49 protein-coding genes (1 of these 49 running past the window's edge) are annotated in these 57,671 nt (G+C 42.4%); 16 read left to right on the forward strand and 33 right to left on the reverse strand.

The genetic code is table 11. From position 1 onward, the window contains the following. Positions 1-87: 87 nt before the first annotated feature. The 5 genes from R7Q46_RS20500 to potA form a co-directional block, all read right to left on the reverse strand. On the reverse strand, positions 88-1,125 hold the full coding sequence (locus R7Q46_RS20500) for an extracellular solute-binding protein (protein WP_005377521.1): 1,038 nt from the start codon (positions 1,123-1,125) through the stop codon (positions 88-90). Between the two features lie 249 nt (positions 1,126-1,374). Beyond that, the gene (locus R7Q46_RS20505; RefSeq protein ID WP_017634902.1) at positions 1,375-2,406 is read right to left on the reverse strand and encodes an extracellular solute-binding protein; all 1,032 of its coding nucleotides are present in this window, start codon (positions 2,404-2,406) and stop codon (positions 1,375-1,377) included. A 102-nt stretch (positions 2,407-2,508) separates the two neighbouring features. Beyond that, positions 2,509-3,279, reverse strand: coding sequence for a spermidine/putrescine ABC transporter permease PotC (gene potC / locus R7Q46_RS20510; protein WP_318077754.1), 771 nt, complete (start codon positions 3,277-3,279; stop codon positions 2,509-2,511). Continuing rightward, entirely contained in the window at positions 3,279-4,139 is an 861-nt protein-coding gene (gene potB / locus R7Q46_RS20515) for a spermidine/putrescine ABC transporter permease PotB (RefSeq protein WP_005377512.1), read from the reverse strand. Before potB ends, potC begins: the two co-directional genes overlap by 1 nt. Continuing rightward, the gene (gene potA / locus R7Q46_RS20520; protein ID WP_017634901.1) at positions 4,120-5,235 is read right to left on the reverse strand and encodes a spermidine/putrescine ABC transporter ATP-binding protein PotA; all 1,116 of its coding nucleotides are present in this window, start codon (positions 5,233-5,235) and stop codon (positions 4,120-4,122) included. Before potA ends, potB begins: the two co-directional genes overlap by 20 nt. Before the next feature lie 400 nt (positions 5,236-5,635). Between potA and R7Q46_RS20525 the strand changes: the two genes are divergently transcribed. The 4 genes from R7Q46_RS20525 to ttcA all read left to right on the forward strand — a co-directional run bounded on the left by R7Q46_RS20525 (position 5,636) and on the right by ttcA (position 9,030). Continuing rightward, positions 5,636-6,433 (forward strand): hypothetical protein, encoded by a 798-nt coding sequence (locus R7Q46_RS20525; RefSeq protein ID WP_005389175.1) that lies wholly within the window; start codon positions 5,636-5,638, stop codon positions 6,431-6,433. Then, positions 6,426-7,262, forward strand: coding sequence for a glucosaminidase domain-containing protein (locus R7Q46_RS20530; protein WP_017634900.1), 837 nt, complete (start codon positions 6,426-6,428; stop codon positions 7,260-7,262). The genes R7Q46_RS20525 and R7Q46_RS20530 overlap by 8 nt, the downstream gene beginning before the upstream one ends. Before the next feature lie 13 nt (positions 7,263-7,275). After that, the gene (locus tag R7Q46_RS20535) at positions 7,276-7,938 is read left to right on the forward strand and encodes a DUF2987 domain-containing protein (protein WP_042522976.1); all 663 of its coding nucleotides are present in this window, start codon (positions 7,276-7,278) and stop codon (positions 7,936-7,938) included. A gap of 198 nt (positions 7,939-8,136) precedes the next feature. After that, positions 8,137-9,030 carry a tRNA 2-thiocytidine(32) synthetase TtcA gene (ttcA, locus tag R7Q46_RS20540; RefSeq protein WP_005377502.1) on the forward strand — a complete coding sequence of 298 codons (894 nt, stop codon included), beginning with the start codon at positions 8,137-8,139 and terminating at the stop codon, positions 9,028-9,030. A gap of 140 nt (positions 9,031-9,170) precedes the next feature. Here ttcA and uspE read toward each other — a convergent pair whose 3' ends face one another. The 10 genes from uspE to ccoN form a co-directional block, all read right to left on the reverse strand. After that, complete coding sequence (gene uspE, locus R7Q46_RS20545) at positions 9,171-10,118, reverse strand: universal stress protein UspE (RefSeq protein ID WP_005377500.1); 948 nt, start codon at positions 10,116-10,118, stop codon at positions 9,171-9,173. Between the two features lie 180 nt (positions 10,119-10,298). Further along, entirely contained in the window at positions 10,299-11,045 is a 747-nt protein-coding gene (locus tag R7Q46_RS20550; protein WP_005377497.1) for an FNR family transcription factor, read from the reverse strand. Between the two features lie 90 nt (positions 11,046-11,135). Further along, positions 11,136-11,816, reverse strand: a complete 681-nt coding sequence (locus R7Q46_RS20555; protein WP_064353933.1) for a sulfite exporter TauE/SafE family protein — start codon at positions 11,814-11,816, stop codon at positions 11,136-11,138. A gap of 8 nt (positions 11,817-11,824) precedes the next feature. Continuing rightward, positions 11,825-11,989, reverse strand: coding sequence for a cbb3-type cytochrome oxidase assembly protein CcoS (gene ccoS / locus R7Q46_RS20560; protein ID WP_005377493.1), 165 nt, complete (start codon positions 11,987-11,989; stop codon positions 11,825-11,827). Between the two features lie 15 nt (positions 11,990-12,004). Next, positions 12,005-14,368, reverse strand: a complete 2,364-nt coding sequence (locus R7Q46_RS20565; protein ID WP_318077755.1) for a heavy metal translocating P-type ATPase — start codon at positions 14,366-14,368, stop codon at positions 12,005-12,007. Between the two features lie 4 nt (positions 14,369-14,372). Continuing rightward, positions 14,373-14,849, reverse strand: a complete 477-nt coding sequence (locus R7Q46_RS20570) for a FixH family protein (protein ID WP_005377489.1) — start codon at positions 14,847-14,849, stop codon at positions 14,373-14,375. 105 nt (positions 14,850-14,954) lie between these two features. Further along, positions 14,955-15,929 carry a cytochrome-c oxidase, cbb3-type subunit III gene (ccoP, locus tag R7Q46_RS20575; protein ID WP_258474866.1) on the reverse strand — a complete coding sequence of 325 codons (975 nt, stop codon included), beginning with the start codon at positions 15,927-15,929 and terminating at the stop codon, positions 14,955-14,957. Next, positions 15,929-16,102: a cbb3-type cytochrome oxidase subunit 3 gene (locus R7Q46_RS20580; protein WP_005377485.1), complete on the reverse strand. Its 174-nt coding sequence runs from the start codon at positions 16,100-16,102 to the stop codon at positions 15,929-15,931. Before R7Q46_RS20580 ends, ccoP begins: the two co-directional genes overlap by 1 nt. 9 nt (positions 16,103-16,111) lie before the next feature. Further along, complete coding sequence (gene ccoO, locus R7Q46_RS20585) at positions 16,112-16,732, reverse strand: cytochrome-c oxidase, cbb3-type subunit II (protein ID WP_005377475.1); 621 nt, start codon at positions 16,730-16,732, stop codon at positions 16,112-16,114. Between the two features lie 12 nt (positions 16,733-16,744). Beyond that, positions 16,745-18,172, reverse strand: coding sequence for a cytochrome-c oxidase, cbb3-type subunit I (ccoN, locus tag R7Q46_RS20590; RefSeq protein WP_005396488.1), 1,428 nt, complete (start codon positions 18,170-18,172; stop codon positions 16,745-16,747). Positions 18,173-18,429: 257 nt separating this feature from the next. Between ccoN and R7Q46_RS20595 the strand changes: the two genes are divergently transcribed. The 5 genes from R7Q46_RS20595 to R7Q46_RS20615 all read left to right on the forward strand — a co-directional run bounded on the left by R7Q46_RS20595 (position 18,430) and on the right by R7Q46_RS20615 (position 23,165). Next, positions 18,430-18,786 (forward strand): hypothetical protein, encoded by a 357-nt coding sequence (locus R7Q46_RS20595; RefSeq protein ID WP_005377473.1) that lies wholly within the window; start codon positions 18,430-18,432, stop codon positions 18,784-18,786. Between the two features lie 113 nt (positions 18,787-18,899). After that, the gene (locus R7Q46_RS20600; RefSeq protein ID WP_318077756.1) at positions 18,900-20,081 is read left to right on the forward strand and encodes an FIST signal transduction protein; all 1,182 of its coding nucleotides are present in this window, start codon (positions 18,900-18,902) and stop codon (positions 20,079-20,081) included. Beyond that, positions 20,071-21,792, forward strand: a complete 1,722-nt coding sequence (locus R7Q46_RS20605; protein WP_318077757.1) for an ATP-binding protein — start codon at positions 20,071-20,073, stop codon at positions 21,790-21,792. Before R7Q46_RS20600 ends, R7Q46_RS20605 begins: the two co-directional genes overlap by 11 nt. 293 nt (positions 21,793-22,085) lie before the next feature. Further along, a complete protein-coding gene (locus tag R7Q46_RS20610; protein ID WP_213872044.1) occupies positions 22,086-22,535 on the forward strand; it encodes an AHH domain-containing protein in 450 nt (149 codons plus the stop codon). Between the two features lie 54 nt (positions 22,536-22,589). After that, complete coding sequence (locus R7Q46_RS20615) at positions 22,590-23,165, forward strand: hypothetical protein (protein ID WP_064353938.1); 576 nt, start codon at positions 22,590-22,592, stop codon at positions 23,163-23,165. Between the two features lie 402 nt (positions 23,166-23,567). On the opposite strand, the gene R7Q46_RS20620 is transcribed toward R7Q46_RS20615, so the two are convergent. The 3 genes from R7Q46_RS20620 to matP all read right to left on the reverse strand — a co-directional run bounded on the left by R7Q46_RS20620 (position 23,568) and on the right by matP (position 24,782). Beyond that, the gene (locus R7Q46_RS20620; RefSeq protein ID WP_025766620.1) at positions 23,568-23,891 is read right to left on the reverse strand and encodes a hypothetical protein; all 324 of its coding nucleotides are present in this window, start codon (positions 23,889-23,891) and stop codon (positions 23,568-23,570) included. Positions 23,892-24,005: 114 nt separating this feature from the next. After that, positions 24,006-24,317 carry a DUF3634 family protein gene (locus tag R7Q46_RS20625; protein WP_005377468.1) on the reverse strand — a complete coding sequence of 104 codons (312 nt, stop codon included), beginning with the start codon at positions 24,315-24,317 and terminating at the stop codon, positions 24,006-24,008. Between the two features lie 15 nt (positions 24,318-24,332). Further along, the gene (matP, locus tag R7Q46_RS20630; RefSeq protein ID WP_005396497.1) at positions 24,333-24,782 is read right to left on the reverse strand and encodes a macrodomain Ter protein MatP; all 450 of its coding nucleotides are present in this window, start codon (positions 24,780-24,782) and stop codon (positions 24,333-24,335) included. Between the two features lie 210 nt (positions 24,783-24,992). Here matP and R7Q46_RS20635 point away from each other — a divergent pair, with 210 nt between their 5' ends. Both R7Q46_RS20635 and fabA read left to right on the forward strand, forming a co-directional pair. Next, positions 24,993-26,633 carry an AAA family ATPase gene (locus R7Q46_RS20635; protein WP_005377458.1) on the forward strand — a complete coding sequence of 547 codons (1,641 nt, stop codon included), beginning with the start codon at positions 24,993-24,995 and terminating at the stop codon, positions 26,631-26,633. Positions 26,634-26,703: 70 nt separating this feature from the next. Then, positions 26,704-27,222 carry a bifunctional 3-hydroxydecanoyl-ACP dehydratase/trans-2-decenoyl-ACP isomerase gene (fabA, locus tag R7Q46_RS20640; RefSeq protein ID WP_005390081.1) on the forward strand — a complete coding sequence of 173 codons (519 nt, stop codon included), beginning with the start codon at positions 26,704-26,706 and terminating at the stop codon, positions 27,220-27,222. A gap of 140 nt (positions 27,223-27,362) precedes the next feature. Here the strand turns inward: fabA and rmf are convergent, their stop codons facing one another. The 14 genes from rmf to R7Q46_RS20710 form a co-directional block, all read right to left on the reverse strand. Then, positions 27,363-27,536 (reverse strand): ribosome modulation factor, encoded by a 174-nt coding sequence (rmf, locus tag R7Q46_RS20645; RefSeq protein ID WP_005377453.1) that lies wholly within the window; start codon positions 27,534-27,536, stop codon positions 27,363-27,365. A 181-nt stretch (positions 27,537-27,717) separates the two neighbouring features. Next, positions 27,718-29,451: a DUF3466 family protein gene (locus R7Q46_RS20650; protein ID WP_213872042.1), complete on the reverse strand. Its 1,734-nt coding sequence runs from the start codon at positions 29,449-29,451 to the stop codon at positions 27,718-27,720. 7 nt (positions 29,452-29,458) lie between these two features. After that, positions 29,459-31,378, reverse strand: a complete 1,920-nt coding sequence (locus R7Q46_RS20655; protein ID WP_262596220.1) for an ABC transporter ATP-binding protein — start codon at positions 31,376-31,378, stop codon at positions 29,459-29,461. After that, positions 31,356-31,598 carry a glutaredoxin family protein gene (locus R7Q46_RS20660; RefSeq protein ID WP_017821808.1) on the reverse strand — a complete coding sequence of 81 codons (243 nt, stop codon included), beginning with the start codon at positions 31,596-31,598 and terminating at the stop codon, positions 31,356-31,358. Before R7Q46_RS20660 ends, R7Q46_RS20655 begins: the two co-directional genes overlap by 23 nt. A gap of 21 nt (positions 31,599-31,619) precedes the next feature. Continuing rightward, entirely contained in the window at positions 31,620-33,740 is a 2,121-nt protein-coding gene (rlmKL, locus tag R7Q46_RS20665) for a bifunctional 23S rRNA (guanine(2069)-N(7))-methyltransferase RlmK/23S rRNA (guanine(2445)-N(2))-methyltransferase RlmL (RefSeq protein WP_053350765.1), read from the reverse strand. A gap of 486 nt (positions 33,741-34,226) precedes the next feature. Further along, positions 34,227-34,769, reverse strand: coding sequence for a cell division protein ZapC (locus R7Q46_RS20670; RefSeq protein ID WP_005377444.1), 543 nt, complete (start codon positions 34,767-34,769; stop codon positions 34,227-34,229). Positions 34,770-34,937: 168 nt separating this feature from the next. Beyond that, positions 34,938-35,948, reverse strand: a complete 1,011-nt coding sequence (gene pyrD, locus R7Q46_RS20675) for a quinone-dependent dihydroorotate dehydrogenase (protein WP_005377443.1) — start codon at positions 35,946-35,948, stop codon at positions 34,938-34,940. A gap of 311 nt (positions 35,949-36,259) precedes the next feature. Next, complete coding sequence (locus R7Q46_RS20680; protein ID WP_062730584.1) at positions 36,260-41,101, reverse strand: NAD-glutamate dehydrogenase; 4,842 nt, start codon at positions 41,099-41,101, stop codon at positions 36,260-36,262. 201 nt (positions 41,102-41,302) lie between these two features. Next, the gene (locus R7Q46_RS20685) at positions 41,303-41,521 is read right to left on the reverse strand and encodes a DUF2835 domain-containing protein (RefSeq protein WP_080659264.1); all 219 of its coding nucleotides are present in this window, start codon (positions 41,519-41,521) and stop codon (positions 41,303-41,305) included. 65 nt (positions 41,522-41,586) lie between these two features. Then, positions 41,587-44,193: an aminopeptidase N gene (gene pepN, locus R7Q46_RS20690; protein WP_318077758.1), complete on the reverse strand. Its 2,607-nt coding sequence runs from the start codon at positions 44,191-44,193 to the stop codon at positions 41,587-41,589. A 226-nt stretch (positions 44,194-44,419) separates the two neighbouring features. Continuing rightward, entirely contained in the window at positions 44,420-45,085 is a 666-nt protein-coding gene (locus R7Q46_RS20695) for a hypothetical protein (protein ID WP_005377438.1), read from the reverse strand. A gap of 194 nt (positions 45,086-45,279) precedes the next feature. Then, a complete protein-coding gene (gene prc, locus R7Q46_RS20700) occupies positions 45,280-47,286 on the reverse strand; it encodes a carboxy terminal-processing peptidase (RefSeq protein ID WP_033905323.1) in 2,007 nt (668 codons plus the stop codon). Between the two features lie 17 nt (positions 47,287-47,303). Next, positions 47,304-47,930: an RNA chaperone ProQ gene (proQ, locus tag R7Q46_RS20705; protein ID WP_005377435.1), complete on the reverse strand. Its 627-nt coding sequence runs from the start codon at positions 47,928-47,930 to the stop codon at positions 47,304-47,306. 97 nt (positions 47,931-48,027) lie between these two features. Then, complete coding sequence (locus R7Q46_RS20710; protein ID WP_005377433.1) at positions 48,028-48,501, reverse strand: GAF domain-containing protein; 474 nt, start codon at positions 48,499-48,501, stop codon at positions 48,028-48,030. A gap of 92 nt (positions 48,502-48,593) precedes the next feature. On the opposite strand from R7Q46_RS20710, the gene R7Q46_RS20715 reads away from it, so the two are divergent. From R7Q46_RS20715 to rsmF, 4 genes are all read left to right on the forward strand, one after another. Then, positions 48,594-50,390, forward strand: coding sequence for an ABC transporter ATP-binding protein (locus R7Q46_RS20715; RefSeq protein WP_005377431.1), 1,797 nt, complete (start codon positions 48,594-48,596; stop codon positions 50,388-50,390). 24 nt (positions 50,391-50,414) lie between these two features. Beyond that, entirely contained in the window at positions 50,415-51,665 is a 1,251-nt protein-coding gene (locus R7Q46_RS20720; protein ID WP_005377429.1) for a paraquat-inducible protein A, read from the forward strand. Continuing rightward, on the forward strand, positions 51,658-54,306 hold the full coding sequence (locus tag R7Q46_RS20725) for an MlaD family protein (protein ID WP_017634276.1): 2,649 nt from the start codon (positions 51,658-51,660) through the stop codon (positions 54,304-54,306). The genes R7Q46_RS20720 and R7Q46_RS20725 overlap by 8 nt, the downstream gene beginning before the upstream one ends. A gap of 150 nt (positions 54,307-54,456) precedes the next feature. Then, a complete protein-coding gene (gene rsmF / locus R7Q46_RS20730; protein ID WP_318077760.1) occupies positions 54,457-55,893 on the forward strand; it encodes a 16S rRNA (cytosine(1407)-C(5))-methyltransferase RsmF in 1,437 nt (478 codons plus the stop codon). A 282-nt stretch (positions 55,894-56,175) separates the two neighbouring features. Here rsmF and R7Q46_RS20735 read toward each other — a convergent pair whose 3' ends face one another. Beyond that, entirely contained in the window at positions 56,176-57,009 is an 834-nt protein-coding gene (locus R7Q46_RS20735; protein WP_017633794.1) for a S1 RNA-binding domain-containing protein, read from the reverse strand. Between the two features lie 192 nt (positions 57,010-57,201). On the opposite strand from R7Q46_RS20735, the gene R7Q46_RS20740 reads away from it, so the two are divergent. Continuing rightward, positions 57,202-57,671, forward strand: partial view of a hypothetical protein gene (locus tag R7Q46_RS20740; protein ID WP_005377421.1) — the 5' end (the start) only. 883 nt of this gene lie beyond the right edge of the window; 470 of the gene's 1,353 nt are visible here — the first part of the coding sequence; it begins with the start codon at positions 57,202-57,204; its stop codon lies beyond the right edge, outside the window.

A 57,671-nucleotide genomic window follows, 5' to 3' on the forward strand; every position in this document is an offset into this window, starting at 1 on the left:
TTTAAAATACAAAACGCCCGATGAAGTACATCGAGCGTTTTAGTTAAAAAGTGTCAACCCATATCAGGACGGGTCAAAACTAACGAATTAGTTGTTCACTTTTAGCTTTTGGAAGTACTCATCGTACATTACGCTCGCTTCGCCAACTTCATCTTGCCAAGTACCGCTGTCCATCACTTCTTGTGGTGGGAAGATGCTTGGATCATTAGCAAATTCTTTCGGTAGCAGATCGTGTGCCGTTTTAACTGGCGTAGGATAACCAATCTCAAGTGCAATCTTAGCTGCGTTCTCAGGACGTAGTAGGAAATCGATCATCTTATGAGCTGCGTCAACGTTCTTCGCACCAGCTGGAATTGCTAGGCTGTCCATCCAGAAGATAGTGCCTTTTTCTGGCCAGATGATGTCGATGTTCGCGCCTTCTTGACGAGCCATGTATGCAGAACCGTTCCAAAGCATGCCTAGTGAAACTTCACCCGCAAGGTAAGGGTTTGCAGGAAAGTCTGAGTTAAATACTAATACGTTTGGCATTAGCTTTTTCAGTTCTTCGTAAGCGGCTTTGATTTCTTCTGGGTTAGTCGTGTTTGGTGAGTAACCAAGCTTAGTCAATGCAATGTGGAATACTTCGCGAGAATCATCCATCAGCATTAGTTGACCTTCCCACTTGCTATCCCAGAAATCATCCCATTTAGAAACCGATGACTTGTCTAGCATGTCAGCATTGATACCAATACCGGTCGCACCCCAAATGTATGGGATAGAGTAGTTGTTGTTCGGATCGAACGGTTTGTTTAGGAAGTTAGTATCAAGATCGGCAAAATGAGATAATTTCTCTTTGTCGATCTGTTGTAGCATGCCTTCTTTACGCATTTTAGAGACGAAATAGGTAGACGGTACTACCAAGTCGTAACCAGAACCTTGAGTTTTTAGTTTTGCGTACATACTCTCGTTAGATTCGTATGTAGAGTAAATAACTTTGATTCCGGTTTCTTTTGTAAAGTCTTCAAGAACTTCGTTTGGAATGTATTCCGACCAGTTGTAGAAATACAGTTCTTGATCAGCAGCCATTGCAGGGGTAGCGATGAGCGTCGCTGCACATAGAGCGCTTGCGTAGAATTTACTTTTCATTTGTTTTCCGTTTTGTTTCGCGATTGGACAAGTCAATACTAGCTGGAGTTATCAAGTTGAGCCAAATCGCAGTAAGCACAAATATGTTCATTTAGCTTGAATATCGTTGTCTCCTTGTTATGAGACGATAAATCTATGATACCAAGACAAATAAACCTAGCAACGCGCGATTATATCAGCCTAAGACAAAAATAGGCAGCGTATTGCTGCCTATTTTCCTATGGTTGATGACTTGTTACACAAGCTAGATTATTGTCCCGCTTTCAGCTTGAGGAAGTAATCTTCGTATTTAACGGTTAGATCACCAACCGCATCTTGCCATTCAACGCGGTCAAGGTCTTCTTGAGAAGGGAATAGTGGGGCAACGTCTTTAAACTTAGCATTCGATTCCTCCACCGCCGTTAGGTAGCCAGTATCACGAGAGATTTGCTCTGCGATTTCTGGGCGCAGTAAGAAGTCGATCATCTTGTGAGCGGCTTCTACGTTCTTCGCACCGGAAGAGATAGCGAAGTTATCAACCCAGCCGATACCGCCTTCTTTAGGAAAAACGAGTTTAAGGTTTAGGCCTTCACTTTGTGCCGCTGCGGCGCTACCGTTCCAAAGCATACCAACGCCCACTTCGCCAGACATGTAAGGTGCGCCTGGGTTGTCAGAGTTGAAAACTAGAACGTTTGGCATCAACTTTTGTAGCTCAGCGTACGCTTCATCGATTTGCTTAGGGTCTTTTGAGTTACCTGAGTAGCCAAGTTTACGCAGAGCGATATGGAACACTTCACGAGTGTCGTCCATCAACATTACTTGACCTTCAAGCTCAGGCTTCCATAGGTCAGCCCAGCTTTGGAAGTCGTTTGGATCGTACATGTCTGCGTTAACCGCTAGGCCTGTAATCGCAACAACGTGTGGGATAGAGTAGTCGTTACTTGGATCGTAAGGCTTGTCTAGGTAGTTTTTATCTAGGTTGCCGAAGTTTTTCAGCTTAGTCTTATCGATCTTTTGTAGCATGCCTTCGTCACGCATCTTCGCCACGAAGTACGTTGAAGGTACTACTAGGTCATAACCTTGGTTATGGGTTTTTAGCTTTGCATACAAAGTTTCGTTCGACTCGTAAGTCGAGTAGATCACTTTGATGCCAGTTTCTTTAGTAAATTGCTCTAGGATATTACTGTTGATGTAAGGACCCCAGTTCATAAATACTAGTTCTTTATCATCCGCTGTCGCTGTACCAGAGAACAGAGAAAGCGCACATGCACTACCAGCTAATAGAGTAGCCCATTTTTTCATTGACGTTAGCTCCAAACCAAACGTTGTCCAATTTTGGACGATAGATAGAAAAACAGAATGGCATGTAACCATTCTGTTTCGTGATGTTAACAGGTGAGGATTCTACTTCACTTTTTCTCTTGCTAGCAACTGAGAAATTACTACCAAGACCAAAGAAACAATCAACATCACCGTTGCTAGGGCGTTCACTTCCGGTGAAATGCCCACCTTAACCATGGAGTAAACCTTCAATGGCAAGATTTCGTATGTTGGACCCGTTACAAACGAACTGATGATCACATCGTCCAAAGACAGGGTAAAGCTCAATAACCAACCTGCGGCAACCGCTGGTTTAGCGAGAGGAAGGATGATCTGTTTCAAGATAACCCACTCGCTTGCACCAAGGTCTTTTGCTGCTTCCAACATTTTCACATCAAAGCCATTTAAGCGGCTGTATACAGTTACCACAACGAATGGTAGACAAAAGGTGATGTGAGCAATCAATAGTGTAAAGAAGCCAAGCTGTGCGCCCAATACCAGGAACAGAGCAAGTAATGAAATCGCCATTACAATATCTGGAGACATCATCACGACAAACAGCATGCCGTTTACCGCACCCTTACCTTTGAACGAGTAACGGAATAGGGCAACGGCCGTTAAGCTACCAATGATGGTTGCTGCTGTCGCTGAGAATACCGCTACGTTCAATGAATGCCATGCAGCTTGCATTAGGCTATCGTTGTTTACTAAGGTTTCGTACCATTTCGTGGTGAAACCACCCCATTTCATACCAAATTTGTTGGCATTAAATGAGTTAACAATTAAGACGATGATTGGCAGATACAAAAATGCATACACCAGCGCCATAAAGCTAAATCTAACTGTGCGTCCCATTAGTCTAGCTCCACTTTCTTATTCAATAGTTTGCCTGCTCTGTAGTAAGCGTAAAGCATCACAGCCATTGCGAAGGTGAGGGCGATACTGGTCGCAGCACCAAATGGCCAGTCACGAGCGTTCAATACTTGGCTCTTAATAACGTTACCAATCAGTAGGTTCTTCGCACCACCAAGAAGGTCAGAGATGTAGAACATACCTAGTGCTGGTAGCAGAACCAACAAACAACCACCGATAATGCCAGGCATTGTAAGAGGTAGAATCACTTTCGTAATGGTTTGGAACTTGTTCGCACCAAGATCTTTCGCCGCCTCGATATAAGTGTTGTCCAACTTCTCGATTGCCGAGTAAAGCGGCAGAATCATAAATGGAAGCAGGATGTACACAAGGCCAATCATTACTGCTGTTTCGGTGTACATAATACGTAATGGCTTATCGATGATTTCCATCGCCATTAATGATTTGTTCAAAATACCTTGTGTACCCAGAACAATCTTCAGGCCGTAAGTACGGATAAGAGAGTTTGTCCAAAAAGGTACGATAACTAAGAACAACATGAATGGGCGCCATTTCTCTGGCATTTTCGCTATGATGTAAGCAAATGGGTAACCAATTACTAAACACAACAACGTCGCCACAATCGCCATGTAGAACGAGTGCATCAGCACTTTCGCATACAAGGGATCGAGTAGACGTAAGTAGTTGTCGAAAGTAAATGTCATTTCGATTAAGTTTGCTTCATCACGCGTTAAGAAACTCGTACCGATAATCATCACATTTGGTACCAACACGAAAAGTGTTAACCAACCGACGATTAAGGTAATGATCGCGTTTTGAAGATTAATCTTCTTGCTTATCATTGAGGACTACCTCCCAGCTCTCAACCCAAGTGATAGCGACTTTCTGGCCAAGTGAGTGGTCCACATCAGGATCATCTTCGTTAAAGAATTCGCTAACCATTACACGCATGCCTGAATCCAATTGGATAACTGAATCAAGCGTCATACCTTTATAGGTACGCTCTGTTACGTGACCTACGATGCCTTTTTCTTCAGACTCTTTGATCTCTTCGATACGTAAGTCTTCTGGGCGAAGTAGTACTTGCAGTTTTTCACCTGCTTGCGCTTCCTGATCGTAGTAAACAACAGACTCGACACCTTCGATTTCTGCACGGATACGTTTCTCGTCGATACGCTCTAGCATTGTTGCGTTGAATACGTTGATCTCACCGATAAAGCGAGCAACAAATAGGTTCTTCGGCTCTTCGTAAATCTCACGTGGAGAGCCATCTTGTTCGATAACACCGTCGCGCATAACAATAATGCGGTCAGACATCGATAGGGCTTCTTCCTGATCGTGCGTAACGAAGATAAAGGTAATACCAAGTTGACGCTGAAGCTGTTTAAGCTCGATTTGCATTTGCTTACGCAGTTTGTAATCAAGTGCCGACAGAGATTCATCTAGCAACAGTACTTTTGGTTTGTTAACAACCGCACGCGCAATGGCGATACGTTGTTGCTGACCACCAGAAAGCTGATGAGGCTTACGCTGTGCCATTTTTTCTAGGCGCACCATGCGTAGCGCTTCCATTACTCGTGGTTCAATGTCCGCAGTAGGCGTTTTCTGCATACGAAGGCCAAAAGCGACATTCTCATATACGGTCATGTGTGGAAACAATGCGTAACTTTGAAATACCGTGTTGACGTGCCTTTGCTCTGCAGGAACCTGTGTTACATCCTGGTCATCCAAAATAATTTGACCGTTATCTGCCGTTTCAAAACCTGCAATCATGCGTAAAACTGTTGTCTTACCACAACCAGAAGGCCCGAGAATCGTCAGAAATTCACCATGATTAACATCCAGATTTAAATTACCGATGATTTCCTTACCATCGAAACTTTTACTAATACCAGATAAACGAATAACTGGCTTTCCTGCTTGCGGTTTTGCGTTCAACGTCTGTATTTCCCCCACGTTCAAGCCGGGATTATCCCAGCTGATGTGACACTAACCATTCACTTTTGAGGCGCGCATCATAATCACCAAAAGTGTGAAATTAAAGCATTTTCTTATCTTGAAACAGAAATAATTTTGCAGGAAAAAGCCATCATTCCTTACCATACTGTTTTTATGAGATTAATTGGCATCTAAACACAGTTTGATAGCACTAAACTTTGTTCAACAATTGTTTCAATTTCATGACCTTGAAAGTGGTTAATTATCAACCATACAGTTGAGATTGCAAGGATTGTAGGTGAGTTGTGATGTTAGATGTGGAAAGATTTCTTTATAATGACGATTACATTAATTGACTGGAATTCCAGTCAAAATTTTACAAGTTAGTCTTGGATAAACTATGAACGACGATTTTGAGAAAGATTTCAATCTTGGGGGGAGTGTAGAGCGAGCTTTGTCTGGCAACTACGAGCTTAAAGCTGGCGCGGTTTTTAACGAAGCTTGGCGAGCAACCATCCAGCACTTTTTATCATTTTCTCCTGCCATTATTGTATTGCTTTTTGTCCAGTTAGGTATTTTCTATATTGCATTAAAACTGCAGTTGGGCGATTTGAGCGTTATTCTTGATGCATTTGAGAACCCAGAGTCGTTCACAAACGATATTGTGTCTTCTATTTATGTCGCGAATTTCAGTTATGAGGTGATTAGCGCACCAATTTATGCGGGGATCAGCTTGATGGCTATGAGCCATGTCGCCGGCCTGAAGACTAAGTTGCGCCATGTTGGAAAGGGGTTGCAGTTCACCATTCCTGTTATTCTAGCAACGCTCATGAGCTTAATGCTACAAGGTGTGGTTGGTATGATTTTTCCTTTACTGTCGCTGTATCTTTCCTTGGCATTTAGTCACTCTATTTTGTTGATTTGTGAGAAAAGGGTGCCACCAATGCAAGCGTTGCTGTTATCACTTCGCGCAATCAACAAGAAGATTTTTGTGGTCGCGGGGCTTTACTTAGGCGTGATGTTAATGTTTATTATTGCAGCAATGTTCTACGGTATTGGCTTGATTTTTGTGCTGCCATTCTTCTTCCATTTGAAAGGCATACTCTACCGCGAAATGTTTGGAATTAAGCTTAAGATCGTTACAACACAGAAAAACGATAATGATCACGATGGTAACTCACAGGTGTTTGATGCCTAATTCTTTGAAATCAATAAGTTTACGAGTGGCGGCAACCTGTATAGCCGCCACTTTTATTTCTATAGGCCCATATTTACACTACGAGAAACAGTTTAAATATGTGGAAAATCCTGACGTACTCTCTGGCAAGATTAAGCATGTCGATTTATCACACTTGCCATACATCGGTGATATACCAGACTTCAATTCAATAAAAGATACGAAAGAGAAAAAAGCTGCTTTTTTTGATTTTTTAAGGCCTAAAATTGCTCTTGAGAATCAACGAATTCGTCATGAGCGGGCCTTTCTTACCTCTTTAAAGGTGGGACAAGTGACGCAAGAACAACAAGAGTATGCTCAGCGGTTATCATCTCTGTATTCGTTGCCCTTGAGTAACGATAAGATTGATCAAGCATGGCTAGACGAGATGCTTGTGCGAGTGAACGTCTTACCTGAAGCCTTGGTTCTAACTCAAGCGGCAAATGAATCTGCGTGGGGCACTTCTCGTTTTGCTACTCAAGCAAACAACTTGTTCGGCCAATGGTGTTATAAAAAGGGCTGTGGAATTGTTCCAGCGCAACGTGGCGCTAACAAAGTTCATGAAGTTGAAAAATTCGATTCTGTACAACAGTCTGTTCATGGCTACTTTATGAATGTTAATCGAAACCCAGCGTATGCAGACCTGCGTGAAATCAGAACATCTCTGGCTGAAAAGAACAAGGGCTTGTTAACGGTTGCAACCGCGTCAGAGTTAACGCATGGGTTGCTAGCCTATTCTGAACGTGGCATCGCCTATGTACACGATCTTCGCGCTATGATTCGTCATAACAACGCCTACTGGACGCAATAAAATAACGGATAAAATGAAAAAGTTAAGCCTAAGTCTATTGGGAAGTGCGGCGCTAATTCTTGTATCGCCGATAACCCAAGCTCAAGAGTACATGTTCACGTACTCAAAGTTATACACTCAACTAAAAAACAACAATAAAGAAGGGCATGACGATGTGAAAGTTGGTGTCTTTTTTGTGGACGCAAAAACTAAACAAATTTGTACGATAGAAAAAGCTTGGATGGAAAAAGAAGAGCACTATGAAGAGTTTGTTATCCCTGCTTCACAAGAGTTGCCTTTACCTGTTGATAAAAACTTAAAGTCAGCGAATCCGTTGGTTTTTATCGATACCCCAAAAGATACACGTTGCGATTACTCACTTGTCGTGATGACCAAAGAACCATTACAGGGTAACGTTTCTTACGAGCAACTTAAGCCTCTTCTACCTCAAATGCAGACGATGCTGGAAGATTTAGGCGGTATGTTTGCGGGTTGGTTTACACCGGAAGTTCAAGGTGTGACGATGGAGTTTGCAAATCAACTGAATGATAAAGTGATTTTCTCAAACGGAACCGAAAAGCCAATTGTCAATGGCAAGATACAAGTCGCACTAAGTGAAATAGGGCAAGGTGGCACAATGACACTACCAGAACCGACGATGCGAGTGTTACCTTATCTACCTAACGCAAAGAAATGAACACTGAACGTTTAGAAAGGGCTGCAATCGCAGCTCTTTTTTAATTTTGACCGTAACTAAAGTATCTTTCACACTCTTTTCTTAAAGACTCAATAAGACAAGCATTTAATCCTGCGTAAAAAGCTCGTATAATCCACGCCCCAAAGAAACCCATGTTAGGAAGTCCTAGTCGATTTATCGGCGATGTGAGAGCCCGCAATGAACCAAATAGATACAAGAAAAGAAACCCTAGAATTCAACAAGCTTCAGAAACGCCTAAGAAGACATGTTGGAAATGCCATTACTGATTACAACATGATCGAAGAAGGCGATGTTGTAATGGCATGTATTAGCGGTGGTAAAGATTCATTCGCGATGCTTGATATCCTGCTGAATCTTCAAAAAGCCGCACCGATCAAATTTGAAGTGGTTGCGGTAAACCTAGACCAAAAACAACCGGGCTTCCCTGAGCACATTCTGCCAGAGTATTTCGAAACACTGAATATCCCTTACTATATCGTCGATAAGGACACGTATTCCGTCGTAAAAGAGAAGGTACCAGAAGGCAAAACCACTTGTGGTCTGTGTTCACGCCTGCGACGTGGTACGCTGTATTCATTTGCAGAGAAGATTGGTGCAACTAAGCTTGCGCTAGGTCATCACATGGATGACATCGTCGAAACAATGTTCTTGAATATGTTCCACGGCTCTCGCCTTAAAGCGATGCCACCAAAGCTACGCTCTGATGATGGCCGTAACGTGGTCATTCGTCCATTGACTTACTGTCGTGAAAAAGATTTGATCAAATACGCTGAGCACAAGGATTTCCCAATAATTCCGTGTAACCTTTGTGGCTCTCAAGAGAACCTTCAGCGTCAATCTATAAAAGCAATGTTGATTGAATGGGATAAGAAGACGCCAGGGCGTGTGGAAGCAATTTTTAAATCAATTCAAAACGTAAGCCCAAGCCAACTAGCAGACCGCGAATTGTTCGACTTTGTTAACTTACCGCTAGATCGTGAAGGTAACCGCGAAGAGTATGAATTTAATGAGGCTGTCGTTTCTTCGACGAATATTGATGAATCGATGTTCATCGATGTTACGAACATCTAACTAGTAAAAAAGGAGGTCAATTAGACCTCCTTTTTTGTACCCAACGCTTTAACTGTTCCCAAACAAAAATCCCCCTGTATTCGGGGGATTTATTAGCGCTTATTTGAAAGCGCTCAATACATAGCAATACTAAAGAGAGATTAGGTTGCTGTATTTGGGTCGAGAGGGCTAATGTAGCCTTTTGGTTTTAGAGCCAACACGTCGCAATTTATTTTATCAATCACGTGCTCCGCTGTATTACCAATAAAGACAGCAGAAAGCCCTGTTCGCCCTGTGGTACCTAAAATAACCATTGCTGCGTTCAAGCGCTCTGCAGCTGCCGGAATGACATCTTCAGGTAAACCTTGCTCAACTATCGTTTGTTCTTCATCAAGACCATGTTTTTGGCGTAGTGCTTTCATAGCCGTTAAATGATGACCTCGCACTGCATCGGTATAAGTCGTTGGGTCAAATTCAGGAAGTTCAATCGTAATATTCGCCGGTGTAACGGGGTAGGCGTTAACAAGATATGGCTTGGCCTCAAGCCGAGTGGTGATTTCTTTTAATCGCTCGACCATCGTATCGTTGAGATCAATATGAGTCGGGTTTTCTGAGCCCACATGTACTGAGGCAAGGATACTTGCTTGTTCCGGCCAAGCAGCATTCTTAATAAGAAGCACTGGAATAGGGCATTTTCGCAACAAGTGCCAATCTGTCGGTGTAAAAATGACAGACTCTAAAACATCATGCTTACGTGTGCCTTTGATGACTAGGTCATGATTGCCTGCGTAGACTTCAGCAATAATCGCCTCATAAGGACGGTTGTGCCAGACAACACAAACATCAAAGTCGAAGCCATCGTTTAGGTATGGTTGAGCAATTTTACGCATCCACTGCTCACGCTGATGAATGACACCTCGACGCATAGCATCTCTTTCATCCACTGATAGCATTGACGTCATGTCATACGAGAAATCGTAAATGGATAAAAAGAAAGTGATTCGGCTTCTAGATACACTTTTCTGAGCTAATTGAACAGCTCTTGCAAGTGCGGGCTGCTCATCATTATTGATGTCAGCTACAACAAGGATCTTACTGTATATACTCATAACTAAGCCCACTTCTATTGCAAAACCAGATACTGAATGTAAATTAAATCAGTATTTTGGAGTACTCACCGTACATTTTTACTGTAGCTTAGTTTGGAGAACTTTTTGAGGACTTTCGAAAGGAATTTATGAGAAATATGATGTAGCTCATTTTCGAGCTACATCAATAATTAGGGTGTATTATTCTTTAGTTACACCAGCAAGTTCCATCAATGCATCGTGGTCTAAGATAGTGATATATTTACCTTTTACGCTTAGGATCTCAGATTTCTGGAAACGACCTAACAAACGACTGATCGTTTCGACTGTAAGACCAAGGTAGTTGCCAATATCACCACGAGTCATAGTTAAACGAAACTCTCTAGGGCTGAAGCCACGCTGAGAAAAACGCGTTGATAGGTTGTAAAGGAAAGCAGCTAGTCGCTCTTCTGCGTTCTTTTTAGAAAGAAGCAAAATCATTTCCTGATCACCTTTAATTTCGTTACTCATCAAACGCATGATTTGCTGGCGAAGCTTAGGCATTTTACCCGATAGATCGTCTAAAATTTCGTATGGGATTTCACATACCATCGACGTTTCGAGTGCTTGAGCAAAGCTAGGGTGGGAGTCACCAGTGATAGCATCGAAACCGACTAAGTCTCCAGCTAAGTGAAACGCTGTGATTTGCTCATCACCTTGCTCTGTGATCGTATAGCTCTTGATGGTACCAGAGCGGATAGCGTATAGCGATTTTAGCTCATCACCGGCCTTAAAAAGCTCTTGTCCTTTTTGAATAGGCTTCTTACGTTCGATGATTTGGTCAAGCTGGTCAAGTTCTGCCTCATTTAGAGTGAACGGGATACACAGTTGACTAATGCTACAATCTTGGCAATGAATGGCGCAACCGCCTGATTGGATACGCTTTGTTGCAGGTTTTTCAGAAATCATAACAACCTTTCACTATTTGATATACATCAATATTTTAGCATCGCTTAATCCTAAAGGGTAGCAAAAATGTCACCTCAATAGAGTTTAACGTTATATGAAACCGAGTAACGCTAAGGCTCCTACAGCGGTATACGTACCATAGCCAATAAGGATTAATGCTGAAATATTTCTAAATATTAATGATTTTTGTAATTTCTGAAAATGATTGGCACCGTATCCAATAATAAGCATTGCAGGTAGCGTTCCGAGCCCAAACGCAAGCATAATTAGGCCGCCGTTCATCGCACTACCAGAAACCGCCGACCAAGTAAGCGCTGAATAAACTAAACCACATGGTAACCAACCCCAAATAAAGCCAAATGGCAACGCGTGAAGAGGATGCTTTAATGGTAACAAACTCTTCCCTGCCGGCGAGATAAAGCGCCAGAGATACTGCCCTAGCTTTTCTATTAAAAGTAAGCCTTGCCACCATTTAGCAATATACAGCGCGACCAGGATCATGAATAACGCAGCAATCAGCCTTAACCAAGCAAGAGAGTGCGTTAACCCACTAAGCTCAGATAAACCTGATATAGCACCACCCACTAATGCACCTATTAAGGTATAACTGAACAATCGTCCGAGGTTGTAGAAGAGGGGGATAAGAGGGGTGGTTTTATTTTTAGCAGAAGAGCCCATGGTAAGTAGAGACGCGATACCACCACACATACCCATACAATGACCGGCTCCTACTAAGCCGATCATCAACGCACCGATAAAATCAGGAGTCATAAAGGTCGCTACTTTTTATCACTATTAGATTGGTCTTCTTCGTCGAGAAGAATGTTGTGCCCTTGCCGTTCAAGATCTTCAAACTGATCGCTTCTTACCGCCCAAAGAAAAACGGCGACAGCAACACAAACGAGAACGATAGCGATGGGAATCAATATATAAAGACTTTCCATGTTTGCTTTCTCTACTTATTTCTCTTTGAGCAGGCGCAAAGAGTTAGATACAACGATAATTGAGCTTGCAGACATGCCAACTACTGCAATGTAGGGAGCCACTAAACCTGCGACCGCCAAAGGCAAAATTAACAGGTTGTAACCCAAAGACCAAGCCAAGTTTTCTCGAATAATCTTTCTTGTACGCAGTGCAAGCAAACGTGCCTCTAGTAGCTTTTCGAGATTATCCCCAAGTAACGTCATATCTGCAGAAGCTTTAGCGACATCTGTACCACCGCCCATTGCGACAGAAAGGTGAGCTCCGGCGAGAGTCGGCGCGTCATTGATTCCATCACCAACCATCATAGTGATACTGTTTTCGTCCAAGCTCTTAAGGTATGCAAGCTTATCTTCTGGCTTTGCTGACGCGACAATGTGATCGATACCAATTTCATTCGCCACTGGTTGGGCGTTTGAGAGAGAATCACCAGTTAGCAGGGTTGTCTTAATTCCAGCGTCAGCAAAACGTTGAATAAAGGCTTTGCTTTCTTTTCGGATAGGGTCGCGGTAGTAAAAGCTAGCGACATGCTTGCCATCAACCGACAGATAGACCGCCTGGCTTTCATCACTTTCTTTGCCTTGAACAAAAGCAGCACTACCTATCTTAACGATTTTGCCATTCCATATCCCTTCAATCCCTGACCCAATCACGTTTTGCACATCAGACACGATAAAGTCATCATTGGTGAAAGTTGCAAAAGAACGAGCGATAGGGTGGTTTGCATGAGCCTCTAAAGCTGCAGCTAGTGATAGACAATCTTTCTGTGGGAGATCACTAAGTACCTTTGTTTCACAGATCTCAATATCACCTTTCGTTAGAGTGCCTGTTTTATCTACAACTAAGTGGTTGATCTTACATAGTGTCTCAAACACATGGCCTTTACGAAGCAAAATGCCAAAATTACCCATTCTAGAGGTAGCACAAGTGAGAGCGGTCGGAGTGGCCAGAGATAGCGCACATGGGCATGTAGCAACTAACACAGACAGCATGATCCAAAACGCATCATCTGGTTTTGTTTGATGCCAGTAAAACCAAGTACCAGCAGAGATAATAAGAATCACACCAACAAAGTAACGGGCGACAATGTCGGCAATTTCCGCAATTTTAGGTTTGGAGTGTTGAGCTTCATCTTGTAAACGCACGATATTAGAAATCATTGAATCGGCCTTTGAGCTTACTACCTCAAGTTCAAATGATTCGTCTCCGTTTAGCGTTCCCGCATAAACAATATCGCCTTCTCGTTTCACAACGTGCACTGACTCACCCGTTAGCATGGATTCATCAATATGAATACGGCTTGAAATAACTTTACCGTCAGCGGGGATATGTTCACCAGGTAGAACGCGAATACGATCGCCAACTTTTAGCGTCTTCACGGGTATCTGATCACCGTCCAGCGTTGTAGCAATTGCCGGAATCAACTTAAGAAGGTTACCACTCGCTGCAGCAGCTTTGCGACGAGCGCGCATCTCTAAGAATCGACCTACTAACAAAAAGAAGGTAAACATCGAGATAGATTCAAAGAAGACTTCGCCTTGTTCAGTTACTGTTGCAACTAAACTTGCAACATAGGCAAAGATCAACGCGATAGAAACCGGGACATCCATACCAAGGGTTCGGCCTTTGATACTGCGCCATGCGTTTAAGTAAAATGGAAGAGCGGAATAAAGCAAAACAGGAGTAGCAAAAATCAAACTTACCCAACGAAAGTAACTTTTAAACTCTGGCTCTAAATCACCAAAGACTTCGAGATACAGTGCAACGGCGAGCATCATGACCTGCATGGTTGCTAAACCTGCAATACCTAGCCGATATAGATATTGCTTCATCATTCGATGGTAAGAGGCTTCTTGCTTATCTGCTTCAAAAGGTGCAGCTTTGTAACCAAGTTTATGTATAACGGAAAGGAGCTCGCTTAACCGTACCTGAGTTTTATCCCAGGCTAGTAACGCTCGATTGGTGGTTGTATTAACACGGATAGATACCAACCCGGCCGTATTAGAAACTTGCTTTTCGATTAACCACGCACAAGCGGCACATGAAACGCCTTCCAAAGAAAGGGTTACTTCAGAAACATTTTCGCGATTTCGTACGAATTCAGATTGTACATCCGCATTGTCATAATGAATTAAAGCTTGGAGTTGCTCTGGTACTAGATCTGCCTTTTCTGCAGGCGCAGTGCGGTATTGGTAATATGAGACAAGACCACTATCGACAATAGTCTGCGCCACAGTTTCGCAGCCCGGACAACACATGTCGCGAATTTCACCCAATATTTCTACTTTGAAATCCGTGTTGGCTGGTACATCTTCACCGCAGTGATAACAGGATTTACACATATGCTTACTTCATTAACGGTGTTGAAGAGGCAGGAAACTCAACTTTACCTTGGATCATCCATTGCTTGTCGTGTGGTTGTAGTTCAACAAACCATGGTCCTTGAATAGATTCCTCAGCTTTTAGTCGGTAATTACCAGATGCATCCGCTGTTACAAGCTTTGTGAAGTCACGATCAGGAAGAGTACGATGAGTGAAAGTGGCCGTTAGAGCAGGGTAATGAGGTAGCTTCCCTTTAGCGAAAACAATCACAACATTGTTATTTTCAGAGGAAATCTCAGCGTTAAGACCTAGGTCACGAGCGACATTCATTTTACTAATGTCGATATTAATGCCTTTGCCTTTTTTATAGTAATCCTCGGCGACTAAAGAAACAGAGTTGTTCGAGAAAACGACCACAGTAATCACAGTCCAAACTACGACAGTAAGAGGAAGGATGATTAGGAACCACGGCCAAAATTGTTTATACCAAGGCTTTACCATAAAAAAGTTCTCAACAGCTAAATGAAAAAATGTAAGGCGTTAAATTTAAAGGAAAGACAGCCCCTATGAAAGGGGCTGTTATTGCTATGTTACGTAATATCTCAGTTACTTACTCTCTGAGTTACTTAAACTCCAGACATATGAGGCAACGAGCTGAACTTTATCTTCACCCAAAATGTCTTTCCACGCAGGCATTACGCCTGAGCGTCCGTTCATTACGGTTTCTGTTACAGCTGCACGAGAGTCACCAAATAACCAGTCTTGGTCTGTAAGGTCAGGCGCACCGACTGCAGGGTTACCCTTACCATCGGTACCATGACAAGCAGCACACACTACGAAGCGTGCTTTACCTGCCGCGGCTTCACGAGCATTTACTTTACGACCAGATAGACTAAGTGTGTAACTTACAACTTCTTGAACACCTTGCTCACCAAGGGCATCTTTCCATGCTGGCATTTGACCAATACGGCCGTGCATGATGGTTGTAACGATCGCTGCTGGCTCGCCACCATATAGCCATGCATCATCAGTCAGGTTAGGGAAGCCTTTCTGACCACGTGCATCAGAGCCATGGCATTGAGAACAGTTTTGCAAAAACAAACGCTGACCAACTTTTAATGCTTCAGGATCTTGCGCAATTTCAGGAATTGGGCGTAGACCACTGTCATTGTGCGCAAGTTTACGGAATGCTTCGCCGAAGTAAGCGTCGGCATCATCCAGTTCTTTTGCATATTGGTTTAGTTGCTTGTTCTCTTGTGCTACAGCGATGGCTTCTTTTGACTCTTCTAGTGAGCGAACGGTTTGAGCCGAACTCTGCCAGTTTAAAAAGCCCTTGAAGCTACCTAAACCTGGGAATAGGGCAAGGTAAACTGCTGCGAACACAAATGTGCTTACAAACAGGTAAGTCCACCACTTTGGTAGAGGGTTGTTTAGCTCGCGAATACCATCGTACTCGTGGCCCATGTCTTCCCCTTCCTCGACGCCCATTTTATCTTTAGCGCACCAAGTCAGGAGAATCGCACAGCCTACTAGCGTACCGACAGTAATCACGATAATCCAGAGACTCCAGAATGTAGTCATTACTTCTTCACTCCTTGGTTATTAGGGGTCTTTTGTTCTTCGTCAGCAAACACCAAGTTGGCATCTTCTTCAAAGCGTGCTTTACGCTTTTTACTAAATGCCCACCATACGATGCCAATAAAACTAGCGAAGAGTACAACGGTATAAATACTATGAATTGTACCGAAATCCATATGATCCCCTTACTTCATTGCATGACCAAGAGACTGAAGGTAAGCGATGATTGCATCCATCTCTGTTTTACCTTCTACTTCTTTAGCCGAATTCGCGATCTCTTCATCAGTGTATGGAACGCCGAACTGATCACGAAATAGCTCAAGTTTCTTCTGAGTTAGCTTACCGTCTAAAACGTTTTCAGCTAGCCACGGGAAACCTGGCATGTTTGACTCAGGTACAAGCTCACGAGGATCTAACAGGTGAACACGGTGCCATTCGTCAGAATAACGACCACCAACACGAGCTAAATCCGGGCCTGTACGCTTAGAGCCCCAAAGGAATGGGTGTTCCCAAACACTCTCACCAGCAACAGAGTAGTGACCGTAACGTTCAGTCTCTGAGCGGAAAGGACGAACCATCTGGCTGTGACAGACGTTACAACCTTCACGGATGTAGATATCACGGCCTTCCATCTCCAAAGGAGTGTAAGCGCGCAGATTTTCTACAGGTTCAGTCGTTTGCTTTTGGAAAATCAGAGGAGTGATCTCTACAAGAGCGCCCCAACTGATAGCAAACACGATAAAAATAGCCAACAAACCGACATTACGTTCTAAGATTTCATGGCGATTATTAGAATTATTACTCATTCTTAAATCTCCTTATGCCGGATGTGGGATAGCTTTTAGGCTTTCTTTAGGTGCGCTTACCGTTTTGTACGTGTTGTATGCCATTAGGAACATACCAGATAGGAAGATAAATCCGCCTAGGAAACGTACAAAGTAGAACGGATAAGACGCTTCTACAGATTCAACAAAACTGTAAGTTAGCGTACCGTCAGAGTTAACCGCGCGCCACATAAGACCTTGCATTACACCAGAGATCCACATCGCAACGATGTAAAGAACGGTACCGATTGTTGCTAGCCAGAAATGCACATTAACTAGACCAACAGAGTACATACGCTCTTGGCCAAATAGGCGAGGTACCAAGTGATATACAGAGCCGATAGAAACCATCGCAACCCAACCTAACGCACCAGAGTGAACGTGACCAATGGTCCAGTCTGTGTAGTGAGAAAGTGCGTTAACCGTCTTAATCGACATCATCGGGCCTTCAAAGGTAGACATACCGTAGAACGACAGTGAAACGATTAGGAAACGTAGGATAGGGTCATAACGAAGCTTATGCCATGCACCAGATAACGTCATAATACCGTTGATCATACCACCCCAAGAAGGAGCAAATAGAACCAGCGACATAACCATACCTAGAGACTGAGTCCAGTCTGGTAGCGCTGTATAATGAAGGTGGTGAGGGCCTGCCCAAATATATAGAGAAATAAGTGCCCAGAAGTGAACGATAGATAGACGGTAAGAATAAACAGGACGTTCAGCTTGTTTAGGAACGAAGTAGTACATCATACCTAGGAAACCAGCGGTCAGTAGGAAACCTACCGCATTGTGTCCATACCACCACTGAACCATCGCATCCACTGCGCCCGAGTAAATCGAGTAAGATTTACCAAGTGACACAGGAATAGCCATGCTGTTCACGATGTGAAGTACTGCTACTGTGATAATAAAGGCACCGAAGAACCAGTTTGCCACATAAATATGTGACGTGTTTCGCTTCACTAGTGTGCCGAAGAACACCACCGCATATGATACCCATACTAGCGCAATTGCGATATCAATAGGCCATTCTAGCTCAGCATACTCTTTACCCGATGTTAAACCGAGAGGCAAAGTAATGGCTGCTGCCAGGATGATTGCTTGCCAACCCCAAAAGGTGAAGGCAACGAGTGGGCCACCAAAAAGACGTGTTTGACATGTGCGCTGTACAACATAATAAGACGTTGCGAACAGAGCACTGGTACCAAACGCAAAAATTACCGCATTAGTATGCAGTGGACGTAAGCGACTGTACGTCAACCACGGCGTATCAAAGTTTAGCTGTGGCCAAACTAATTGAGCGGCAATCAAAACACCAACAGCCATACCAACTATGCCCCATAAAATGGTCACAAGGGTAAATTGGCGAACGACTGTATAGTTGTAGTTTTGTTCAAGCTGCTTTACTTGGCTCATTTGCATGCTTCCAATTTCTAATTAACTACACTTTTACTTCCAACACGACTTGCGTCGTAACACCACCCAAGTAAACTCTAGAATTCAAGTGTTATCATCACCTTATTTCCATTGCTGACTTTAATAAAAAGTGGCATTTTCAGCGTGACACTATACTTGAATTAACAATTCAATGACAGGGTAGTAACCTTACTGGACCTCTGGAAATCATTTTTTATTTAAAAAGTTTGAAGTTTGTAACAAGGATATTAGTAATTATGCCTGCACAAAAGTTAACAAAGGCGCGACTTGCACAAATCTTAATCATGCTCAGTGTTTTAATAGGCGCATTTTTCTGGCGTACCTTTACACACGAGAGTGTTAATAGCGTTGACTGTTCACAAAAAGAACGATGCGATGTAACAATTGAAGGAGAAATAATCACGATTAATCGTGACTCAATGGGAATTTCGCTCGAAACGACAGAAAGTAGCACTCTAAAAATTGATCTAAATCAATCTGGTAATTTTATCAATCTCAACGAAAAGCATAAGTCAGTAGAATGGGACATCATGCCTGAATCGAAAAAAATCACCTTTAAAAAAGGTGAAAACATTGTTGTAGTTCAATTATAAATACGATCTATCACGAGATAATCGTAACTTATTAATGAAATTAACACCTTCTTACCTAGAGAAAATTGGTTGGAATGGTATAACAGCAGAGTGATATCCAATTATAAAATCGTATGCATTGCCAATCAGTTTTTACTCATATTAAAGATGAAGACTCAGCGATAAAAACGCTCAGGTCCGAATTGACACAACAGAACTTGTCTTACGTGATGTGTTACTACACGGAAGAATACAATTTCGAGTTGATTCGAGAAGCGTTTCTTGCGCATTTTCCTGGTGTGCCTTTTCATGGCGCCAGTTCATGTCAAGCCGTAATGACAGATCAGGGCTTTCATACAGGACCAGTAATTACGGCACTTGCTGTTTATGATACAGGTCCTCATGCTTATGGTACTGGTATTTCTAATCACAACTCAGGTGACAGCGTCATCAAGGCTTTGGATATGGCCCTTGAGAACGCAAACCGTGTAGGAGAGGTACCAAACTTAATTCTACTTCATGCTACACCAGGGCAAGAGGAATCAATCATTGCGTCTATAGATGAAAGATTTGGAACTCTAATTCCAATTATTGGTGGTTCGGCCGCTGATAATAACATCGCTGGGAAATGGTCTGTGATAACCGCCCAAGGCTCTCAAACTTCAGGTTTAAGCTTAACTCTCTTTTACTCCTCTCAACCTGTTGATATCGCTTTTAGCGCTGGGCATACACCAACTAATATCAAAGGTGTTGCAACCAAGACCAACGATAGATGCTTACTTGAAATTGATAATGAACCTGCGCTCAATGTTTATAGAAGGTGGACAAATCACCAGGATAACCAAGTAGGTAAAGATAATATGCTGTTTACAAACTCGAGTGCTTATCCATTAGGGCGGATCGCAGGTCATCTCTATGATCGCCCATATTACAAGTTATCCCATCCGATCCGTGAGACGCAAGATGGTGGAATCGAGTTGTTTACACGAATAGAAGAGGGTGACGAACTCACATTAATGAAAGGAAGTCGTGAGCATCTCGTTGCGCGCGCTGCAAAAGTCGTCAATGCCGCTTTTAACCAAAAATTAGAAGAGTCTCGAAAAATTGGAGTGATAAATATCTTTTGCGCAGGTCCCATGTTGCACTTAATGCAAGACATGAATAGCGTTTGTGAACAAATTAACCAAGAACTAGAACATTTGCCTTTTATTTGCCCTTTTACTTTCGGCGAGCAAGGTAGATTTATTGGTGGTGAGAATGGACATGGAAACCTGATGATTTCATCGGCTATATTCCATAAACCTTATGAAAGATAAATACTTAGACATATATCAACAGGAAGCGCTTCAAGAAGCGTTAGTTGAGCTAAAGCAGGCTAGACAAAAAGAACGACTACTCGCCGATGAAAACAAGGCCATTCTTTCCGCGATATCTGCGATGAGTGAGGCAAAGAATCGGCATGAGATATTTACGGGATTAAACAATGTCCTCAAAAAGTACATCAACTTCGATGATTTTATTGTACTGACTCGTGATGGTGAACGATATCCCTTCAAGACATTGATATCAACTAATAGCGTATTTGATAATGTATCCTGGTTACACGGTAACACCTATCAAAGAGCTCTCAATGGTGAATGCATTCTACTGTTCGAGCCAGATAAACTCGCTGAGTTTGTTAACTTAAACAGCTTTATAAAAAGCCATGTAAACTCGGTCGTTTTAACTGGTATACGTTCAGAAGTAACGCAAACCGTAATCCTACTTATTGGAGCTCAGAAAGGGCACTTTAGCATAGAGAATAAGGAAACCTTGAGGCGGTTTCGTCCCTTAATTGAAAGGGCGGTCATTGATATCGAGACCAAAGAGAAGTTACAACGTATCGTTGAGGTAAGAACAACTCAGCTCGCTAAAGCAAGAGAAGAAGCAGAGCTTGCGAACCGCTCTAAGTCGGAGTTCTTAGCGATGATGAGCCATGAAATAAGAACCCCTTTAAATTCCGTTCTTGGAATGCTAGATATACTGAAGCAATCAACCTTGTCAGAAGAACAAATTGATGCGTTGAGCCAAATGGAGTGCTCTGCAGAGTTACTTCTCGCGATAATCAGTGACATTCTTGATCTCTCTAAAATCGAGTCAGGTCGCTTTCAGCTCAATGAACAATGGATTAATTTAAGAGACACTGTCACTTTTGTCATTTCTCAGCAAAAACAAATAGCTAAGAAGAAAAATCTCCAATTTAAACTCAACTGTACTGTCACTAATGACAAACAATTTTGGATTGACTCCACGCGGTTATCTCAAATCCTGTTTAATCTAATAGGGAATGCAATAAAGTTTACAGACGAAGGTGAAGTAAAAGTTTCTGTATCTGAGCAAGATGCTGAACTTGTGATCTCAATATCTGACACTGGAATTGGTATATCTAAAGCAAAGCAAGAGCACTTGTTTACGGCATTTCATCAAGGAGACCGTTCCATCACGAGACGCTTCGGTGGTACAGGACTGGGGCTCGCAATAACCAAGCATTTAGTTGAAATGATGCGTGGAAAGATTGCCGTTAAAAGTGATGAGCATGTTGGTTCAACCTTTACGATTTCGATTCCAGTTTTGACTCGTTGTAATCAAAATCGTCCAGTTAGAATCGAAAACAATCAACCGACAAAAGCAATAGAACTTCTCGTCGTAGAAGATACCGAGTCGAATCAGTTCGTAATAAAGCTTATCTTAAATAAGCTTGGCCATAATGTTCATATCGCAAGCCATGGAGCAGAGGCATTAACATTTTTAGAAGAGAATGAGGATTTAATCGATTTGATTCTCATGGATGTCTCGATGCCAGTGATGGATGGAATTACCGCAACAAGACTTATTCGAGATAAAGGTCTCAGGACCCCAATTATAGCGTTAACTGCACATGCGTTAGAAAGCGATAGAGATAAATGCCTGGATGCCGGCATGGACGGATTCATTTCCAAGCCAGTTAGAAGACAAGATATCTTTGAAGCTATACAGTCATTTCAATAAGCAAAAAGGCGTTAATATAGATCTTAACAATCGATAGATTATTAAGATCTATATTAAGTATTTTATGGTAAATAACCATTATGTTTAATGCTCACAGTACAGTAAGGCCCTTAAATTTAAAATCTGCAGGGGAATAGGAGCATACTCAGACAACATTTAGCGTACGGCGATATTTAATTTAACATAATATACATAATACGCACTAATAGTGTAGGCCCAAAGCGATAATGTCCTAGTATTTCCAAGTGAATCTGTCCTATGTTTGCTTGGAGGTATTTAGGAAGTTAGTTACGATGAACTACCATGAATTGCAACGTTTCTCCAGTATCCAAGATGTGTTAAACAATAAGTTAAAGTGCCGAGAAGCCACATCCATTCTTGGAATAAGCTACCGGCACTTGTCTCGCATACTTTATGCCGTAGCAGAACCTCATCCTAGCCCAAATCACGCAGCACATCAGATTGTGATGAGAAACGGTAAGGTAACTGCGATGATTGATGCAAAATTACAAATGTTAGAATTTGGTATAGGGATTAATGATGCAATTAATGGTGTTTGGTTACCTATATCCAGTGCTTATAAAGATCACTACACTACTCCAAAAGCTCCACCTCATTCACGAATACATGGTACAAATTATCAGAACTGGATTGGCACGCTTGGAAGAATTAGGCATAGTGAGAATGTATTTAAGTCCACACTGCTGAACTGCTTAACTGCTGAAAAAGCAAATACAAGATAGTTCTCATCCTTAGAAAATTCTTGAGAAGAAAGATGCTAACTGGAAACCTACTGTATGACTGTATACAAATTAAAAAGTAAACCTCGAGAATTTAAGGTCTTAGAGCATGACCCTTATAAGCGAGCTCTCGATTCAGATGACTTTAAGTTGTTAAGACGACTTCGAAGAGCCCCTGTTGATTCAACCAGCTTGAGAGATGTTTGGGTAAATGAATATGCAACATTTACTCAACACTTTAAATCTGCTGAAGCAATCCCAGACATATCTAAATGGAGAACATTTCTTGTCTTGAGAGAAAATGCATATCAGGTAGTACGAGATGTAATTGATTCTGACGGTGAGTTCTTACCGATTACAATCGATGATGAAAGTTTTACCGTGTTCAACGTGATGTCCTTTGGAGAAGAAGACAAGCAGAAAATCAAATTTGAAGACATTGACGGAGAACAAGGATTATTAGAGAAACTGGCATTTATAGAAAGCGATCTTTCAAATAAATATGTCTTTAAATCAAAAGGTGAAGGTTGTACGTCAATTTATTGTGATGACAAACTCATATCGTTATGTGAAGAGCACAATTTAAAGGGACTTTCGTTCGATACAAATCTACTCGATGTATTTGAAGATTAATTCATCAGAATTTTTGTATTAGTTCAGACTAGATCTGAGACTCCAATTTGAAAAGAAGAGAGTTACCCACTTTGATTAAAGGTGCTTAATCACTAATCAAAGACAATAATTTGTGGTTATGCTTACGAAGCAAATCAAATCTCTTATTGAAAATTGATGCGCGCTTAGTCCCCGACTTACTGGCGTGTCCTTCCGTAAGCACCTGAATCAATCTATGTATGGTGATGATGGCCAACTCACTGAATTTGCCACTCAATGGCATCACGATTACTAACTTAAGCGCTACCAAACAAAAAAGCCTTTCATACTCGCCTCGTACAACAGCAAAAATCAGCTAAACGCTCTAATCGCTCCGCAACGAAATCTGCCAAAAATCACGAGCTCAGTTGCGTTCTGAAACATTTATAAGCCTGTGGTTATATGGAGGCGAATGTACTTTTCGGGGTATTTGTAACGATAGCGTTTTCCTTTCTTCAAGTTGGACTTAACGTACCTACACACTTTTTGGTCACCACTGCTGGTTACTCTTTTTATTACTGCGTTTTTACTTTTGTGCTCCATTTCTATCATGACGTCACAATAACCTTGATAGCCATCAAACTTATTGTCTACTTTCTTTTGAAGCTTAGTCTTAATCTTTTTAGCCAACAGGTTCGTTTCTGAATCGTCAGCAAAAACTGAATTACTTGCAAAGATCAATACCATTAAAGTTACAACGTATCTCATCGTTTTGGTCCGTTTATGTTGTTGATTGTTCGATGATAAGTAATTTTTCTGTAGATACGAAAATGGGACGCCACATTGCGTCCCATTTAACATGATGAAGTAACTGATATGTAATTAAGCGCGCTTCTTGCCTTTGTTTGCTTTGAAGCCCTGGTGCGGAAAAACGTTACGAATCCTCTGTTGAACTTTTTTGGGAATGCCTTTGGAAAAGCTTAAGCGCATTCCTGTTCGTTGGCTATACACCTTCATTTCACCAGTAAACGGGTTATGCTCACTAATATCCTGTAAGTTGTGTTTGAAAGAAGGAGGTAGATGCCCTTTTACGTTACTAATATGGCCATTATCGAACTTTACTTTTAACACCGGCCTATCGACTGCGATCAACCAAAAGATCACGATGGCTGCAATTAAGATTACATATAACATTTGGCACTCCCTATCCTAGCTAGATAGCAATTTACTCAAATCCTCTTTAATTGAGGTAACTTTTTGACTCGCTTTTTCACTTCTCGACGCTTCGGAAAGCAAATATTCAATTGCGTCAGATAACGTACAACCAAGTTCATTCGCTCTGCTAGAAAGCTTTTCCCAAACTCGGTAATCTAAATCAATGGATTTTTTCTTTGTATGGACTTGCTCTGCATTGAAGTGACGTTTCCGTTTCGCTCGGATAGCCTGCTTGAGTTTATTATCTAACTCTTCTGACATGTGGTTTTCTATCCAAGCTAAGACAAGTGTAGGCTCGTGTTCAAGGCGTTTTAGTTCTGCGACCGCTGCATCTGCTTCGCTTGTATCAATATGTCGGGTAATCGCTTCACCATCTTTCCATTTTTTGATGAGATACTTCCATTTCCACCCACATTCTAGATTCTCAAGCTGCTGATATTTCATTTGTTCCGACCCATAAATATAACCTAGTGACAGCGTAACCCAGATGGTTTACTTGGGCAAATAAAACTCTTAGAAGTATCGATGTTGATCACTCATTTGTCTAAGTATTGTTCATTGAGAGATGAATGCCGAGAGCAAACCAAATTGGTGCTAGGGTGTTATAGTCCGTTTCGTTATAATGTCGGCAAGATTGAATTACGATGAATTTTAATGAACCAACTTAATTGGCAAGACGTAACACCTTCACTTGAGCAGTACGAAGCACTTTTAAAGTCTGCACCTTCGTTACCAAAGAAGTCTTTTACTGATCTCCAACCGAGAATGTCGGCAACGATATCTCGTTTTTCAAAAATTTCCGGATTGACGCGAGTACTACTCATTAACTGCGTAGATAATTCTGTATATAGAGAGTTCATCAGTAAAGCTCTTCAGAGCCAGTCTAACGCTGCGATAGTTTTTTCGGAATCACTTGATGCCAAACGTTTATTTGACCGTTACAGTGTTGATGTAAGTGGTGATATTGCCTTCCAACCTGGTTTAATTTCACAGGCAGATAACGGTTACTTAATTGTACCGGCTAATCTAATTTTGGCTAACCCAGGGCTTTGGCCAAATATAAAGTCTGCAATTCAACAAAACCTTATCGAGCCACTGAACCTAAGCCCTACTCGTTTACCTACTTCAGTACCGCAAGCTAAAGCTTATGATGTAAAACTGATTGTAACAGGAGAAAGAAGTCAGTTAGCAGAGCTAGAATACATCGATGAAGACTTCTGTTCTGGCTTTGCCATGTATACGGAAGTTGAAGAAGATATTCATCTGTCAGAGCAGAATTTGACAGATTACTTTGGTTTAGTGAACTGGATATGTTCTCAATATCAGCTGCCTCACTTAACTGAATGTGGTTTTAGAAGATTGTTGCTGGCCGGTATGAGATTTACTGAAGATCAACATTATCTGCCTTTAGGAGTAATGTGGCACTCTCAACTTCTAACGCTTGCTAGCCAGTTCAGTGATGGCCACGCATTAGATTACAAGTCGTTAGATAAAGCGATTGACGATAAGTATTACCGAGAATCTTACCTTCCTCAGCGTGCCGTGTACGATATTTTAGATGGACAAGTCATCATTGAGACAACTGGGGAACAAGTTGGTCAAATCAATGGCCTAACCGTTATTGATATGGCTGGGCACCCTGTCAGCTATGGTGAGCCTGCGCGAATATCTTGTGTAATTCATTTTGGTGATGGCGATGTTTCCGATGTTGAGCGCAAAGCTGAGCTTGGAGGCAATCTACATGCAAAAGGCATGATGATTATGCAAGCTTTCTTGAGCTCTGCTCTGAAACTGGATGAACCACTGCCTTACTCAGCCTCCATCGTATTTGAACAGTCTTATAGTGAAGTTGATGGTGACAGCGCATCTCTTGCAGAACTTTGTTGCTTGGTAAGTGCTTTATCTGAATCTCCAATTAATCAACAAGTTGCGGTTACAGGGGCTGTTGATCAGTTTGGTCGAGTGCAAGCCGTTGGTGGCTTGAACGAAAAAATTGAAGGTTTTTATCAGGTTTGTAAACATCAAGGTTTTACAGGAAATCAAGGTGTTGTGATGCCAAAATCAAACCTTAAACACCTTGCATTACATAAAGATGTAATAGAAAGCATTAAAAATGGTGAGTTCCATATTTGGTCCGTTTCTACCGTAGATGAAGCTATTCCGATTGTAATGAATAAACCTTTTAGAGGTGAAGACGATAGCATTATTGGCAAAATAGCGGAACGTATTGAAAACTTTGAAAGACATGAGCATCCAGAAGGAATTGTGCAGCGCATCAAAAACTGGTTTGTCTAGTACTGATCGGAGTTGTTTAGCGTACACGTGTTCACTAAGATGCAGCTATCAAAAATTGGAGTAATTGATAATGCAAAACAAACGTGATTCTTATAACCGTGACGATCTACTTGCTTCTAGCCAAGGCGAACTGTTTGGGCCTGGTTACCCTCAGCTTCCTGCGCCAAACATGCTAATGATGGATCGTGTTACTAAAATGTCTGAGACTGAAGGCGATTTTGGTAAAGGTTTGATCTTGGCGGAATTGGATATTACTCCAGATTTGTGGTTCTTTGACTGCCACTTCCCTGGCGACCCTGTAATGCCGGGTTGTCTTGGCCTTGATGCGATGTGGCAACTTGTTGGTTTCTTCCTTGGCTGGGTTGGTGGCAAAGGAAAAGGTCGTGCTCTGGGTGTTGGCGAAGTGAAGTTTACAGGTCAGATCCTGCCAACAGCGAAAAAAGTGACGTACGAAATCCACATGAAACGCGTTGTAAACCGTAAGCTTGTGATGGGTTTGGCTGACGGTCGTGTATGTGTGGACGGCAAAGAAATCTACGTAGCAAAAGATTTGAAAGTTGGCTTGTTCCAAGACACTTCAAGCTTCTAATCACGATTTTAATCGATTTATTAAGGCTCCTATTTAGGAGCCTTTTTGTTATCGAGTGTTAACCTACTTCCCTATGTCCCTATAATGTAGAAAAGGCTCCGTAGAGCCCTTTCGAATCCTTCTTTTTGTATGTGGATAGTTTATTTGTAGAGACCAGATTGTCTTTCATCTCTGGCATCACGCCAACCACCTAACCAATACGACCGAGCATCAACTTGTTGATATGGGCAAGCCTCTTGAGACCTTCCATTCAATCCAGCTTTGTAGCCTTGAGATTGAGCTCGTTCTAGGCGATCACGCTTTTGTCTCTTCATAGTTAATTCCTCATACAGGTCCATTTACTAACGTACAGCTGTTATTGTGAAACTTTGATGGAGTTTTTATGACTCCACTTATAAGAATCGATCAAAGTAGGCAATTTCTCAAGGCATAAAAAAAGCAGAGACTCAAATGTGTGAGCCTCTGCTTGATTTAAAAATTACTGACGATTTTTAACTATTTTCTACGGAACCCAAACAATCCAAGCATGGTCAAAGCTAACCAACCAAGGCCTGCACCTTGACGCTCTGTCGTCGTTGAGTCAATGCTTCGAGATACGATGTCGTCCTTAGTTGCGTCAGCAATAGGTACTAGTTTGACTGCTACAATTTGCTCTTCAGAGCTACATGTAGCATTGTTTGCTGTTGTGCTATAACCACCTGCACATTTCATAGCAGTACCAGAGATCACACCTGCATCATTGATATCAGTTGCGTCGATAATACGGAACTGATTGTTTTGTTCAGAGTAATCACCGCCATTAGTCAAACTGTCTAGGAACCAAGCTTTTCCATTGAATAATGTTGCAGCACGTTCACTAGTCTCGCCACCTACGCTATATGGATAGACAAAACCGCGCTTACGACGTGGCTTGCCATCGTCTTCACGAGTCGTTTCCGCATCAAGTTGCCCGACGATTTCATTGTAAGAGTTGATACCGCCCATCTTACCGCCCGCACCGCTAAAGAAAATGCCAGTAGTTGGGTAAAAAGCGCTAATAGAATCCTTACGAACATCATCTACGATAAAGAGACGATTCGGAGCAGAGCCCGTTGGCATTAAGTATCTGCCCGAACGTTTTGCTTCACCAATAGCAACAAAATTAGAGTTAACGTCGGTTAATCGTGAGTTTGTATGAACCGTATCATCACCTTCGCGCTGTCTAGCTCCTACAACAACTTTATTTTTCCAAGTTGCGTTTTCAACGCTACCTTCGGCTTCTAGAGTTCCGACAAAAACAGTCGCATTCAGGTAGTTATCATCACTGTAAGTGTTGTAACCTACGCCATAGACCGTTGTTCCATCAGTGACAAGGTCACGCATGCTCCCTTGAGCTAACCTTTCTCCATCTTTAGATGTGCCACTAGGCCAAGCCAATTCACTGACGGTTCCGCTTTGATCCCAAATCGCTGCTTTTGATGTGTGGTGAGATCCATTGGTATTGCTTGCTGTTCGAGAAACACTGCCAACAGTAAAAATGCCGTCTGTGCTCCAAGCATGGCTTTGCACAACACTTGCGTCACTATCGCCAGTAAGAATATTTGGCTCTACTGGTGCAACTACGGTATTTCGTGTTTCTAATGTAGAAGTATTTTCTGTGCTAACTTTACTCTGATTACCGACAGCTGCACCACCCTCGGTAAGCTGGTTGATAACATTGTTATATTCATTTTTATAAGCAGCAGAATCTTCTTCTATGAACGCTAACGCATTAGAAGTAAAGTCTTTACTACGTTCTTTATTCCACGGCGTCCAGTTTACTGAAGCCCATGAGTCACAGGTGGAATAGCGAAGCTGGTTGTAACAGTAACGCTCAAAGTCTTTGAGTTCTTGGATGTAATAAAAGCCAGCGTCTAATCCGAATGGGATTTCTTCACGATAGCTGTTCCCATCCACGGCTTGTGTCGCTGAAATCGGTGTAGTGCGAGTTTCCATTGCAAGTTTAAACTGCTCTGGCGTGCAGTTTGCTGCTGCATCAAAGCAGCCTAGAGCGAAAGGTGAACCTGTTGAAGGATCTGTACCTGCATTGCCCTGTTGAATTGCAACCCCGTAAGCCGTTTGGTAGTCACCGTTTGAACCATGATCCTGAGGTGAAACCTCAACAACTTGATACAATGCCGCCTGTGCGTTCATTGTGGTACCAACCATCATTGCAATGGCGGTCAATTTGAATTTATTACTACAATTCATTGAATTCTTAACTATCCTGTTGCATTGCTTCGAGTTCTTCCCATCTCTCGAATGCGATTTCCAACTCCTGCTCTAGTGCAGCAAGCTGTTCCAATACCGGCTGAGTTTGCTCTACAGGTTTAGCAAAGAACTCTGGATCGTTCACTTGCTCCTGAAGGCTCTCGATATCCGACTCTAATTGTTCAAGTTTAGCTGGTAGAGCCTCTAATTCTCTTTGCAGCTTATACGATAACTTCTTCGAATTGTTCTTAGGCTGCGTAGTTTTGGGAGTTTCCTCAACCACTTTCTCTTTCTTCGTTGGTTTTTCAACCTGACTGCGCGAAGCAAGAACTTGGTCACGCTGCTGTTTAGCATCATGATAACCACCAACGAACTCTTCGATTATACCGTTACCCTCAAAAATCCAGCTGGTTGTTACTGTGTTGTCTACGAACTCACGGTCGTGACTCACTAACAATAATGTACCCTGATAATTGGCAAGCATTTCTTCTAAAAGTTCCAACGTTTCGATATCCAAATCGTTAGTTGGTTCATCAAGAATAAGTAAGTTGTTTGGTTTCAACAAGATACGGGCTAGCAATAATCGGTTTTTCTCACCACCGGAAAGTGCCTTAACCGGGGTTCTGGCGCGCTTAGGTGCAAATAAGAAGTCTTGGAGATAACTCAGCGCATGACGCTGACGTCCCCCAACCATTACTTCTTGTTTCCCATCCGCTAAGTTATCGATCACTGTCTTTTCTGGATCCAAAATCTCTCGGTACTGATCAAAGTACGCGACTTCTAATTTTGTTCCGCAGTGTAAACGACCAGACTGCGCTTCCAATTGCCCTAGTAGCAATTTAAGTACCGTACTCTTACCGCAGCCATTTGGTCCGATAAGTGCAATACGATCACCACGCATGATGTTAAAGCTAAAGTCGTCGACAATTGTCTTGCCTTCGTAAGCAAAAGATACATTTTCTGCTTCAAATACAATCTTACCTGAACGAGAAGCATCATCGATGTTTAGGTTAACTTTACCTTGAACTTCACGACGGTCACGACGCTCTTCACGAAGCTTTTTAAGGGCTCGAACACGGCCTTCATTACGAGTACGACGTGCTTTAATGCCTTGACGAATCCACACTTCTTCCTGAGCTAGTTTCTTATCGAACTCAGCATTTTGCATTTCTTCGACGCGAAGCATTTCTTCTTTGTCATTCAAATACTGTTCGTAATTACCAGGGAAAGAAGCTAATTGACCGCGATCTAAGTCAACGATGCGTGTCGCCATCGACTTGATGAATGCACGGTCGTGAGAAATAAAGATGATCGAGCCTTTGAAGTCTTTTAAGAAGTTCTCTAACCATTCGATCGTTGTCACATCGAGATGGTTTGTTGGTTCATCAAGAAGCAATACATCAGGATCACAAACCAGCGCACGAGCTAAAGCAGCTTTACGTTGCCAGCCACCGGATAGATCGGTCAGTTTGGTTTCTGGGCTTAGTTTTAAAGCGCCAAGTACGTTCTTAACACGGTCATCAAAGCGCCAAGCATTAGAATGATCAAGTTGCTCTTGAACTTTCGCCAAACGGTTAATGTTCTTCTCACTTGGGTCTTGAGCAACAAGATCGAGAAGATCGTGATAGAGCTTCAGTTGTTCGCCGATTTCAGCCAAACCGCCAGATACGTATTCGTAAACCGTACCCTCTTGATTGCGCGGTGGATCTTGTTCAAGCCGAGAAACTACTACGTCTTGAGTTATTTGAATCTTGCCATCATCCAACAAAATGTCGCCGGCAAGCACTTTCATTAACGTGGACTTACCTGCTCCGTTACGACCAACTAAACAAACGCGTTCGTTTTCTTGAAGAGCGAACTCCGCTTTATCTAGCAATGGGTGGTCACCAAATGCAAGTTGTGCGTTATGAATGGTAAGTAATGCCATTATTATCCAACCAATGTGTGAGTTGTTCTAAGTCAAACGGCCAGTTCAACTCAGAATCTTGATATTTTAAGACGGGTATTGTGACGCCGTAACGAGAAAATAGTACATCATCGAACGCAATATCGATGATATCTGTTTGCTCGGCCAAACCGACTTGGTCTACTAGAGCAAATGCCATCTCACAAAGATGGCATCCCTCCGTGCTATACAATATCAGCACGTATTAATCCTTTTGTTTATACTACGCGTGCGTTACTAGCCAACAGTTATGAATCTGTTTATTACGCGCAAAATCTAATGGTAACGTTTGAGAAGAAATATTCTGAGCCTTCAAACCCAATTCAGCGAGTGATTCTTCATCCATCTTGAAATGACGTTTGTTATTTGAAAATACGATTGTGCCTTCACTTCTCAGTAAACGTTTGAGGTTCTTCATTAGCTTAATGTGGTCACGTTGTACATCGAATGATGTTTCCATACGCTTAGAGTTAGAGAACGTAGGTGGGTCAATAAAGATCAAGTCGTACTCACCTTTTGCGTTTTCCAGCCATTGCAAACAGTCCGCTTGTTCATATTTATGTTGGCGCCCTACACAGCCATTAAGCTGCATATTGTCTTTCGCCCAGTTCAAGTAGGTGTTTGACATATCGACAGTTGTAGTGGAACGCGCCCCACCAACTGCAGCGTGCACTGTTGCACTACCAGTGTAAGCAAACAAGTTAAGGAAATCTTTACCCTGTGCCATTTCGCCAAGACGACGACGAGTGATCTTATGATCCAAGAACAGGCCTGTGTCTAGGTAGTCATGAAGGTTAACGATCAGCTTCACACCGTACTCGTTTACTTCGAGCGTCTCTGATACCTGACCTAATTTTTGGTACTGGCTTCGACCTTTCTGCTTCTCACGAACTTTCAGTACAACTTTGTTCGCTTCGACACCGGTCACCTGAATCGTCGCACGGATAATGTCCGTTAGACGACGCTTGGCTTTTTCTTCAGGGATGTTCTTAGGTGCTGCGTACTCTTGAATCACAATTTGATCGCCGTACACGTCGATCGCTACGTTGTATTCTGGAAGGTCTGCATCGTAGATACGATAGCAGTCTAGTTTCTCTTTACGCGCCCACTTGCCAATCTTGCCAATGTTTTTCTTCAAACGGTTTGAGAAGTCTGGTGCGATTTGAACGTTAGTATCTGCACCTTTCACTTCATCAGCGCTGCGCTCGGCAATGCTGTAGTTCTTTTGGTGACACGGTAACGCACCATTGTTCAATTTAAACTGTTTATCAGCGCGCATACGAAGGCAACTCAAGAGCTCGTCTGAGCTAGAGAAGATAGATGCTTTACATCCGCCAAACTCAGATTTTAGCTGTCCACCGAACGCGGTATAGAGCGCAATCAGCCCCGGCTCAGTTCCTAGACGCTCACCGTAAGGTGGGTTTGAAACGATAACACCGTGTTCAAATCCTGCGGGACGAGTAATAGTTGCAGCATCACCTTGCGCAAACTCAATCAACTCTTCAACACCTGCTCTGCGGGCGTTTTCTTGAGCGACTTTTAATACTTTGGGGTCGTTATCGAATCCAAAAAACTTAGCGTCAACTTTCTTGACACCTCGTCTAGCTTGAACATTAGCCTCTGATTTAATCTCAGCCCAGGTCTCCGGTTCAAAGTCTTCCAAAACTTCGAAGCCCCATTGTTTGCGCTTAACGCCAGGTGCCATGTTGGCTGCCATCATTGCCGCTTCAATAAGCAAAGTACCAGAACCACACATTGGATCGAGTAATGGTTGATGCCCATCCCAGCCACAACGCATGATAATCGCAGAAGCAAGCGTTTCACGTAATGGCGCACGACCCGATTCTGGTCGATAACCACGCTGATGAAGACCACTACCTACCATGTCTACCCCAAGCAACGCTTTATCTTTATGCAAACGAACGTGAATACGAATATCTGGGCGTTCTTTGCTGATATTAGGACGTGGCAAGCCTTTGTTCTCAAAGCAATCTACGATGCCATCTTTGACCTTCATAGCTCCGTATTGGCTATTTCTAATCTCACGGTTTGTGCCGTTAAAGTCCACAACAAAGCGTTTAGAGCTATGAAATTGGTTAACCCAGTTAATAGTGGAAGTGGATAGATACAAGTCCATGTCGTTGTTACACGTGAACTCAGATAAAACACGTACAAATCGAGACGCTAAACGGCTCCACAAACAACAGCGATAAACCTGTTCGTTTGTCGCTTTAAATTTTACGCCTGCCTGTACTGGTTTCGCATTTTCAATGCCTAGTTTAGTCAGTTCTTCAACAAGCAAATTTTCCATGCCATTTGAAGTTACCGCGAGATATTGATTCATAGTGTTCTTTCGCTGATAAAAAATGGCTTCAATTATACCTGACTTTACGATCAATGCCTCGTTTTTAAAGGTATTTTCCCACCCGTTAGTTCAAATCATCACCACTCAAATGATCTAAAACTTTCAACATCTTTAGTTTGAATGTTTTTCATTCATGAACGTATTTTGTTTCCTTTAGAAGAAGTGAATACTTATTTACATGCATTTTGGTATATACCAGTCTGGATTGGTTGATGTAAATTACTTACAAATACCCTTTATAGGGGAATAAATAGGGTTGTTTTAGGCGCTAGGTTGCCTAATTAAAGGAGTAATCAAATTGAAATAAGTAAAATAAAAGTGACCAGCTTCATGTTTGCATGCATAGAAAACAAACAGTTTCATGGTCTTTCGGATTGGAGTGTCAGAGGAAAGGACAAAAAAAATCGACCCAATAAGGTCGATTAAGGCAAACAAAGGAACGAAATAAAGAAAAATTAAACAGCTTTAACCCACCATTGCCATAGGGGTCATTGCAAAGAGGTGGTTTGCACAAGCCATGCGATCATGCATTACTTTAATCGGCTGCCCAAATTGAAGCGCCTTATTGCCATCAAGAACAAAGGCTTCTTGGTTAACATAAGCACATAAGCTCGATGTTTCGCCTGGTTCTAGAACGATGAACATACCATCAGAATATTGATTTGTGAGAAAGACCATGTCCCCTTCTTGAGGTTCATAATCAGAGGACTGTGCATCGAAGAACCAGCTCTTAGGCTGTACAGGTTTATGAAAACGCTTTGCAGCAACACAATACAGTGTTAATTCAGCTTGGCGATATTCACTGATATCGAGACAGCGAATGCGCTCATTAAACGTTTGAAATGCGCTGGCGTCATCAACGGTAAATTCACTGTTTGAGAAGGCACAGTTAACCAACAATTTTCGGGATAGATTGGTTTGGAAAATCATTTCCTCCCCCAGATCCAGCATTAAGCAAGCTTTTTGCTCGTCAAAATACCAATTCCATTTGTCGCTGGGTTTAAGCATTATTCCGTTCTCTCTTGACTAGTTAAATCAGTGGTAAAGAGGTAAGACGCTTAATTACCTACTCGTGATTTTTAAATTCTACAAACGAACGGATAAAAAAAAAGAGGAAACAAAGTCCTCTTTTTTATGTAACAGGTACTGATTTTTCAGTAGTTTTTGATGTATATGTTAAAGATTCTTAACAATATCACGTACGAGACCTGGGCCGTGGTAAATAAAGCCAGTGTAGACTTGAACAAGTTTAGCGCCTGCCATGATCTTTTCTTTGGCTGCAACATAGGAATCTACACCACCAACACCGATAATTGGAAGTTTGTCTCCAAGCTCTTCATGAAGCTTACGTACGACCTCCGTAGAGCGTGATTGCACAGGGCGACCACTCAAGCCACCTGCCTCATTGGCGTGTCTCATCCCTTCTACGATCGTGCGATCCAAAGTTGTGTTAGTCGCGATCACACCATCTATATTGTTTTTCAATAAAGAATCGCAGATTTGGCAGATTTCATCGTCACTTAAATCTGGCGCAATCTTTAATGCTAACGGGACATACTTGTTGTACTTCTCTGATAACTCCGCTTGTTTCGCTTTTAATTCGGAAAGCAGTTCATCAAGCGCTTCACCATATTGAAGTGAACGAAGACCTGGAGTGTTTGGCGATGAGATGTTTACTGCAATATAGCCAGCATACTCATACACTTTTTCCATACAAATCAGGTAGTCCTCTGCCCCTTTCTCAATTGGCGTATCTTTATTTTTACCGATATTAATTCCGAGAACACAATTGAATTTTGCTCGTTTAACATTCTCGATCAAATTATCAACGCCTAGGTTATTAAAGCCCATGCGGTTGATGATCCCTTCTGCTTCCACTAAACGGAATAAGCGTGGTTTATCATTACCTGGTTGTGGTCGTGGCGTTACAGTGCCGACTTCGACAAAGCCAAAGCCCATGGCATCAAATGCTTCAATACATTCGCCGTTTTTATCTAAACCAGCCGCAAGACCAACAGGGTTACGGAATGTTAGACCCATACACTCAACTGGACGAGTTGGTAACTGTTGGCGGTAAAAGAGATCAAGTGGTGTGCCGTTAAAGCGTTGGAAGTTCTTGATTGCAAGATCATGTGCCTTCTCGGCATCGAGTTGGAAAAAGCCAGTTCTGGCTAGACGGTAAAGCATTGTGCCTCCGAAAGAAAAAAGCCCCGTATAAACGGGACAATATTATTTACCGTTTTTCATCGTATTTCAATGAAAATGAACGTAATAAGTAAAAACCTATATCTTTATAAGATTTTCAAATATAAAACAAACAATTACAATCAAGTTTCTGCGATAAAAATCGTAACTAACCGCTTAAAAGCAATCGATTTCACTCTGTTTTAATTTCAACTCAATGTGACAATGTAACTATTTTCGTTCCAAATGTGAATAATAGATAATAAAAAGCCCCGTTAAATAACGAGGCTTTTACTTATGACTTGATTATTCCACTACTCTTTCGATGAGCAGTTGAGGTTTAAAAGTACTAGCTCTCGAAGTGCTACAGAGAACTTAGCAAATTCGTGTACTGAGCCAACTTTGAACTCGTTTAAGATACTCTCCCAGCGGTGCAACGATTGCTCGTTAGTTTCAATCCAATCTTCTAGCGCAGCCATTACGTCAAGCTCTTCGGTTGAGCAGCCACAAGTCAGTACCTGAGCGGTAAGTTGACGTTGTTGCCAGTCCAGATCTTCACGGAATGCCGCTCTAGCAAGTGCTTGCCAGTTGTTATCAACGGCTTGGCTATTAATTTGCTTCAAGAACCAATGCAACGATAAACGGTCACCCAAGTTAAAGTAGAGTTTCGATGCTTGCTCAACCGTTTTACCTGTTTCACTTGCTACTGATGAAATATCCAGTGCAGATTGTAAGCTTGATAAGCGGGCAACTTGGTGAGCGAGTTTCTCTTCAACCCCTTTCTCTATCCAACCTTGAGCCAAGTCATTGTGTTCTTCAACTTCAGACTCAACTAACATAGTGTCTAGGGTTTCAGTGATAACATTGACATCTTGCTTGTAGATAGCAATCAACTCACCGACCGTGCATTTGCCGCTACGGTTACGAAGCAACCAGCGTGCAATTCGACGCAGTGCTCGGCGCACGTAAAACATAATTTCGTATTGAGCTTGCGCTGTCGCAACGTTATCAAGTTTGCGAGTTTGCTTGAGGATTGCTTCTAAATCAAAGATTTCTCTAGCCGCACTGTAAGCATTGGCAATATCGACAACACTTGCACCAGTTTCTTCTTGCAAACGAGTAACGAAGTTACAGCCCATTTCATTAACCATCTGGTTAGCCAATGCTGTAGCGATAATTTCAGCTCGCAGTGGGTGATTAACCATTTGATCTTTATAGTTACGTCGTAACGCACTTGGGAAATATTCAACAAGTTGTTTTGCATGGAATTCATCATTTGCGATTTCATCCGTAACAAGTTGCTGTTTAAGTACCATTTTACCGTAGGCAACTAACACTGATAGCTCAGGGCGAGTCAGACCTAGTCCCTGTTTTTCACGCTCGATTAGCGTTTCATCATCAGGAATGTATTCGAGAGCACGATCCAAGTATCCTGCTTTCTCCATAGTGTGGATGAATCGAATTTGCTCCTTAACAATGCCAACACCTTGCTGTTCAGTAACAGAGATCGACTCCGACTGACGGTAAGCATCATCCAAGACAATTTCACCCACTTCGTCTTCCATAGACTCTAGAATTTGGTTACGTTGCTTAACCGTAAGATCGCCATTTGAAACCAGTCCATTGAGGAAGATCTTGATGTTGACTTCATTATCCGAACAGTCAACGCCACCTACGTTATCAACGAAGTCCGTGTTCACTCGACCGCCAGTTAGTGCGTATTCGATACGACCAAGCTGAGTCATACCCAAGTTACCACCTTCGCCAACCACTTTGGCTCTTAAGTCACGGCCGTCAATGCGCAGCATGTCGTTAGCACGGTCACCAACATCTGTATGAGTTTCTGTCGATGATTTAACGTAAGTGCCGATACCACCATTCCAAAGAAGATCGACTTTCATTTTCAAGATCATCTTTATCAGATCGTTAGGCGCTAAAGATGCTTTCTTCGTACCTAACATTTTCTGAATTTCTGGCGTCAACTGGATCGATTTTGATCGACGAGAGAAGATGCCACCACCTTGAGAGATCAAGTCTTTGTTGTAATCTTCCCAGCTTGATCTTGGCAAATTAAACAAGCGGTTACGCTCTTCCCAGCTGCTGGCTGAATCTGGATTTGGATCAATAAAGATGTGCATGTGGTTAAACGCAGCTTGCAATCGAATATGCTTCGATAACAGCATACCGTTACCGAACACGTCACCTGCCATATCACCTACACCGATTGCAGTAAAATCAGTGGTCTGACAGTTGATGCCCATTTCACGGAAGTGACGTTTAACAGATTCCCAACCACCTTTTGCGGTGATACCCATTGCTTTGTGATCGTAACCGTTTGAACCACCTGAAGCGAATGCGTCACCTAGCCAGAAGTTGTATTCTGCAGAAACAGAGTTTGCCAAATCTGAGAAGGTTGCTGTGCCTTTATCGGCAGCCACTACTAGATATGGGTCATCTTCATCGTGACGAACAACGTTTTGTGGTGGTACTACTTCTCCTTCAATGATGTTATCTGACACATCAAGCAATGCACGGATAAAGCGTTTGTAACAACGCTGACCTTCCGCAAAAATTTCATCACGCGTGGTGAGAGATGGCTGGCGTTTACAAACGAAGCCGCCTTTTGCACCCACTGGTACAATTACAGTGTTCTTAACCTGTTGCGCTTTCACTAAGCCAAGAATCTCTGTACGGAAGTCTTCTTGACGATCTGACCAACGCAAACCACCACGAGCCACTTTTCCACCACGAAGGTGAACACCTTCAATATCTGGTGCGTAAACAAAGATCTCGAATGCAGGTACAGGCTGCGGAATCTCAGGAATATCGCTTGGCTTCATTTTCAAAGATAACCAAGGCTTAGGCTGCTTATTCTCGTCTACTTGGTAGTAGTTGGTACGAAGCGTCGCCATGATCATTTCAATATAACGACGAATAATACGATCATCATCCAAGCTCTCTACACGATCCAACTGCTCTGTTAGCTTTTTAATTAGATCGTTTTGGCCTTTTTCGCTGCCTTTGTGTTTCGGATCGAATCGCTTGGTGAACAGCTTGACTAGACCTGTTGCTAAGTCTGGGTAGTGGCTTAGTGTGTCTTCGATGTACTGCTGACTGAATGGGAAGCCTACTTGGCGCATGTATCGTGCGTAAGCACGAAGAATGGAAATCTCACGGCCAGATAACGACGCACCTAATAACAATCGGTTGAAACCATCACTTTCAAGATTACCCGCCCAAATGGCAGCAAATGCTTGTTGGAAACGATCACGAGCTTCACGAAGGTCAACGGTTTTCTCGCTCTTATGCAGCATAGAGAAGTCAAGGATCCAGAAAGTCTGCCCGTTGTTTTTCTCGATCTCATATGGCGATTCGCCAATCACACGCAAACCAAGGTTTTCCAACATCGGCATTACGTCAGAAAGGTGAATTGGTTCATCGCGATGGTATAACTTTAAGCGGACAGCTTTGGAATCTGCACCCTCTTCTTGAGGTCGGTAGAACAACATGCCAAGTTTATTATCATCACTTAACGCTTCTAAGCGCTCGATATCTGCAACCGCAGAACCTGGCATCATGTCCTCTTTGTATGAGCGAGGGAACGCACTCATATATTCTTTTGAAAGAGGAAGGCCTTTACTTTCACCAAAGTTAGCAATGATGGATTCTTTTAGTCTGTCATCCCAAGAGGTAGAAACTTCCATTAGATTTTGCTCGATCTTTTTCACGTCTACGTCAATGTTGTTATTGTCTACACGAACAATGTAATGTGTTCTCGCTAGTGGGCTTTCTGAGAAGTACGTTGTAAATTCAACCTCTTGCTCGCAACCAAAGTACTGCTTAAGAATGCGTTGAGTTTGACGACGCAATTCTGTGTTGTAACGATCTTTAGTGACATAAACCATGCAACTGAAGAAACGACCAAATGGGTCTTTACGAACAAACAAACGCAGCAAGTCACGATCTTGCATTTGTACAACACCCATTCCCACCTCAAGCAGCTCTTCTTCATTAGCTTGAAGCAACTCGTCGCGTGGGTAGTTTTCTAAGATATTGTGCAATGCTTTGTATGAGTATGATCCGTGACGGTATCCACTTGCTTCAAGGATACGGTCAACTTTTTCGCGGATCAAAGGAATACTTTGTACCGCTTGGTTGTAAACGGCGGAGGTATATAAACCAGTAAAGCGATGCTCACCTATTACTTTACCGTTTTCATCAAACTTCTTAATACCGATGTAATCAGTATAAGCCGGACGGTGGATACGAGATGCTTTGTTACCTTTGGTGATGATCAGAGCGTATGGTTTTTTCGCTTCTAATCGCGCTGAATCTGATAATTCAGAGAGCTTGACGCTACGCACGCGCTTGTCATCAGCAAACAGACCTAGTCCTTTTTCTTTAGCAGGAACAAGTTCGGTATCACCATTGACCTCTTTTAAGTCATAATCTTTATAACCCATAAAGGTAAAGTTATGATCTTCTAGCCAACGAAGAAATGCGATCGTTTCATCCATACGATCCGTTTGGATAGAAACACGATCTTTATTTTTCTCAAGTTCATCAGTAACAAACTTAAGCTTATCAACCATCTGCTTCCAGTCATCAACGACTAAGCGAGTATCAGATAGAATTCTTAACAGCTCTTCTTTAAGCGCTTGCATCTCGTCTTTACTAGTAAGGCGGTCTACCTCTATGTGGAAAAGTGATTGAAGAACACCACCCTCACCGTTTACGTCTGTAACTTGGCCTTTTTTATCACGCTGAATCTGTGTTGGGTTATTCAACATTAGGTGACAAACAAGATCCAAACGTGCTAAAGCCATTTTGACTGAGTCCACTAAGAATGGACTATCTGGAACAACAATTTCTACGATTGTGTGTGTGGATTGCCAGCCTTGACGACTTACGGTCGGGTTAAATACTCGAACCGAAATCTCTTCTGGTTTTTTTTCATTGATATGGTGCCAAAGGCTAACGACAGCACCATAAAGGTCGGATTCGTTTCGCTGAATTAGATCATCATCAGCAATGTTACTGAATAAGTGTTGAGCAAGTTTAGTTACAAGCGTTTGGTGAGAAAGCTCGAGTTTGTCTTGAATCAGTTGGTAAACCTTTTCAAGCAGAACCGGCACTACATTTTCACGCGCGGTCATATTCACACTCCACATTAGAATTGTTGTTTTGTAGGGGGACTTAGTAGCTAGGTTGTTACCTTAGAAACTAAGCATAGGTAATGCATGTGCCCATTGTAAAAGCATAATTACAAATGTTTAACAACTAATCGTAGTGGTAAGAGGTGAAATGTCCGATTCTGTGACTAAGATTCCTATTTAACTCTCTGCAAATACAATACATCACAGAGTTTCTAACTTAAGAAACTTATTATTTTGGTTAGTTGTTAGTCTAAACTGGCCTCTAACGCCCAATTGACTAAGAAATGGTCTAAATCTCGCGGCGGGTAACTGCAAACGCAAACCGTTGTGTGTGACAACTTGAACAACACTTGCCGCACCAGAATAATGAGATAAAAACGTTTGATATGAAATGTTGAGATTGAAGTAGTAATAGTTCATGAAGTGAAAACTAAGTGACATAAACAAATAAGGTGGTCTTAATGACCACCCTATTGTGTTGTTTACTATTCGTCTAGTGCTTTAGTCACTTTTTCGAATAGATCTTTAGCAAGATTATCCATTGCTTTGAGCTTTTCAAGTTCTGCACGAATCATTGCTTGGCGAGCTTCATCGTATTTACGGAACTTAAGCAAAGGATCAATCATTCGAGAAGCTACTTGTGGGTTCGAATCATTTAGTTGGCGAAGAATTTCACCGGCAAACTGGTAACCTACACCGGATTTATCATGGAAACGTACAGGGTTCGCACTTAAGAACGAGCCAATTAAGCTGCGCGTACGGTTCGGATTTTTCAAACTAAATGCTTCGTGGTTCATGGTTGCTTTTACTTTTTCAAGAGCATCCTCTGCAGGATTGCTACCTTGAAGTGCAAACCATTTATCCATAACCAAACCATCGTGCTTCCATTTATCGCTATAATCAGCCATAAGTGCTTCACGACACTCGAGCTGAGCGTTATTTGCAGCACTCATCGCAGCAATCGTATCTGTCATGTTATTTGCAGATGCGTACTGCGCGTTGACTAAATCATTACCTTTTTCCGTATGTGCTAGGTACTGAAGGCAACGGTTACGTAAAGCACGCTTGCCAATAGCAGCATGGTCGATCGTATACTCTGTTTGCTTAAGCGTGTGATAAGTCGCACTTAGCTCATCTTCTAACTCTTTAGAAAGTGACACTGTAATGCTGTTTAGCACTTTGTCTACGGCATCGATATCAATTTGCTGGTACCAACCAGTAATCTCATTGATTGAAGGCATAGAGAAAACTTGAGCAATGAAAGCTGGCTCAAGCGTTTCATCCAACAGCACACCGCGGAAAGCATCTATCACACCTTCAGAAAGCGATACTTCTTGTCCCGCTTGAACATTTTTCACATTCTGACGAATGTATTTAGCCAATAGCATTTGGCTAGCGTCCCATCGAGCAAAATCGTTCGTTGCGTGCTTCATCAAGAAGACTAACTCGTCATCGCTGTAATCGTATTCTAATTTGACTGGTGCCGAGAATTCACGCAACAAAGATGGCACTGGCTGTTCTTCGACATTTTCAAATACGAACGTTTGCTTATCTTGTTTAATATCCAGCACGTTATGAACAGATTCACCGTTAATCACCAGTGGGATAACTCGACCTTTCGAATCATACAACTCGATATCGAACGGAATATGCAGCGCTTGTTTTTCTGCTTGGTCTTGCGTCGGCTCCGTAAATTGCTCTACCGTTAGTGCGTAAGTTTTTGCATCAGCGTTGTATTCGCTATTTACGCGTAGCGTTGGTGTACCCGATTGGCTGTACCACAAACGGAACTGTTTTAAATCAACACCGGTGGCATCTTCCATTGCAGAAACAAAGTCTTCACACGTCGCGGCGGTACCATCGTGACGTTCAAAATAAAGTTTCATTCCTTTTTGGAAGCCCTCTTCGCCAAGGAGTGTATGGTACATGCGAATAACTTCGCTGCCCTTTTCATACACCGTTAGCGTGTAGAAGTTATTCATCTCAATGACTTTGTCAGGACGAATCGGGTGAGACATTGGGCTTGCATCTTCCGCAAATTGAGGACCACGAATAATACGTACGTTATCAATACGGTTATCAGCACGAGAACCTAAGTCAGAAGAGAATTCTTGGTCACGGAATACGGTTAAGCCTTCTTTTAGACTTAGTTGGAACCAGTCACGACAAGTGACACGGTTGCCAGTCCAGTTGTGGAAGTACTCATGACCGATCACAGCTTCGATACCTAAATAGTCACGATCTGTCGCAGTTTGATCGTTCGCCAGAACATATTTTGAGTTAAAAATGTTCAAGCCTTTGTTTTCCATTGCACCCATGTTGAAGAAATCAACAGCAACGATCATGTAAATATCCAGATCGTATTCCAGGCCAAAGCGTTCCTCATCCCACTTCATCGAGTTGATCAAAGATGTCATCGCATGACCTGCACGATCTAAGTTACCTTTATCAACAAAGATTTCTAAATCAACACTGCGACCTGACATCGTTGTATATTTGTCACGCAATACATCAAAGTCGCCTGCAACAAGGGCGAACAAGTAAGCTGGTTTTGGATGCGGATCCTGCCATTGAACCCAGTGACGACCGTTCTCTGCATCGCCTTCTGCAATTCGGTTACCATTGCTCAGCAAATATGGATAAACCGCTTTATCTGCGATCACTTTTGTTGTGTATTTTGCTAGAACATCCGGACGGTCTAGATAGTACGTGATACGGCGAAAGCCCTCAGCCTCACACTGAGTACAAAATGCGCCGCCTGATTTGTACAAACCTTCGAGTGCTGTATTCGCTTCAGGATCAATTTTGGTGACGATTTCAAGTTCAAACTCGGATGGAAGATCGGTCAATACCAGCGATGACTCCTTCACCTCGTGATGAGCCCAATCCTCACCATTTACTTTTACAGCGCGTAGCTCAAGCCCTTCGCCATCGAGTTCTAGCGTTGTTGTATCGCCTTTTTGAGCAACTTTTGATACCGCCGTAACGATTGTGTCATTGTCATATAGATCAAACGTTAGATCGATATCAGTAATCGCATGAGATGGCTCTTTATAATCTTTACGATATTTGGCCTGGGGAGCTTGAGACATGAGCATAAATCCTTGTATGTCGAACAACAAAAATACCAGACTGCATGATCAAAAATGCAGTTCTGGTATCACTATATAAGCTATTTGTAGGGGTTGTGGTATCAGAATACAAGTCTTTCCATCAAAAAACGGAGCTTTTAGTGCTCTAGCTCCGTTTTTTGATTAACATTTAAACAACATTAATGACTTACCGTACGCACGCGTAATTTGGCGCATGTTAAAGGCATCATGGCGTAACTCTATTGAGTACGGCGTACATATCACCATTGGAATCTTCGATCGTTAGCTCATTCTTGTTGAGCTTATACGTGGTTCCATGCTCGCCATTTTCATACAACAGAACCAAAAACTCATCTTCTGTGTAAAACACACCTTGTTTTATGGACTCATCCCCTTCTTCGTTCGAAACCCTAAACATGAACACGAAATCAGGTTGAAGTATCAAATCCATCTGATTAATGTTGTTGGCCACTAGACCGTCGCCAGATACGTGAGAGCTAGACCAAATACCTGCAAGTGAATTGGATAATCCCTTAGTGAATGTTACACCATTAAGATCAAGCGTATTATGGTTGTTGCGATAGGCATAAATTTGAGGCTCGTCGGTGTTTAAACCAAGAACGATGGTGTCTTCATTTGCGTTATACAGCCCTTCCCAATGGTCAACGGAATAGTCTTTCTTTTGAATATCAATAGAAAAGCTGTAGTCAGAACCTAATGAGAGTTTGATCGCACGAAAGTTTTCAGCTGACTCTTCGGGGTTTGGGTTCATTAAATACCAGTCTCCGATGAGAAACGGCGTGTCAAAGTGACTTAATTCATCTTCTCTGGTGTTTTCTCCACCAAACACACTAAAGCAGCAAAAGCTAAGTAAAATAAAGAACCACTTCATATCGGCATCCTTATCGTTTTCTTTTAGCTTAGCCAGTAGTCCTCACTTTCGCGAAATTTTAGATGTAGATCACGTAAATTATTGGGGGAAAATAAGCGAATATCTTGCTCGATATCGAGACAGCGGAAGACAAAAAGGCATAAAAAAAGAGTGAATCTGAAAGACTCACTCTTTTTATTCTAAATTGCCAGTTATTATGACTGATTTTCCTGCTTAAGTAGATCGACCATAATCGCGACAGACTCATCTAAATAAACATCAGGAGCCTCGTAGTCTTTTGGTATATCATCCAATGTTTTGAATGCTTTTTTACCCAAAGCAGCTTGACGTTCATTTATGCGTTGTAATCGAAGTGCTTCCGCTTTATCCGATTCAGCTTTACGAACTTTTTCGTTCAAAGACAAAGTATTATCGTCTTTTTCTTTACGATATTTCTCGATGTCTTCATTGATAAAGCGGAACTCCATCTCATCAGAAATACGCTTGTTATGAAGAGCAGTAAGTTTTTCAACTAAGGCGTCGTTACTTGGAAACGTTTGATATTGTGCTTTATCAATCTGATCCCAAGGTAAAGCATTGTCTTCAACACTTTCACCTGTTTCAGAAGCCTCGATTGGCGTTGGGTACGAAATATCTGGTGCAACACCACGATTTTGCGTACTTCCACCGTCAATACGATAAAACTTCTGAATCGTGTACTGAACATAACCTAGCTCTTTATCGAAAAGATCGTAAATATGATTCAGTGAACGATGTTGCTGAACTGTACCTTTACCGAAAGAGTTTTCACCTAAGATGATTGCACGATTATAATCTTGCATTGCCGCTGCAAAAATTTCAGATGCTGAAGCACTGTAGCGGTTAATCAATACCGTCAATGGGCCATCATAACTCACTTTTCCATCGGTATCGGCATTCACCTTGATGCGGCCATAGCTGTCACGAACTTGAACTACAGGACCTTCTTTAATGAATAAACCTGTCAATGCCGTCGCTTCTGTTAGCGCACCACCACCATTGTTACGTAGATCAACGATTACGCCGTCAACGTTTTTGGTTTTCAACTCAGCTAGTAATTTATCGGTGTCTTTCGATAAGCCGACGTAGAAACTTGGTACTTCTAAAATACCAATCTTCTTACCGTCTTTTTCGATGATTTCTGACTTAACCGCACGATCTTCTAAGCGAACTTTGTCACGAACAATTGTGACAATGTAACTCTTCGCATCGTTACCTTCTGGCAAGATCTGTAGATTAACCTTTGTGCCTTTCGGGCCTTTGATTAACTGAACAACATCATCCAGACGCCAACCGATCACGTCGACAATTTCTTCACCGTCTTGTCCAACACCAGTGATTCGGTCCCCTTCACCAAGTTGCTTACTCTTCGACGCCGGACCGCCAACAACAAGTGAACGAATTACTGTGTAATCGTCTGTCATTTGCAAAACGGCACCGATGCCTTCTAGAGAAAGGTTCATTTCCGATTGGAATTGCTCGGCATTACGTGGAGAAAGGTAGCTTGTATGAGGGTCAACCTGTCGCGCGAAGGCATTCATATACAACTGAAATGCGTCTTCATTGTTGGTCTGTGTGATGCGCTTCATCGCGTTGTTATAACGCTTCTCTAAAACTTCTTTAATCTCTGGCCACTCTTTGCCAGTCAGTTTCAGATTTAACGCGTCATATTTCACACGCTTGCGCCACAACTCGTTGAGCTCTGCTTCGTCTTTTGGCCATGCGGCCTCAGAGCGGTCTAACTCTATCTCGTCATCGGTATCAAACTTGATCTCTTCATCGAGTAGAGTTAACGCATAAGCAAAACGATCGAAACGCTTCTGCATTGAGAGGTTGTAAACATCAAAAGCAATTTGGTTGTTGCCCGATTTAAGCTGATCATCAAGCTCGACTGACCAGTTTTTAAATGAGTCGATGTCTGCTTGAGTGAAAATATTTCTATTGTAATCAAGCAACTCTACATAGCGTTCAAAGATCGCTTTAGAGAAATCATCATTGAGGCTGAAGTGCTTATAATGAGAGCGGGTAAATCGCGAGGTGACTCGTTTGCTAGCTGTTTCATGCTGAACTTCAGGAGAAAGAACCGGCAGGTCATCTTTATGTAGTTTGGCTTCAAGAGCCTGAGCTGATGCTGCTAGCCATAAGCTAGCAGCAATCAGGGTCACTTTTGAACGGCAATTCATGCGTAGGAGTATCTCCTTTATGCGCGCAAGTGCTCCGCTTTCACAACCATTTGTAGGCCGTTAGCAAGTTGAACACGTACATCATCCTTATTGATTTCAACAATGGTCGCTGCCATGTTTCCTTTGCCCATGTTCACGTTAACTGCGTTACCTACTGTGATTTCATCAGCATTTAGAGCGCGCGTTTCTACAGGCTTAGTTGGTTTTTGTACTTTTGGTTTATTAGTACGACGAGGCTGTTGAGGCTTTTTAGCCGCAGGTTTCGCTTTCGCCTTACCCTCTTCACGAGCTTTTTGTGCTTGTTCTTTACGACGAGCCTGAACTTTCGCCTTGCTTTCTGCAAGTGTCGCTTTCGCGTGTTCAACGTGCTCTTCTTCTAGCTCACCACAAGGGTTGCCATCTAGGTCTACACGTACTGCACCTGGTTTTACACCGTGTAGGTAACGCCATGATGAAGTGTACTGTCTTAACGCTGCACGAAGCTGTGTTTTGCTTACTTTTTCGTCTTCATTTAGACGTTCCGCAAGATCTTGAAAAATACCAATTTTCAGAGGTTTTGCTTCACCTTCTAAAGTAAAGCACTTAGGGAAACATTCAGCAATATATGCAATAACTTCTTTGCTGTTTTTTAACTTTTCAGTCATGAGGGGTCCTGATTTGAGCGGATTTCCGCGAGCATTAAGAAAAAATATTCTCGTATTATAGTGACATGCCAAGGAAAAACCACACTCGAAGGCTAATTTATGCGTCGTTCGCGTGTGAATTAAGCAGCTTTTCTACTTCAACCATGAAATGAGTGAGACCTTCTTCGTCTGTTTCATTAAATCGGCCAATACTTGGACTATCAATATCAAGTACACCAACCACCTTTCCATTAATAGAAAATGGAATCACAATTTCTGAATTGCTCGCTGCATCGCACGCAATATGCCCCTCAAATTCGTGAACGTCGTATACTCTTTGTATAGTATTAGTTTGTGCAGCAGTACCGCAGACGCCTCGACCCATTGGGATACGAACACAAGCTGGTTTTCCTTGGAACGGACCAAGAACAAGCTCTTCACCTTTTGTTAGGTAAAAGCCTGCCCAGTTAAGATCGTCAAGTTCCATGAAAAGCAATGAGCTCAAGTTTGCTAGGTTCGCAATAAAGTCTGGTTCAGACTCAATTAGAGCAACAGCTTGTTTGGTTAGTCTTTGGTATTGTTCTAAGTTCATATTAACTTCCTACTTACTATAAAAGCTTCCATTCTCAATGTATGGCGCTAAAATGCAGCCCTACTTTATAATAGGACTTATTCTCAATTACAATGCTTCTGAAAAATGACACTATTAGCCGTTCTTGGTTGATAACACAAGTAAAAAAGCACAAGTCCAAGCTGATCATAGCGAACTTGATAGCGGTGCTTGCAACCTTGATTAGTGTTCCAATTCCCCTCCTCATGCCTTTGATGGTTGATGAGGTCTTATTGGACCAACCTGCAAAAGGCTTAGATGCCATGAATGCCATTCTCCCTGAAGCGTGGCACACTCCGACAGGCTATATTTTCTTTACCCTGTTCTTGGTTGTTCTTATGCGAGCTGCGAGCCAAGGATTAAATATCCTTCAAAGCCGACAATTTACGCTTGTTTCAAAAACCATCACGTTTGAGATGCGCAGTAAAATGATCGACAAACTCGGCCGTATCAGCATCCGACAATACGAGACCAAAGGTAGCGGAGGAATCAACGCACACCTTATCACTGACATTGAGACCATTGATAAATTTATTGGTTCTACGTTAGCAAAATTCGTTATCAGTTTTCTGACTGTTATTGGTACTGCTATCGTTCTACTTTGGCTCGATTGGCGACTTGGTCTGTTTATCCTGTTAGTTAACCCTATTGTCATTTACTTCTCACGTAAACTAGGCAGTATGGTTAAACATCTGAAACGGAAGGAAAATCATTCTTTTGAAATTTTCCAAAACCGTTTAGTTGAAACATTAGATGGAATCTACCAACTACGCGCGGCCAATAAAGAGCGAGAATTTCTCCAGCAACTCAAAGACAGTGCGAACCAAGTTCGCGTTGATGCAGACAAGTATGCTTGGCAATCTGAAGCGGCTGGTCGCGTTTCTTTCCTTCTCTTTTTGATCGGCTTTGAATTATTCAGAGCTGTCGCAATGTTAATGGTCATGTTCAGTGACCTTACTATTGGTCAAATATTTGCCGTTTTTGGTTACCTATGGTTCATGCTGTCTCCTGTTCAAGAGTTGCTTGGGATTCAGTTTTCTTGGTACAGCGCTAAAGCCGCATTAAAACGCATCAACGACTTATTAGAGTTAGAAGAAGAGCAGAGACCGGTTCCTAAGGTAAATCCTTTCAAAGAAGGTAGAGAAGTTGATGTTAAAGTAGAAAACATTAATTTCTCTTACAATAATGAAAACAAAGTCCTAGATAATCTTTCTTTACATATGCCGGCAGGAAAGAAAGTGGCGTTGGTTGGTGCAAGCGGCGGTGGTAAGTCGACCTTGATACAATTACTTATTGGGGTTTACCGTCAAAACTCCGGTAGCATTCGCTTTAATGATGAATTAACAGAAGATATTGGCTTTGAAGTAATTCGCGACAAAATTGCCGTGGTATTACAGCAACCTATACTATTTAACGACACCTTGAGGCATAATCTAACGCTTGGTGGTAATTTTGACGAAATGTCACTTTGGCGTGCGCTTGAAGTGGCTCAGCTGCATGATGTAATTTCTCAACTTAACCACGGCTTGGATACTCAAGTTGGTCGTAATGGCATTCGTTTGTCAGGAGGTCAACGACAACGGCTTGCCATTGCTAGAATGGTGCTGAGTAATCCTCAATTTGTTATTTTAGACGAAGCCACGTCTGCGCTAGATACCGCTACTGAAGCGGCTTTACACAAAGCACTGACCGAGTTCTTACGTGGTAGAACAACATTAATCGTTGCGCACCGACTATCCGCTGTTAAACAAGCCGATTTGATCTACGTGCTTGAAGATGGGAAAGTGACGCAAACAGGTACTCATGGTGAGTTAGTTGAGCAAGAAGGCTTATATCAAACCTTATATGGGGGCATACAGTCCCACGCTTAAATCGTTCAAGCTAGAGAGGTCGTTATGACCTCTCTGTCTAAGCACGCCATGCAACCCAATAACGTACGTCTGTGCCAAGGTTGTGAATTGCCTGTCGACATCGTCGACTTACCCCATGGCAAAAATGCACACTGCCCTCGTTGTGGTACACAATTATATCGCGGAGGTAGCCCTAGCCTCTCTGGTAATCTAGCCGTCGCGATAACCTGCATCCTACTATTTATTCCATCGCACTTTTTTAACTTTATTAGCATCCGACTCTTTGGTGTGATGATTCCGGCAACCCTACCTTCAGGGATGATCACATTGATGGAAGAAGGATTTGTTCTTCTTTCATTGCTCATTCTATTTTGTAGCTCTCTTGCGCCACTGACGGTTTGTGTTTCAGTGGTAACGGCGCATATTTCTTTACATCAACGATGGTTCCGTGGGCTTCGTATCTCACTGTGGCTAATTCAACATTTGAAGCATTGGGTTATGTTAGATGTGTTCTTAGTTAGCATCGCCATTTCCTGTTTTAAACTCCAAGATTATTCCGACATTTTCGTCGGTCCAGGGTTAATTGGTCTGGTTCTTTTGCAGATATTTACCGTTTTGTTAGTTTCAAGAATCAGCGTGCGTCGTTATTGGGAAGCTTGGAAACCAGAAAGTTTATATGCTTTTGAGCATAAAGATGTGCATTGCCATGAATGCCACTTGTCCCAGCCTGAGGGTGACCATTGCCAGCGTTGTCATCACGAGTTATATCATCGCAAGCCAAACTCCATTCAGAAAACATGGGCTTACCTCATCGCAGCAACGGTCGCCATCTTCCCCGCTAACCTGATCCCTATTTCCATCTTGCTTACCAATGGTAAGCGTTTGGAGGACACTATTTTTTCAGGCGTGGCAGGTTTGGTAAAAAGCGGCATGTATGGAATCGCTGCGATCATTTTTGTTGCCAGTATCGTTGTCCCGGTGATTAAAATACTTGGGCTCGCCTACATCATGCTTTGCATCCAATTCAAACGTTCGGTGTTTAAGAGACAACGAATGATGGTTTACTTTGTTGTTAAATGGATCGGTAAATGGTCTGTGATGGATTTGTTTGTTATTTCTATCATGATGACTTTAGTCGATCGTGGTCAGATACTGGATTTCACACCAGGATATGGCGCCGTAGCATTTGGTGTTGTCGTAGTGTTGACCATGCTTGCAGCAGAAAGTATTGATCCAAGGCTAATCTGGGACCAAACAAGCCCAAAACAATCAGAAAAAGAGTCAATGAATGAGTGATCAGAACAGTTCTCAAACGTCATACGTACCAGATGTAAAGCGGAGTAAAGGCATATCTCCTCTTTGGCTGTTGCCAATTTTGACCATGGTCTTAGCTGGCTGGCTTGTTGTGAAGTCGATACACGATGCAGGACAACGAGTGCAAATCTATTTTTCTGATGCCGCTGGTCTTGTCGCCGGCCGAACCACTATCCGTTACCAAGGATTAGAAGTCGGCATGGTAAGAGACATTAACCTCACCGAAGATCTCGGCAGTATTTATGTCGATGCTGATATCTATCCTGAAGCTGCAAAGTTACTGAACGATAAAACACGCTTTTGGTTAGTAAAACCAACAGCTAGCCTAACGGGAGTTTCCGGACTGGATGCGCTCGTCTCAGGTAACTACATCTCGATTCAACCCGGAGATGGTCAAGAGTTTGAGACAACATTCCATGCGTTAGACTCTGCCCCAACAGATTTACGCGTTTCTCAAGGTTTGAATATTAAGCTCAAAAGCCGTGATTTAGGTGGTGTATCGGTTGGCTCTCAAATTGTTTATAAGAAAATCCCAATCGGTGAAGTGTACAGTTACCAGCTAGATGAAGATGCAAAATCTATCACTATTCAAGCCAACATTCAGGATCAATACCGACATATCATTAACAACCGCAGTCGATTCTGGAACGTCAGTGGAATTGGTGCCAGCATCGGTTTTGAAGGTGTCGATGTAAGACTAGAAAGCATGAGTGCCTTACTAGGTGGCGCCATCGCCGTCGACTCTCCGGATGATGGTGAGCCTGTAGAAGAGAACACCGAGTTCCGTTTGTATAAAGATTTGAAAACTGCTGGTCGAGGCATCGCGGTTAAAATCGTCCTACCTGATGACAGCAAGATCAGCGGAGAAGGCGCTCCAATTATGTATCGCGGAATCGAAATTGGCCAAGTTACGGACTTGAGCCTTTCCGAAGGCCGAGAAGTGATATTGGCGTCAGCGGCAATTCAACCCGCTTTTAGTGACATGCTGACGACAGGTACTCGATTTGTTTTAGAAGAAGCAAAAGTGTCCCTTTCTGGTGTTGAAAACATTGCTAATTTAGTGCGAGGAAACTTCTTAACGATCGTGCCGGGCGCAGGTGAACGCTCTCGCCGCTTTACTGCCATTCGTAAAAACGTGTTTAACCAACAGCAAGAAAAGTCCATCGCGATTCGGTTGGTGTCCGACAATTCGTTTGGCCTAGATAGCGGTGCCAATGTACTTTATAAAGGCATCGTTGTTGGTTCAATCATCAAAGTGGGCCTAGTTAAGGAAGATAAAAAATCACAACACGAAGTATTTATGGATGTATTGATTGACCATGAATACAAACATCTGATCAAATCAAACAATCGTTTTTATGTAACCGGCAGTGCATCAGCAGAGTTAACTGAATCCGGGCTCAGCGTTACCGTTCCTCCAGCAAAGCAGTTGTTAACCGGGTCAATTAGTTTTGTGAGCGAAGGCAAGCAGGATATTCAAAAAGAGTATCAGCTGTTCCAAAATGAATCATTGGCTGAATTGGCGCAGTACAATCAAAGTGGCTCTAGGGCGCTAACACTATTTGCTTCTGAATTGCCGCCGATTTCCAAAGGCAGTCCTCTACTCTATCGTAATCTTCCAGTTGGTAACGTCTCCGATTTCCAACTAGTTGATGGCGGAGTACTAATTAAGGCTACCATCGAAAACCGCTTCGCTTATCTTGTAACGCCACAAACCGTTTTTTGGAATCGTTCAGGGATCGAGATAGATGCATCATTAGCCGGAGTTAGTGTAAAAGCGCACCCTTTAAAATCGTTAATCGAAGGTGGCATCGCTTTTGACTCCGTACCAGGCGTTGAAAACAAAATCGGAGAAAACTGGAAGCTGTATTCTGATCAAAAAACCGCTCGCAAGTTTGGGCGCGTCATTGCTTTAGAAACCGACGGTTCGCAAGAGATTGCTAAAGGAATGCCGATTGAATATCAAGGTGTTAAAGTTGGTGAAATCACTCTGGTTGTACCGAATTTTCGTCGTAACATGGTTGAAGTCACTGCAAGAATCCTACCTGAATACGTAGAAAACATTGCAGTTGAAGGTTCACATTTTTGGCTAACTGAACCAGAAATTGGTTTAGGTGGCGTTAAAAACCTCGGAGCGTTGGTGTCGAAATCCATCAGTGTTGAACCAGGTAAAGGTAAAGCCAAATTTGATTTTCAGTTAGAAAATAGTTCAGAACGCGTGCATGGAATCATGTTTACGTTACAAAGTGAACAAAGAGGCTCAGTACAAGTCGGTACCCCTATTCTTTACCGCCAGATGGAAGTTGGCCAAGTGACCGACGTAAGCCTAGGAGAATTTGCTGATCGCATCGTCACGACTATCAAAATACAGCCTGAATATGCTTACCTCGTTCGTCAAAACAGCGTGTTTTGGAATGTTTCAGGAGTAGATGTCTCCATCGGGCTTACTGGCGCGAACATCAAAGCAGGCACATTTGATAGTTTAGTTCGCGGAGGAATTGCGTTTTCAACGCCAGAGCAATCGACTATTCCACCAGCGGCAAAAAGTGGGCAATCTTTCTTTTTGTATCCACAAGCTGAAGAAGGTTGGACTCAATGGCGTACTGCGATTCCTAAGCCGTAGAATAAAGCTCAATTCACGTACAATTGAAGTTTGAGTACCTTAAAAGAGCAGCAATCGCTGCTCTTTTTTATTGCTCGGCCCTTGTCACTATTCGTTTCTGCTTCGCTTTCGTATATTATTTGCCACAAATTCTGCAAACGAGATCCCACATTGCATCCTAATGTTTACATCCCAGACGCGTTTCTGGAAAAAATCCAAACTATCCTTCCAGCTCACCTCAACATGGAAGACTTTATCGCATCGTGCCAAAAGCCACTGCGCAAGAGTATTCGAGTTAATACGTTGAAGATCAGCGTTGAAGCGTTTTTAGAACGAGCAGAAACAAAAGGCTGGAAGCTTTCTCCTGTGCCTTGGTGTGACACGGGGTTTTGGATTGAAGCGGACGAGTCAGTTGTACCATTAGGCAACACAGCAGAACACATGTCTGGCTTATTCTACATTCAAGAAGCCAGTTCGATGATGCCGGTATCTGCTCTGTTTATGAATGATGAATCTTACGATGCCGTGTTAGATACCGCAGCCGCTCCAGGCTCAAAAACCACTCAAATTGCAGCTTTAATGAACAACGAAGGTGTACTTGTGGCCAATGAATACGCCGCAAGTCGTGTAAAAGTACTGCACGCTAATGTGGAACGTTGTGGGGTACGTAACGCCGCACTAAGTAACTTCGATGGACGCGTTTTTGGCGGTTGGCTACCAGAACAATTTGATGCGGTTTTGCTCGACGCGCCTTGCTCTGGAGAAGGCACCGTTCGCAAGGACGAAGATGCGATAAAAAACTGGACGCAAGCTTCTGTACTCGACATCGCTGACACACAGAAAGATCTTATTGAAAGCGCCTTCCATGCATTAAAGCCCGGTGGTGTGATGGTTTACTCAACATGTACGCTCAGTACAGAAGAAAACCAACAAGTTTGTCATCACTTGAAAGAAACCTTTGGGGATGCTGTAGAGTTTGAAAGCCTTGAGAACTTGTTTGAAAACGCAGAGGCAGCTCTAACTGAAGAAGGCTTTTTGCATATTTTCCCGCAGGTCTACGACTGTGAAGGGTTCTTTGTTGCAAGAATTCGCAAACTGGCTGCTGTTGAGGCGCCAGAAGTCAAAAAGCGCATGGGGAAATTCCCCTTTGCTAAAACTTCAAAAAAAGAATCGACAGAAATTGCTCAACAACTCCAAAGCGCGTTAGGTATTAAACTTCCAAATGACAGTTCTGTATGGCTTCGCGATAAAGATGTCTGGTTATTCCCTAATGCTTTAGAACCGATGATCGGCGAATTACGCTTCTCCCGTATGGGTATAAAGATCGCGGAAGCCCATAAAAATGGCTACCGTTGGCAACACCAAGTCGCGACTGCCCTGGCGACAGGTTCTGAAAGCAACGCCATTGAACTCAGTATTGAAGAAGCGCGCGAATGGTACATGGGGCGTGATGTTCGCCCACAAACCATTCTTGAGGGAATGAAAACAGGTAAAGGCGAAGTACTTGTCACCTATCAAGGCGCAGTTATTGGCCTTGGCAAGTGGGTAAGCAACCGAATAAAGAATGGTCTTCCTCGCGAATTAGTACGAGATAAGAACTTATTTTAAAGAAGTAGCGAATCATAAATAAATGAAAAGCCATCGTATTTGCGATGGCTTTTTAATTCGTAAGTATGAAAGCAACTGGGCTCGCTAGCGATCCGGATACGCTGTACTAAACTAGTTGTATCAAAGTAATGCTTTGATGTGGCATTTCTCTCTATGTTCACCAACAAAATTATTGTTGGACAAGTTTAGCGCAGGCTCTGCGGAGCCGTTTCCCCTAGGCCCAAAAAAAGGAAAAGTTTGGGCCGTTTTTTTGGCTGCAGATCCGCTATACGTGAGTTAGGACTACGCTAGACGAATACCGTCTTTCTCAATGACAATTTTACCCTGCTTGTATAAGCCACCGATGGTCTTTTTATAAGTCCCTTTACTTGTGCGGAAAGCATCAAAAATCGCTTCAGGAGACGACTTGTCATTCAAAGGCAAAAATCCGCCTTTCTTCTCTAGCAGGTCAAGGATCTTACTAGAAAGATCGTCCATTTTCGCCACACCAACTTTTTGTAGAGCAAGGTCGATTTTGCCATCTTCACGAATGTGCTTAATAAAGCCTTTCAGCTTTTTACCGATGTAAAGCTTACCAAAAACATCCGATGGGAAAATCATGCCCCAATGCTTACCGTTAACGATAGCTTTATAACCAAGTTGACTACGCTCTGCGATGATCAAATCAACTTGTTCGTTAACTTCATAATTCGCTGGAGTTTTATCTAACCATTTATTGAACTTAGTCGTACCAACAATGCGACCTGACGCTTTGTCGGTATAAACATACACTAAAATGGTTTGTCCGGCAGAGAAGCGAGTGCGTTGCTCACTAAAAGGAATCAGTAAGTCCTTTTCTTTGATGCCCCAATTTACAAAAGCACCTGTCGCATTCACACCCTCAATCTTCATTAAACCCCATTCACCCACTTGGGCAATTGGTCTTTCAATGGTCGCAGCAAGTTGGCTTTCTGAATCGAAGTACAGAAATACGTCTACATGCTCACCAATTTCAGTACCCTCTGGTACATACTTACTAGGTAGTAGAACAGAACCGTAATCATCGCCATCCAGAAATACGCCAAAATCAGCCTTTTTAATGACTTCTAAGCTGTTAATTTGACCAATTTTAATCATTGATTTTGTCTCTTTTTAAATTTACGTGGAATTATACCTAAACTAACAAGAAAATCAGAGAGAAAAGCATAGTGCTCTGTTATGCTGTTGTCGTTCAGCTATATGCCCCAGTCACTCTTTTAGCACTCTTATACTTATCTGCTCAACGGAACGCATAAGTTAAGAATGCTTTAGCAAAGTCAGGAGCTTTCTTTGGTCACCGTCGATAAACAAGACTCAATAACATTAAAAATCAGTCATGCACTCGCAAAGAGCAAAAGTGTCGACCTAGATATTTACTTTTTTATACCTGGTGAGCTTGGTTTAAACGCCGATATCATCAGTGAATCCGAATTTTATTACACCTCAATAACACAGCAACGATCTTATTACAGTACTGAAATCCTTCTTCCGCTAGTACACAGTCGACTTGCCAAACGTGGACGCCTGTCGAATCAGCAATACCGAGTAAGTTTGAGTTTGTTCGCTTACCAATACGTTATCGCGCTAGACAAAGCGGTAGCAAGTTTAAACAAACATGAGAACAACTCCGTAACGGAAGATGAAGTGGACGAAGTTATCGAGCTCACGCTTGAGATCTTAAAGCGCTTGCGGCGTTCTATTCCTTACGAAGAGAACTTAAAACGCTACTACGTTAACATCGATAACTATCTGTCTTGGTA

This window comes from Vibrio sp. 811 (assembly GCF_033339195.1).

Excerpts from the sequence above, each read along its gene's own strand:
- R7Q46_RS20725 (WP_017634276.1), top strand. The coding sequence starts at position 51,658 with ATGAGTGATCAGAACAGTTCTCAAACGTCATACGTACCAGATGTAAAG.
- R7Q46_RS20565 (WP_318077755.1), bottom strand. The coding sequence starts at position 14,368 with ATGTGTAAATCCTGTTATCACTGCGGTGAAGATGTACCAGCCAACACG.
- R7Q46_RS20620 (WP_025766620.1), bottom strand. The coding sequence starts at position 23,891 with ATGAGATACGTTGTAACTTTAATGGTATTGATCTTTGCAAGTAATTCA.
- proQ (WP_005377435.1), bottom strand. The coding sequence starts at position 47,930 with ATGACTGAAAAGTTAAAAAACAGCAAAGAAGTTATTGCATATATTGCT.
- R7Q46_RS20600 (WP_318077756.1), top strand. The coding sequence starts at position 18,900 with ATGCATTGCCAATCAGTTTTTACTCATATTAAAGATGAAGACTCAGCG.
- rlmKL (WP_053350765.1), bottom strand. The coding sequence starts at position 33,740 with ATGAATCAATATCTCGCGGTAACTTCAAATGGCATGGAAAATTTGCTT.
- R7Q46_RS20615 (WP_064353938.1), top strand. The coding sequence starts at position 22,590 with ATGACTGTATACAAATTAAAAAGTAAACCTCGAGAATTTAAGGTCTTA.
- ttcA (WP_005377502.1), top strand. The coding sequence starts at position 8,137 with ATGAACCAAATAGATACAAGAAAAGAAACCCTAGAATTCAACAAGCTT.
- R7Q46_RS20695 (WP_005377438.1), bottom strand. The coding sequence starts at position 45,085 with ATGAAGTGGTTCTTTATTTTACTTAGCTTTTGCTGCTTTAGTGTGTTT.
- R7Q46_RS20670 (WP_005377444.1), bottom strand. The coding sequence starts at position 34,769 with ATGCTTAAACCCAGCGACAAATGGAATTGGTATTTTGACGAGCAAAAA.
- fabA (WP_005390081.1), top strand. The coding sequence starts at position 26,704 with ATGCAAAACAAACGTGATTCTTATAACCGTGACGATCTACTTGCTTCT.
- R7Q46_RS20735 (WP_017633794.1), bottom strand. The coding sequence starts at position 57,009 with ATGATTAAAATTGGTCAAATTAACAGCTTAGAAGTCATTAAAAAGGCT.
- R7Q46_RS20655 (WP_262596220.1), bottom strand. The coding sequence starts at position 31,378 with ATGGCATTACTTACCATTCATAACGCACAACTTGCATTTGGTGACCAC.
- potB (WP_005377512.1), bottom strand. The coding sequence starts at position 4,139 with ATGATAAGCAAGAAGATTAATCTTCAAAACGCGATCATTACCTTAATC.
- ccoN (WP_005396488.1), bottom strand. The coding sequence starts at position 18,172 with ATGAGCCAAGTAAAGCAGCTTGAACAAAACTACAACTATACAGTCGTT.
- R7Q46_RS20715 (WP_005377431.1), top strand. The coding sequence starts at position 48,594 with ATGCTTCTGAAAAATGACACTATTAGCCGTTCTTGGTTGATAACACAA.
- R7Q46_RS20530 (WP_017634900.1), top strand. The coding sequence starts at position 6,426 with ATGCCTAATTCTTTGAAATCAATAAGTTTACGAGTGGCGGCAACCTGT.
- R7Q46_RS20570 (WP_005377489.1), bottom strand. The coding sequence starts at position 14,849 with ATGGTAAAGCCTTGGTATAAACAATTTTGGCCGTGGTTCCTAATCATC.
- R7Q46_RS20500 (WP_005377521.1), bottom strand. The coding sequence starts at position 1,125 with ATGAAAAGTAAATTCTACGCAAGCGCTCTATGTGCAGCGACGCTCATC.
- R7Q46_RS20650 (WP_213872042.1), bottom strand. The coding sequence starts at position 29,451 with ATGAATTGTAGTAATAAATTCAAATTGACCGCCATTGCAATGATGGTT.
- R7Q46_RS20605 (WP_318077757.1), top strand. The coding sequence starts at position 20,071 with ATGAAAGATAAATACTTAGACATATATCAACAGGAAGCGCTTCAAGAA.
- ccoS (WP_005377493.1), bottom strand. The coding sequence starts at position 11,989 with ATGGAAAGTCTTTATATATTGATTCCCATCGCTATCGTTCTCGTTTGT.
- R7Q46_RS20685 (WP_080659264.1), bottom strand. The coding sequence starts at position 41,521 with ATGAACTATTACTACTTCAATCTCAACATTTCATATCAAACGTTTTTA.
- uspE (WP_005377500.1), bottom strand. The coding sequence starts at position 10,118 with ATGAGTATATACAGTAAGATCCTTGTTGTAGCTGACATCAATAATGAT.
- rmf (WP_005377453.1), bottom strand. The coding sequence starts at position 27,536 with ATGAAGAGACAAAAGCGTGATCGCCTAGAACGAGCTCAATCTCAAGGC.
- pyrD (WP_005377443.1), bottom strand. The coding sequence starts at position 35,948 with ATGCTTTACCGTCTAGCCAGAACTGGCTTTTTCCAACTCGATGCCGAG.
- R7Q46_RS20525 (WP_005389175.1), top strand. The coding sequence starts at position 5,636 with ATGAACGACGATTTTGAGAAAGATTTCAATCTTGGGGGGAGTGTAGAG.
- R7Q46_RS20535 (WP_042522976.1), top strand. The coding sequence starts at position 7,276 with ATGAAAAAGTTAAGCCTAAGTCTATTGGGAAGTGCGGCGCTAATTCTT.
- pepN (WP_318077758.1), bottom strand. The coding sequence starts at position 44,193 with ATGTCTCAAGCTCCCCAGGCCAAATATCGTAAAGATTATAAAGAGCCA.
- ccoP (WP_258474866.1), bottom strand. The coding sequence starts at position 15,929 with ATGACTACATTCTGGAGTCTCTGGATTATCGTGATTACTGTCGGTACG.
- R7Q46_RS20550 (WP_005377497.1), bottom strand. The coding sequence starts at position 11,045 with ATGATTTCTGAAAAACCTGCAACAAAGCGTATCCAATCAGGCGGTTGC.
- potC (WP_318077754.1), bottom strand. The coding sequence starts at position 3,279 with ATGGGACGCACAGTTAGATTTAGCTTTATGGCGCTGGTGTATGCATTT.
- R7Q46_RS20555 (WP_064353933.1), bottom strand. The coding sequence starts at position 11,816 with ATGACTCCTGATTTTATCGGTGCGTTGATGATCGGCTTAGTAGGAGCC.
- R7Q46_RS20710 (WP_005377433.1), bottom strand. The coding sequence starts at position 48,501 with ATGAACTTAGAACAATACCAAAGACTAACCAAACAAGCTGTTGCTCTA.
- R7Q46_RS20720 (WP_005377429.1), top strand. The coding sequence starts at position 50,415 with ATGACCTCTCTGTCTAAGCACGCCATGCAACCCAATAACGTACGTCTG.
- R7Q46_RS20635 (WP_005377458.1), top strand. The coding sequence starts at position 24,993 with ATGAACCAACTTAATTGGCAAGACGTAACACCTTCACTTGAGCAGTAC.
- R7Q46_RS20595 (WP_005377473.1), top strand. The coding sequence starts at position 18,430 with ATGCCTGCACAAAAGTTAACAAAGGCGCGACTTGCACAAATCTTAATC.
- matP (WP_005396497.1), bottom strand. The coding sequence starts at position 24,782 with ATGAAATATCAGCAGCTTGAGAATCTAGAATGTGGGTGGAAATGGAAG.
- R7Q46_RS20625 (WP_005377468.1), bottom strand. The coding sequence starts at position 24,317 with ATGTTATATGTAATCTTAATTGCAGCCATCGTGATCTTTTGGTTGATC.
- prc (WP_033905323.1), bottom strand. The coding sequence starts at position 47,286 with ATGAATTGCCGTTCAAAAGTGACCCTGATTGCTGCTAGCTTATGGCTA.
- ccoO (WP_005377475.1), bottom strand. The coding sequence starts at position 16,732 with ATGAGTAATAATTCTAATAATCGCCATGAAATCTTAGAACGTAATGTC.
- R7Q46_RS20580 (WP_005377485.1), bottom strand. The coding sequence starts at position 16,102 with ATGGATTTCGGTACAATTCATAGTATTTATACCGTTGTACTCTTCGCT.
- R7Q46_RS20505 (WP_017634902.1), bottom strand. The coding sequence starts at position 2,406 with ATGAAAAAATGGGCTACTCTATTAGCTGGTAGTGCATGTGCGCTTTCT.
- R7Q46_RS20610 (WP_213872044.1), top strand. The coding sequence starts at position 22,086 with ATGAACTACCATGAATTGCAACGTTTCTCCAGTATCCAAGATGTGTTA.
- R7Q46_RS20680 (WP_062730584.1), bottom strand. The coding sequence starts at position 41,101 with ATGACCGCGCGTGAAAATGTAGTGCCGGTTCTGCTTGAAAAGGTTTAC.